General features: G+C 60.7%; 44 protein-coding genes and 4 pseudogenes. 21 read left to right on the forward strand and 27 right to left on the reverse strand.

Annotated features, from left to right (window positions below; all coding sequences use genetic code 11):
- Window positions 1-143 precede the first annotated feature (143 nt).
- A complete protein-coding gene (locus tag QZ522_RS02935) occupies window positions 144-569 on the reverse strand; it encodes a DUF1489 domain-containing protein (protein WP_294607283.1) in 426 nt (141 codons plus the stop codon).
- A 135-nt stretch (window positions 570-704) separates the two neighbouring features.
- Between QZ522_RS02935 and QZ522_RS02940 the strand changes: the two genes are divergently transcribed.
- Together QZ522_RS02940 and QZ522_RS02945 are read left to right on the forward strand one after the other, a co-directional pair.
- Window positions 705-2,999 (forward strand): adenosylcobalamin-dependent ribonucleoside-diphosphate reductase, encoded by a 2,295-nt coding sequence (locus QZ522_RS02940; RefSeq protein WP_294607287.1) that lies wholly within the window; start codon window positions 705-707, stop codon window positions 2,997-2,999.
- 365 nt (window positions 3,000-3,364) lie between these two features.
- A pseudogene (locus QZ522_RS02945) lies at window positions 3,365-3,447 on the forward strand (ATP-binding protein); the annotation flags it as partial.
- 193 nt (window positions 3,448-3,640) lie between these two features.
- Here QZ522_RS02945 and QZ522_RS02950 read toward each other — a convergent pair.
- A complete protein-coding gene (locus tag QZ522_RS02950) occupies window positions 3,641-4,333 on the reverse strand; it encodes a cytochrome c (protein WP_294607291.1) in 693 nt (230 codons plus the stop codon).
- Window positions 4,320-5,705 (reverse strand): sulfite dehydrogenase, encoded by a 1,386-nt coding sequence (gene soxC, locus QZ522_RS02955; RefSeq protein WP_294607293.1) that lies wholly within the window; start codon window positions 5,703-5,705, stop codon window positions 4,320-4,322. The genes QZ522_RS02950 and soxC overlap by 14 nt, the downstream gene beginning before the upstream one ends.
- A gap of 104 nt (window positions 5,706-5,809) precedes the next feature.
- Between soxC and QZ522_RS02960 the strand changes: the two genes are divergently transcribed.
- Window positions 5,810-6,532, forward strand: a complete 723-nt coding sequence (locus QZ522_RS02960) for an IclR family transcriptional regulator C-terminal domain-containing protein (RefSeq protein WP_294607296.1) — start codon at window positions 5,810-5,812, stop codon at window positions 6,530-6,532.
- An 81-nt stretch (window positions 6,533-6,613) separates the two neighbouring features.
- Here QZ522_RS02960 and QZ522_RS02965 read toward each other — a convergent pair whose 3' ends face one another.
- The 4 genes and pseudogenes from QZ522_RS02965 to QZ522_RS02980 all read right to left on the reverse strand — a co-directional run.
- On the reverse strand, window positions 6,614-6,952 hold the full coding sequence (locus QZ522_RS02965; RefSeq protein WP_294607298.1) for a hypothetical protein: 339 nt from the start codon (window positions 6,950-6,952) through the stop codon (window positions 6,614-6,616).
- Complete coding sequence (locus QZ522_RS02970; RefSeq protein ID WP_294607301.1) at window positions 6,952-7,584, reverse strand: cyclic nucleotide-binding domain-containing protein; 633 nt, start codon at window positions 7,582-7,584, stop codon at window positions 6,952-6,954. Before QZ522_RS02970 ends, QZ522_RS02965 begins: the two co-directional genes overlap by 1 nt.
- A gap of 89 nt (window positions 7,585-7,673) precedes the next feature.
- Window positions 7,674-9,092 (reverse strand): MATE family efflux transporter, encoded by a 1,419-nt coding sequence (locus QZ522_RS02975; RefSeq protein ID WP_294607304.1) that lies wholly within the window; start codon window positions 9,090-9,092, stop codon window positions 7,674-7,676.
- A 397-nt stretch (window positions 9,093-9,489) separates the two neighbouring features.
- Window positions 9,490-9,654: pseudogene (locus QZ522_RS02980) on the reverse strand (amino acid permease); the annotation flags it as partial.
- A gap of 404 nt (window positions 9,655-10,058) precedes the next feature.
- On the opposite strand from QZ522_RS02980, the gene QZ522_RS02985 reads away from it, so the two are divergent.
- Window positions 10,059-11,102 (forward strand): alpha-hydroxy acid oxidase, encoded by a 1,044-nt coding sequence (locus QZ522_RS02985; protein ID WP_294607307.1) that lies wholly within the window; start codon window positions 10,059-10,061, stop codon window positions 11,100-11,102.
- Here the strand turns inward: QZ522_RS02985 and QZ522_RS02990 are convergent.
- The 5 genes from QZ522_RS02990 to QZ522_RS03010 form a co-directional block, all read right to left on the reverse strand.
- The gene (locus QZ522_RS02990) at window positions 11,087-11,917 is read right to left on the reverse strand and encodes an energy transducer TonB (protein ID WP_294607309.1); all 831 of its coding nucleotides are present in this window, start codon (window positions 11,915-11,917) and stop codon (window positions 11,087-11,089) included. The two genes, QZ522_RS02985 and QZ522_RS02990, sit on opposite strands and share 16 nt — an antisense overlap.
- Window positions 11,914-12,357 (reverse strand): biopolymer transporter ExbD, encoded by a 444-nt coding sequence (locus QZ522_RS02995; RefSeq protein WP_294607311.1) that lies wholly within the window; start codon window positions 12,355-12,357, stop codon window positions 11,914-11,916. The genes QZ522_RS02990 and QZ522_RS02995 overlap by 4 nt, the downstream gene beginning before the upstream one ends.
- Window positions 12,358-12,361: 4 nt before the next feature.
- Window positions 12,362-13,135: a tonB-system energizer ExbB gene (gene exbB, locus QZ522_RS03000; protein WP_294607314.1), complete on the reverse strand. Its 774-nt coding sequence runs from the start codon at window positions 13,133-13,135 to the stop codon at window positions 12,362-12,364.
- A 1-nt stretch (window position 13,136) separates the two neighbouring features.
- A complete protein-coding gene (locus QZ522_RS03005) occupies window positions 13,137-13,820 on the reverse strand; it encodes a Fe2+-dependent dioxygenase (RefSeq protein ID WP_294607316.1) in 684 nt (227 codons plus the stop codon).
- A 66-nt stretch (window positions 13,821-13,886) separates the two neighbouring features.
- Window positions 13,887-16,232: a TonB-dependent siderophore receptor gene (locus QZ522_RS03010; RefSeq protein ID WP_294607319.1), complete on the reverse strand. Its 2,346-nt coding sequence runs from the start codon at window positions 16,230-16,232 to the stop codon at window positions 13,887-13,889.
- Between the two features lie 310 nt (window positions 16,233-16,542).
- Between QZ522_RS03010 and QZ522_RS03015 the strand changes: the two genes are divergently transcribed.
- From QZ522_RS03015 to QZ522_RS03030, 4 genes and pseudogenes are all read left to right on the forward strand, one after another.
- Window positions 16,543-16,719 carry a hemin uptake protein HemP gene (locus tag QZ522_RS03015; protein WP_294607321.1) on the forward strand — a complete coding sequence of 59 codons (177 nt, stop codon included), beginning with the start codon at window positions 16,543-16,545 and terminating at the stop codon, window positions 16,717-16,719.
- A 453-nt stretch (window positions 16,720-17,172) separates the two neighbouring features.
- On the forward strand, window positions 17,173-18,189 hold the full coding sequence (locus tag QZ522_RS03020) for a Hint domain-containing protein (protein ID WP_294607323.1): 1,017 nt from the start codon (window positions 17,173-17,175) through the stop codon (window positions 18,187-18,189).
- Window positions 18,190-18,349: 160 nt separating this feature from the next.
- Window positions 18,350-18,502: pseudogene (locus QZ522_RS03025) on the forward strand (metal-sensing transcriptional repressor); the annotation flags it as partial.
- Between the two features lie 8 nt (window positions 18,503-18,510).
- Window positions 18,511-19,830, forward strand: a complete 1,320-nt coding sequence (locus QZ522_RS03030; RefSeq protein ID WP_294607325.1) for an MFS transporter — start codon at window positions 18,511-18,513, stop codon at window positions 19,828-19,830.
- A 36-nt stretch (window positions 19,831-19,866) separates the two neighbouring features.
- Here the strand turns inward: QZ522_RS03030 and QZ522_RS03035 are convergent, their stop codons facing one another.
- Together QZ522_RS03035 and QZ522_RS03040 are read right to left on the reverse strand one after the other, a co-directional pair.
- Entirely contained in the window at window positions 19,867-21,846 is a 1,980-nt protein-coding gene (locus tag QZ522_RS03035; protein ID WP_294607326.1) for an FAD-dependent oxidoreductase, read from the reverse strand.
- Between the two features lie 64 nt (window positions 21,847-21,910).
- On the reverse strand, window positions 21,911-23,956 hold the full coding sequence (locus tag QZ522_RS03040) for an NADH:flavin oxidoreductase (protein ID WP_294607328.1): 2,046 nt from the start codon (window positions 23,954-23,956) through the stop codon (window positions 21,911-21,913).
- 115 nt (window positions 23,957-24,071) lie between these two features.
- Here QZ522_RS03040 and QZ522_RS03045 point away from each other — a divergent pair, with 115 nt between their 5' ends.
- Window positions 24,072-24,710 carry a TetR/AcrR family transcriptional regulator gene (locus QZ522_RS03045; protein WP_294607330.1) on the forward strand — a complete coding sequence of 213 codons (639 nt, stop codon included), beginning with the start codon at window positions 24,072-24,074 and terminating at the stop codon, window positions 24,708-24,710.
- Between the two features lie 70 nt (window positions 24,711-24,780).
- Here QZ522_RS03045 and QZ522_RS19060 read toward each other — a convergent pair whose 3' ends face one another.
- Window positions 24,781-25,158, reverse strand: a complete 378-nt coding sequence (locus QZ522_RS19060; protein ID WP_365353390.1) for a hypothetical protein — start codon at window positions 25,156-25,158, stop codon at window positions 24,781-24,783.
- A 41-nt stretch (window positions 25,159-25,199) separates the two neighbouring features.
- Here QZ522_RS19060 and QZ522_RS03055 point away from each other — a divergent pair, with 41 nt between their 5' ends.
- The 5 genes from QZ522_RS03055 to QZ522_RS03075 all read left to right on the forward strand — a co-directional run bounded on the left by QZ522_RS03055 (window position 25,200) and on the right by QZ522_RS03075 (window position 28,543).
- A complete protein-coding gene (locus QZ522_RS03055) occupies window positions 25,200-25,742 on the forward strand; it encodes a sigma-70 family RNA polymerase sigma factor (RefSeq protein ID WP_294607334.1) in 543 nt (180 codons plus the stop codon).
- Complete coding sequence (locus QZ522_RS03060) at window positions 25,727-26,416, forward strand: anti-sigma factor (protein ID WP_294607336.1); 690 nt, start codon at window positions 25,727-25,729, stop codon at window positions 26,414-26,416. Before QZ522_RS03055 ends, QZ522_RS03060 begins: the two co-directional genes overlap by 16 nt.
- A gap of 122 nt (window positions 26,417-26,538) precedes the next feature.
- Window positions 26,539-27,090, forward strand: a complete 552-nt coding sequence (locus QZ522_RS03065; RefSeq protein WP_294607338.1) for a fasciclin domain-containing protein — start codon at window positions 26,539-26,541, stop codon at window positions 27,088-27,090.
- A 76-nt stretch (window positions 27,091-27,166) separates the two neighbouring features.
- Window positions 27,167-27,622, forward strand: coding sequence for a peptide-methionine (R)-S-oxide reductase MsrB (msrB, locus tag QZ522_RS03070; protein ID WP_294607341.1), 456 nt, complete (start codon window positions 27,167-27,169; stop codon window positions 27,620-27,622).
- Window positions 27,623-27,697: 75 nt separating this feature from the next.
- Window positions 27,698-28,543, forward strand: coding sequence for a DUF4394 domain-containing protein (locus tag QZ522_RS03075; RefSeq protein ID WP_294607343.1), 846 nt, complete (start codon window positions 27,698-27,700; stop codon window positions 28,541-28,543).
- Between the two features lie 166 nt (window positions 28,544-28,709).
- On the opposite strand, the gene QZ522_RS03080 is transcribed toward QZ522_RS03075, so the two are convergent.
- From QZ522_RS03080 to hutI, 12 genes are all read right to left on the reverse strand, one after another.
- Entirely contained in the window at window positions 28,710-30,344 is a 1,635-nt protein-coding gene (locus QZ522_RS03080; RefSeq protein WP_294607346.1) for an acyl-CoA synthetase, read from the reverse strand.
- A 4-nt stretch (window positions 30,345-30,348) separates the two neighbouring features.
- Window positions 30,349-31,149, reverse strand: coding sequence for an enoyl-CoA hydratase (locus QZ522_RS03085; protein ID WP_294607349.1), 801 nt, complete (start codon window positions 31,147-31,149; stop codon window positions 30,349-30,351).
- Between the two features lie 23 nt (window positions 31,150-31,172).
- A complete protein-coding gene (locus QZ522_RS03090) occupies window positions 31,173-31,622 on the reverse strand; it encodes an OsmC family protein (protein ID WP_294607352.1) in 450 nt (149 codons plus the stop codon).
- Window positions 31,623-31,653: 31 nt separating this feature from the next.
- Window positions 31,654-32,796, reverse strand: coding sequence for a glycine cleavage T C-terminal barrel domain-containing protein (locus QZ522_RS03095; RefSeq protein ID WP_294607354.1), 1,143 nt, complete (start codon window positions 32,794-32,796; stop codon window positions 31,654-31,656).
- Between the two features lie 163 nt (window positions 32,797-32,959).
- Entirely contained in the window at window positions 32,960-33,451 is a 492-nt protein-coding gene (locus QZ522_RS03100) for an Lrp/AsnC family transcriptional regulator (RefSeq protein WP_294607356.1), read from the reverse strand.
- A gap of 221 nt (window positions 33,452-33,672) precedes the next feature.
- Window positions 33,673-35,223, reverse strand: a complete 1,551-nt coding sequence (locus QZ522_RS03105; RefSeq protein WP_294607359.1) for a TRAP transporter large permease subunit — start codon at window positions 35,221-35,223, stop codon at window positions 33,673-33,675.
- On the reverse strand, window positions 35,220-35,717 hold the full coding sequence (locus QZ522_RS03110; protein ID WP_294607362.1) for a TRAP transporter small permease subunit: 498 nt from the start codon (window positions 35,715-35,717) through the stop codon (window positions 35,220-35,222). Before QZ522_RS03110 ends, QZ522_RS03105 begins: the two co-directional genes overlap by 4 nt.
- A 60-nt stretch (window positions 35,718-35,777) precedes the next feature.
- On the reverse strand, window positions 35,778-36,863 hold the full coding sequence (locus QZ522_RS03115) for a TRAP transporter substrate-binding protein (protein ID WP_294607364.1): 1,086 nt from the start codon (window positions 36,861-36,863) through the stop codon (window positions 35,778-35,780).
- Between the two features lie 73 nt (window positions 36,864-36,936).
- Window positions 36,937-38,607 (reverse strand): urocanate hydratase, encoded by a 1,671-nt coding sequence (gene hutU, locus QZ522_RS03120; protein ID WP_294607365.1) that lies wholly within the window; start codon window positions 38,605-38,607, stop codon window positions 36,937-36,939.
- The gene (gene hutG / locus QZ522_RS03125; protein ID WP_294607368.1) at window positions 38,604-39,392 is read right to left on the reverse strand and encodes an N-formylglutamate deformylase; all 789 of its coding nucleotides are present in this window, start codon (window positions 39,390-39,392) and stop codon (window positions 38,604-38,606) included. Before hutG ends, hutU begins: the two co-directional genes overlap by 4 nt.
- Window positions 39,389-40,915 carry a histidine ammonia-lyase gene (gene hutH / locus QZ522_RS03130; RefSeq protein ID WP_294607370.1) on the reverse strand — a complete coding sequence of 509 codons (1,527 nt, stop codon included), beginning with the start codon at window positions 40,913-40,915 and terminating at the stop codon, window positions 39,389-39,391. The genes hutG and hutH overlap by 4 nt, the downstream gene beginning before the upstream one ends.
- Window positions 40,912-42,072 (reverse strand): imidazolonepropionase, encoded by a 1,161-nt coding sequence (gene hutI / locus QZ522_RS03135; RefSeq protein ID WP_294607386.1) that lies wholly within the window; start codon window positions 42,070-42,072, stop codon window positions 40,912-40,914. The genes hutH and hutI overlap by 4 nt, the downstream gene beginning before the upstream one ends.
- Before the next feature lie 114 nt (window positions 42,073-42,186).
- Here hutI and QZ522_RS03140 point away from each other — a divergent pair, with 114 nt between their 5' ends.
- The 7 genes and pseudogenes from QZ522_RS03140 to tolB form a co-directional block, all read left to right on the forward strand.
- A complete protein-coding gene (locus tag QZ522_RS03140; protein WP_294607373.1) occupies window positions 42,187-43,554 on the forward strand; it encodes a formimidoylglutamate deiminase in 1,368 nt (455 codons plus the stop codon).
- The gene (locus QZ522_RS03145; protein WP_294607375.1) at window positions 43,551-44,252 is read left to right on the forward strand and encodes a GntR family transcriptional regulator; all 702 of its coding nucleotides are present in this window, start codon (window positions 43,551-43,553) and stop codon (window positions 44,250-44,252) included. The genes QZ522_RS03140 and QZ522_RS03145 overlap by 4 nt, the downstream gene beginning before the upstream one ends.
- A gap of 159 nt (window positions 44,253-44,411) precedes the next feature.
- Window positions 44,412-44,801, forward strand: coding sequence for a tol-pal system-associated acyl-CoA thioesterase (gene ybgC, locus QZ522_RS03150; RefSeq protein ID WP_294607377.1), 390 nt, complete (start codon window positions 44,412-44,414; stop codon window positions 44,799-44,801).
- Between the two features lie 113 nt (window positions 44,802-44,914).
- Entirely contained in the window at window positions 44,915-45,610 is a 696-nt protein-coding gene (gene tolQ, locus QZ522_RS03155; protein WP_294607379.1) for a protein TolQ, read from the forward strand.
- A 3-nt stretch (window positions 45,611-45,613) separates the two neighbouring features.
- Window positions 45,614-46,087 carry a protein TolR gene (gene tolR / locus QZ522_RS03160; protein WP_294607381.1) on the forward strand — a complete coding sequence of 158 codons (474 nt, stop codon included), beginning with the start codon at window positions 45,614-45,616 and terminating at the stop codon, window positions 46,085-46,087.
- Window positions 46,088-46,098: 11 nt separating this feature from the next.
- Window positions 46,099-47,217, forward strand: coding sequence for an energy transducer TonB (locus tag QZ522_RS03165; RefSeq protein WP_294607383.1), 1,119 nt, complete (start codon window positions 46,099-46,101; stop codon window positions 47,215-47,217).
- Window positions 47,214-47,837: pseudogene (gene tolB / locus QZ522_RS03170) on the forward strand (Tol-Pal system protein TolB); the annotation flags it as partial. The gene QZ522_RS03165 and the pseudogene tolB, both read left to right, overlap by 4 nt.

Genomic DNA, 47,837 nt, shown 5'->3' on the forward strand with positions numbered 1-47,837 from the left:
CTGTCTTTTTGAGACCTGTTGGCCAGAGGATTATCAACCGCAGGTGGCGGTCGGGCAATGAACGTTGCTGTCGCGCGGTTTCAACAATCGGTGAAAGCCGGCTGAGCGGTTTGCGTCGAAAGGGTGTGATCCCGTCGCGCGCCTCAGAGGACGCCGATATCGGCCAGGGCGGCCGAAAGTTCGGGCGGGAGCGTGTCATCGCTGCTGCGCGCGGCGCCAAGATCGGGGGGCGCGTCGGGGCCAGCAAGGTAGCGCCAGCCCTGAAACGGGCGTTTCTGCGCGGTGGCGGTTCGGGTGATAGCGGGGTCAAGAACGATGGCACAGCGCCGGATTCCGTCGCCGCCAACCACCTCGTCAAGGCGCAGGATGGTTTGGCGGCATTGTACAAGCCCCTGAATGACCCAATAGATCGAGCCACCCTGCAACAGTTCGGTTTCGCGCTTGGGCCACATCCGGGTAATATGGCGTGGCAACCCGTCGGCGCCTTGCGCGCGGGCGTTGTCCTGCCAGGCGACGAGATCCTCGATCGACTTGGTGCCAACGCTGAGTTTGATCAGATGCAAGGCCATATGCATTCCCCCGAATTGCGCCATATATCGTAGCGCCCCGGCGGGCAACTGCAAGAGAGTGCGCAGATGCGTATGGAAATCATATGGGCGGCGGGCTATGGTATGTCTCCTTCCAAGCCAATAGGAATCGCCCGCATGACACGATTTGCCGCTCCGATCGCCGAACAGATCTGGAATATGAAATACCGTTTCAAGGCGGCGGATGGTGCGGCGCATGACCTGACGGTCGAAGACAGCTGGCGGCGCATCGCCCGCGCTCTGGCCGAGGTCGAAAGCGACTCTGCCCACTGGGAAGAGCGGTTTTACGAGGCGCTGGAGGACTTCAAATTCCTGCCCGCCGGGCGGATCACCGCCGGGGCCGGTACGGGGCGCAAGGTCACCATGTTCAACTGTTTCGTCATGGGCACTGTGCCCGATGACATGGGCGGCATTTTCGACAACCTGCGCGAGGCGGCGCTGACCATGCAGCAGGGCGGCGGCATCGGGTATGATTTCAGCACGATCCGCCCCAAGGGCGCCGAGGTGCATGGCGTGTCGGCGGATGCCAGCGGCCCGCTCAGCTTTATGGATGTCTGGGATGCGATGTGCCGCACCATCATGTCCGCCGGAAGCCGCCGCGGCGCGATGATGGCGACGATGCGCTGTGATCACCCCGATATCGAGGCCTTCATCGCCGCCAAATCCGATCCGGCGCGGTTGCGGATGTTCAACCTGTCGGTGCTGGTCACCGATCCGTTCATGGCTGCGGTCGAGGCGGACGGGCCGTGGGATCTGGTGTTTGACGGCAAGGTCTATCACACGCTCAATGCCCGCGATCTGTGGAACCGGATCATGCAGGCAACCTATGATTATGCCGAGCCGGGAGTGATCTTCATCGACCGGATCAATGCCGCCAACAACCTTGCCTATTGCGAAACGATTGCCGCCACCAACCCCTGTGGCGAGCAACCCCTGCCGCCCTATGGCGCCTGCCTTCTGGGCTCGATCAACCTTGCCCGGCTTGTCAGTACGCCGTTCGAAGTGGGCGCCGGGCTTGATCAGGAGGCTTTGACCCGGCTGGTCGGCACGGCGGTGCGGATGATGGATAACGTGGTAGATGCCAGCAAATTCCCGCTTGAAGCCCAGGCCGAAGAGGCGCGCGCCAAGCGGCGGATCGGTCTTGGCGTGACCGGGCTTGCCGATGCCCTGTTGATGGTCGGGCTGCGCTATGGATCGGACGAGGCGGTGCGGCAAACCGAAGACTGGCTTCACGCGATTGCGCGGGCGGCCTATCTCGCGAGCGTGGAACTGGCGCGGGAAAAGGGTGCTTTTCCCCTGTTCGACCGCGATGCCTATCTCGCCAGCGGCACGATGAAGGGGATGGACGCCGATGTGCGCGACGCGGTGGCCAAACACGGCATCCGCAACGCGCTTTTGACAAGCATCGCGCCCACAGGCACGATCAGCCTCTATGCCGGTAACGTGAGTTCCGGGATCGAGCCGGTCTTTGCCTATTCCTACACCCGCAAGGTCTTGCAGAAAGACGGATCGCGCACCGAGGAAGAGGTGGTCGATTACGCGGTCCGGATGTGGCGCGACAAGTTCGGCGATGCGGAGTTGCCCGAGTATTTCGTCAACGCCCAGACCCTGCCGCCCGAAGATCACGTGAAAATGCAGGCCGCGGCCCAGAAATGGGTCGACAGCAGCATTTCCAAGACCATCAATTGCCCCGAAGACATCAGCTTTGAGGCTTTCAAGAACGTCTATCTTCAGGCGTGGAATCTTGGCTGCAAGGGCTGCACCACCTATCGGCCCAACGATGTGACAGGCAGCGTGCTGAGTGTCAGCGAGGCCAGCAATGCCGCCCCCGGCGAGACCGCCGCACAGGTGCCGGGCGGATTGCCCGGTGAGGGGGGCGATGTGATTTACATGTCAGAGCCGCTGGATCGCCCGACCGAGCTTGAGGGCGCGACCTACAAGCTCAAATGGCCCGACAGCAATCACGCGATTTATATCACCGTCAACGATATTGTTCTCAACGGACATCGCCGCCCCTTCGAGGTGTTCATAAATTCCAAGAACATGGAACATTACGCCTGGACGGTGGCCCTGACGCGGATGATCTCGGCGGTGTTCCGGCGCGGCGGGGATGTTTCTTTTGTGGTCGAAGAGCTGAAGGCCGTGTTCGACCCGCGCGGCGGGGCCTGGATGCAAGGGAAATACGTACCTTCGATTCTGGCGGCAATCGGCGGCATTCTGGAACAGCACATGGTTCAGATCGGCTTTCTGGAAGGCGAAGGCATGGGCCTCAAGAGCGACCCGCAGGCGCAGGTGGTTAACCTTGGCGAAACGCCCAAGGGCCCGGCCTGTCCGGCCTGTGGCGAATTCGGCATGCACATGGTTGAAGGCTGCATGACCTGCGGCAGCTGCGGGCATTCCAAATGCTCCTAGCCCCTCGTGCTTGTGACAACTATGACGACAAGCTTATTTTGGCCATTTTCGGGAAAAATGGCCATTTCAAAAGTTAAAGGCGGCTATTCATTTAAATCGCGCCGTTGGGGCGTTTTCTCCGGCTTGACCCACATCTACAGTCTGTTGACGCCTTTGATGGAGCATTGTTCCAGGCAAGGTTCCACAGAAATGAAAATTGAAATATGTTCTCGAGGGCGTCGTGGAACAATGCTGCTCAGATGATTTCCGTGTGGCGTTACCCGGAAAAGCCGGTTTTGCCGTCAATTATGATCTTCCCCACAATAACCAAGGCCGCAGGGATAACGGGGACCGGATATAGTTACCTGAAAGAAGGTGCATATGGCGTGTTCGGCGAGGCAAAATGACCACCGCGCTGGTCGATCGTCTCACCCACCGCTGCCACATCCTAGAGACCGGCAATGACAGCTAACGGTTCAAGGCCAGCTCCGAGATAGCGGAAAAGAAAAGGAAGGAGGCCGGAGCATTGCCGACACCATTACGCAGAGAACATAACTACCGGGTGGGTCAAATCTTGGTGACACTGCCGGGTCAGATCTTTGTGACAATCAACAATCTGGTAAGGGGCTTGCACCATGCAGCCCCTCCCTTTCATCTCACGCTCATTCCTTGTTTCTTACATCCGGCCTTGGATCTGACACGAACCCGTCGGCATTGGGCATCTCGACCTTCGCCATCGACTCCGCATCCAGCGTGGTTCCAGGATCATCGCTGATGATGTCCGCCCGTCCGAGAATATAGGCGCTGACGGCATAGACCTCGTCAGCGGAGAGTGAGCCCGGCGAATCCATCGGCATGGCGCGATGCACATAGTCGAACAGTGTACTCGCATGTGGCCAATAGCTCTCGACGGTCTTGACCGGCTTGGCATCGGTGAGCGTGCCGCGTCCGCCGATCAATTTCGGCGCGCCGATATCCTTGTTGCCCTCGAGGTCTGCGCCGTGACAGGCCGCACAGCGTTCCGCAAAGACCTCCTCGCCCTCGGCGTAGCTGCCCTGGCCCGGCGGAAGCCCGCGACCATCGGGCATCGCGTCGATATTGAACCCGGCGATCTGCATGTCCGTGGCCGGTTGTCCGACCCCGAAGTGCGCCTTGGCCGGGTCGATATCGCCTACTTTCGCGGCGCTGGAGCGTGTCGGGCCGGCAGGCGCGCGTTCTTCGAACTTGCCGATTCTCTCGGGCAGTTGAGCGACAGTGCGCGAGGGCTCGTTCCCGGCCCACGCCTCTTGTGCGAGGCACGGGACCATAACCGTGAGCGCCGCGGCGCAAAGGAGCGAAGTCTTAGGCGTGGACATTGGTCACCTCCCCGTCTTGTGCGATGTGCCAGCTCTGGATGGCGTTCAGATGATAGACCGATTTCAGGCCTCGGACCTTGACCAGTTCCGGCAGGGTCGGCTGGACATATCCGGTCTCGTCCACCGCGCGGCTCTGGAGCACCGCCTCCTTCCCCGTCCATGTCCAGGGCAGGCGGAACCGGGTATGACATTTCGGCAGGACGGGCCCGTCGAGGGCGGCCTCCTGCCAGGTCGCGCCGCCATCGGCCGACACCTCGACCCTGGCGATCTTACCTCGTCCTGACCAGGCAAGCCCGGTGATCTCATAGAATCCCGGTCGCGGCAGTTTCATTGCACCGGACGGGAAGGTGATCACCGATTTCGCCTCCATCGTCAGAGAGAACTGACGCGCCGTTCCATCCGGCATGAGGTCGGTATATTTCGAGGTTTCCTCGCGGGTCATGAAGGGCTTGTCGCTGACTTCAAGCCTGCGCAGCCACTTGATGTGGGTGTTACCCTCAAAGCCCGGAAGCACCAGCCGCAGCGGATACCCCTGTTCGGGGCGCAGGGCTTCGCCGTTCTGGGCATAGGCGACGATGGCGTCGTCCATCGCCTTGTCGACGGGTACAGAGCGGGTCATCACCGCCGCATCCGAACCTTCGGCCAGAATCCAGGCCGCGCCATCCGACAGGCCGACCATTTCAAGCAGTGTCGACAGGCGCACGCCGGTCCATTCTGATGTCGAGGTCAGCCCGTGCGTGCCCTGCACCGTCCTGAGCGTCGGCTCTTTCCATTCGGTTAGGCCATTGCCGGAACATTCGATGAAGCAGAACCGGCTGACGGCGGGCAGGCGCTTGAGGTCATCCACAGTGAACCGCATCGGTTCATCGACCATGCCGTGCAGGATCAGCTCATGTGTTCTGGGATCGATGGCCGGGATGCCACCGTGATGGCGTTCGAAATGCAGCCCCGAGGGGGTGACGATCCCGTGACCGGAGGCCAGTGGCGTCATCGACCAGCTGGAATCCAGACTGGCGGTTGGATAGCGCCAGCGTAGCTCATTCTCGAATTGCGACCGCGATCCGTATCCGCCGTCATCGAGGATCATGCGCCCCTGTTCCTTGGTGGGGTCCGGTTGCACCGGGTATTCGAAGGCACCGGGCGGGGCATCGGCGGCGGCTTGTCCAGCAGTGAAGACCGCCCCTCCGAGGGCAATACCACCCGTCAGAATGTTGCGACGCGTCAGACCGTTGAACATGCCCTCCTTGCAGTCACAGTCCTCCTCTTCGGATTGCCCGGAAAGCATCCGGCGTTCGATCTCGACCAGACTTTCCGCCATATGGCGTTCCGCAGGTCCGTATCGCGACCCGGAGAACCTTTTATCCTTTGGCATTGCATCCCCCTCCTTTAATTTCTTATTTCACCAAGTAAGCTCGTCCATTCAGTGTGCGATTCTCATTGAGTGAAAATGTTGCCCCATGAGGTGGGAATTTGTAAATGGATAATCGCAATCTCGCTGTTCTCGAGGGGATCGCCCGTCTTGGAGAAGAGGCCACGGCCAAGCATCTCGCGGACGAGGTGAACTTGCCGCAGGCCACGGTTTACCGGCGGATCACTGACCTTGAGAACCTCGGCCTTGTGGAGCGTACGGGAAGACATTACCGCATCGGATCAAGGCTTTACCGATTGCTTGCGACGGGGACTTCCACCTCGGAGCTCGTGAAGGCTGTTATGCCCGTTCTGTCAGGCATGGCCGAGGCTTTGGGCGAGACCACATTCGCAGCGCGCCTTGTGACTGATGGGGTGGATCTTTTCCAAATATGTGTCCCCGCAGATCCAAAAGGCGCGATCGTTATACCAAACAAAGGTCTTCGACCGGCCAGCATCTGTTCTGCCGCAAAGGCGATTCTCGCGCATGTTCCGAAATCATTGCAGGCAGAAGTCATCGCGGCAGCCGCACCATTGTTTCCCGATCTCCCTTCCAAAGATGCCGACTTGCTGGAGGCTGAATTCGGACAGATACGTGAAAGCGGCATTGCCTATTGCATCGGCGAAGAGGACCCGGATATCGCCAGTATTGCGACGCCGATTGAGCTGAACGGCGCGCTCGGTCAGATGTGCATTGGCATCGTCGGCCCGCGCGGTCGCATTTCCCGTAAACTGGAACAGGACCTTGAACAAAAGCTCAGGTTGCGCAGGTCTTCAATTGATCTTCATTGATTGCAGACCAGCGAAACCATGACCATTTGACCTACCAAGACGGCCTTCCGAAAGTAAAAACGACAGGACGGACCGTACTTTCTATGGAAGGTTAAACTGAAATAGACTTCTGCGTAATTCCAGGATTCCTGCCGGTTTGGCCTTTCGGTATTCTGTCGCAGAAGCTTTTGGAGTGGTTTTCATGGACTTGTTTTTTGCTGAGGCGGCGATCATTGGTGCGACGCTGATCGAGGCTGCAGTCCGCCCGCGCAGCCATATCGGGCCCCCGCCAACCGCGCCGAAAGTCCGGAATTTGCCACCATGATCCACGGCGCATCCGCGCAGCGCGTGCTGGCCGACAAGGCCTATGCCAACCGTGCAAATCGCGCTGCGCTCAAAGGCAAACACCGCGAAGGGATCATGCGCAAGGCCGCCCGCCATCACTCTGGTTGTGCTTCCCGCGTTTGCGCGGCGTTCGCGACGAGCCGCTTGGTGACCGTGCGCATCACGGCCATGGCGAATTTGGGGTCTTCATATTGCAATCGCGTAAAGCGTTTCTCGTCAAGTTCGTAGACAACCGTATCCTCCAGGCACCGAACCGTCGCCGATCTCTCGGCGCTGTCATTGAAGAACGCCATCTCGCCGAAAATCTTGCCTGCGGCCACAGATACATTCTGGTCTTCGATTTCAACACGACCCTCGGCCAGGTAATAGAGGCTGTCGACCGGATCGCCCTTTGTGAAAATGACATCGCCCGCCTGGATCACACGTTTTTCGCCGTACGCCATAGCGGCGGAGAAATCACGTTCCGATTCGTCCGTCATATGCGTCACCAATCTGCGCACTGCGATGAGTTCATAGAGGCGATAGGCGTTGATGGGTAGCAAGATGAGTTCGATCGCCAGAAGCGGCCAGACCTGAAACACGCCGCTATAAACGATGAAGCAGACGGACGACGCCATCGCCAGGATCCGCAGCAGCATCATCGATTTCGTTGCGAAGGTGGCCACTTTCAACAGGGCAGCGAGCCAGCCCACGGCCTGAATGATATGGTGTGTCGTGATTGTTTCCATTGGCTCTTTCTCCTAATGAGCCCGTCGACCTTGGGTACATTCATGAGACGGGTACGCCCGCATGCCCCGCTTGCCTGCCTCGGTCAGGCTCATCGGTGCGCTGCGTGCTTGTGTAGAGTATGCGTGATCAGGCTGGCATGGCCAAACAGGGGATGAGGGTGGCGGTGCATACCACGATCAGCCGGCGGGTTGTGGATCAGCCGCCAGCCCAGCCATATCGCGATTGAAGCAAATACGACGCTCCCAATCGCCTGCCCGATCAGGACTCCCTGCGCGCCGAGCAGCATACCGCCAACGATGACGAACGGCCAGGTGCCCAGTGTATTTTGCCCCCAACTCAGCCATGTCGAATAAGACGGGCGGCCCAGCGTATTGAACGAAGCGCTGGCGACGAAAATTGCGCCATTGAAGAAGGACGCGAGAGCCAACGGGAAGCAGAAGAGGAAAATCAGTGACTTCGTCAAGTTCTCGGCACCGAACAGCGCGGCGATCGGGCCTCGGAAGACCAGCAAGATCAGGGTGATGAAGACCACATAGATCGCAACAAACTTAAGAGCGTCGATATAAGCCCTCTTGACCCTCTCTATATTGCCGGCGCCAAAATTCTGGCCGATGATCGGCCCGATAGCGCCCGCAAGGGCCCAAATCACCGAGAATGCCACCGGCGTCAGTCTCCCGATCACCGCCATGCCGGCAACCGCCTCGGCGCCGAATTTCGACATTTCGCGGGTCACGATCGCGGTGCCGATTGGCGTGGCCACGCTTGTCAGGACAGCCCGAACGGCGAAGTATGAAACCGGCTGGTAGTCACGCCAGAGTAACCTGAGTTTGGGTCGGACAAAGGCGTTGTGGCGGCGCATCGCCGGATAAACTGCGAAACCGAGCGTCACGAACCGTGCCGCCACCGTCGCCCAGGCTGCGCCCTCCATTCCCATATCCAGGCCAAAGATCAGGATCGGGTCCAGTACGGCGTTGGTCGCTGCCCCGAATAGCGATGGGTACATTGCCAACCGGTTCTCGCCATAACCTCGAAGTACCGTCACGGTGACCATGGAGAGCCCCGATACAAACGTGAACGGGATGATTATCCAAAGATAGGTCGCAGCCAGTTCGGCCACCTTGCCCTCAGCCCCCAGAAGCCCAAGGAAAAACTCTGTATTTGACAATAGAATCAGTGGTATAAAGATGGAGGTCAACACAGAAAACATCGCTGTACTGGTGGCGTATTCCCGGGCTTCCAGCTTGTCACCCGAGCCGATTGACCGCGATGTCAGGACACCGGCAGCGACCGACACCCCGATATTGATAGCGCTGGTAAAGAACATGAGGGCGCTGGCATAGCCTGCTGCAGCGGCCAACACCTCATGACCTAGCATCGAAATGAATATCAGGTCGATCAGATCAACCGCATAGATCGCCATCAGGCCGATGCTGGCCGTAAAGGATGAAACGGACACGTGACGCATGATGCTGCCAGTGGTAAACACCGCATTGTTCTCGGTCGTCATCTCGAATCTCTCTTAGTTGATCGACCGTGCAAGCATTTCAGGGCCGCATAATTTCCCCTTTTGCACCCGACTAGTGTACAAGCCTAAGCCATAGGTGGGTAGCCTCAAGTTACGTAGGGGCAACCCAGCCAGACCGCTTGCTACGAAAACTGTCTGCCGCATAGGGTGTTTGCGTAAAATATGACCTCTGCATGGTGAATCGAGCATGCAATGGCCGAGCCAGCCGTGCACGTCGAGCCCGACGCCGCAGAGATATAGTTAAAAGTTGGCGATTGCCCCTGAGGGGCGGCATATCGTGGCGTTGTTCACGCGCCGCAATTCTCATCTGAGAACAGGATATGCCACATGACGACAAAAACCATTACCCAACTGCCCTATCCACAGGGGTTTTCGCCTGACCCTCTGAGGGCCAGGCATTCGACATCTTCACATAGGTGTAGGCGCTGAAACCCGTCACCATGGCTCCAACCGCGAAGGCCAGTGGAAACCAGGGCCCCGCCATCTCTGCTATCTTCCCCGTGAGTGCGAGGATCCCGGCCCCGATCATCGCACAGATACCCATCGCCACGGCGTCGAAGAGTGACAGGATGTTCTTTTCGTATTGTTGCACCCTCACTCTTTCCGTCCATCCTTTAGTCGTGTCGCCGTGACGCCGGTGACGGTCATATGAATCTGATACGCGCGCAGATCCTCCGGCGTAGCCGTGTCGGGTATCGTTTCCTTCAATCTCGGGTTTGTGGGCTCGAGGAATGAACGCTTTATACTTGCAGAATGGCCGAATCTCTGGCCGCGCCACGTCAAGGATCTCATAGAATCAATGGCTTAGATTGTTCTGATGGCCAAGTAATGCTGGTCGCAACAATTGCTCTGTCGATCAGGTCCGTTTTCTCTTCGTGTGTCATGTTCTCTTGAAATCGACCACAATACTTGATTAAATTACACGGATAATTAAACCGGAAAATTGATATGATAAATACCCCCCTGCACAAATATGCTTCGGTCGCTTGCGACGTGCTATCGCCAGAGGCTTACGCCTACATCGTCGGCGGCGCAGGCCGCGAGGGGTGCATTGCGCGCAACGAGGGGGGGTGGTCCGAAATCCTGCTCAGCCCCGAGCCGATGCAGGATATGACAGGCCTGTCGTCGGCGATATCAATTCAGGGAACCAAGGTGGATTTCCCCTGTTTCGTTGCGCCCATGGCCTTTCAGAAACTGGCCCATCCGGAAGGTGAGAGGGCAATGGCCGTGGGCGCGGCATCGCAAGGCGCGGGGTTTGTCCTGTCCTGTCAGACATCGGTGGCCCCGGTCGAGGTCGCCGCGGGTCCGTTCTGGTTTCAACTTTACCTTCAGAATGATCCCGTCGCGACTGTCAGTCTGGTTCAGACTGCTATTGCTTCGGGGGCTTCAGCCTTGATCGTCACGATTGATGCTCCTGTGAACGGCATTCGCAATCGCGAACAGGAAGCCGGTTTTGTTTTGCCCGAAGGCATCCGCCCGGTTCTGATGGATGGTTTGCCCATACCGGCGAAGCCAACCGATCCTGTGGTTTCACGCGGTCAGACAGCCCCGGTCTGGGATGATCTGGCGCGGCTTTGCAGGCACTCTCCGATTCCGGTTTTCGGCAAGGGCGTCATGTCGGTCGAGACCGGAAAACGCGCGCTGGATGCGGGATGTGCAGGGTTGATCGTGTCGAACCATGGCGGGCGCGTGCTGGATGGATTGCCTGCCACGGCAAGTGTTTTGCCCTCCATTCGGCGGGCTTTCGCAGAGGCGACACTATTGGTTGACGGAGGCATACGTTGCGGCGAGGACATGTTCCGCGCGATTGCTCTGGGTGCCGATGCCGTGCTTGTCGGGCGGCCCGTATATTTCGCGCTGGCGCTTGACGGAGCACGCGGCGTTGCCACGTGCCTGCGCCGCTTGCGGGATGAATTTCTGGCGACAATGATCCTCTGTGGCACGCCCACGGTGGCCGATATCACGGCCGATCACCTTTATCGGAACGCGTAGGAAATCGGCAATCGCAGATCGAACGGACCAGCCCCCATCGCGGCGGGCGGGGGCGGCAATCTTTCGAATCCGTCGAACAGATCAAGCGCCGCATTGTCCAGGACCGGCCAACCGGAACTTTCGAGCACCTCCTGCATGGTCAGACGCCCATAGGTATCCAGCGTGAAGGCAACAACGACGGTCCCTTCCGCCCGTGCCTCGCGGGCACGGCGGGGATAGGTTTTCGCCGCGGCGATGGTCAGCACCAGATCCTTTTGCCATTCGGTCACAAGGGCCAGCGTTTCTTCATCCGTCAGGCCGACCTCCTGTTCCTCGGATCCGGTCATCGCGTCCCGCCCCGCGCTTGCCTGTGGCGCTGCGGCGCGGCTTTCCACTGCGGCATCCGTGGTCTGTTGCTCTTGCGCTTCGGTCGGCACTTCGCTGGCGTCTTCGGCGGTCTCGCTTTCCTCTTCCACTTCGGTTGCGATGCGAAACTCCAGTTCCGGGTCGTCCACCTGATACGGGATTTGCGCCAGAAGCGGGGTGTCGCTGGATTTGACCGCTACCACCTCTTTGGGGCTTTCGATGACGGCTTGGCTGTCTTGCGCCACATCCCCTTCCGTCAGATCGGCTTCGGGCGCCGCCATCAACATTTCAACCGGCAAGAGGTCAATGAAATCGCGTCCCTTAAGGCCGTAGTCTTCAATCAGGGGCGCATCGGGAAGGGGGCGCGAGAGGCCATAGGCGGCGATCCCGACATGGGCGAGCAAACTCAGCCCCAGACCAGAGATCACCGCCACCCCCATTCCGCGCGCAGGACGGTACGCAAGGCTCATTGCGGGGGCGCCGCTTGCGTGTCTTGTTCGTCTTCCAGCCCGACAAGACCGATCTTGAGATAGCCCTCGCCCCGCATCCGGTTCATCACCGCCATCATTTCCCCATAGGGAACCGTCCGGTCGGCAGAGATATAGAGCCGCGTATCGCGGTTCAGCATCGTTGCCATGCCCAATTCCATCGGCAGCGCATCAAGGGTCGTCTCACGCTCACCGACCATCAGCGTCAGGTCCTGCGTGACCGTCACGATCACCGGATCATCCGGTCGCGACGCCGCCTGAGCCGAGGCGACAGGCAATTCGACCGGCACATCGACGGTCGAAAGCGGAGCGGCCACCATGAAGATGATCAACAAAACAAGCATCACATCAATAAAGGGCGTGATATTAATGTCGGCATTGGCCGCAAGATCGTCTTCCCCCATCGAGAGTTTGACAGCCATGACCCTACTCCGCGGCCAGGTGCAGATCAGGCTTTGCGCTCTCTGCATCACGGTCAAGGTCGCGTGAAAGTGTGCGCAGGACCAAGGCGCCCGCATCGCCACAACCTGTGCGATACCCGCCGATCAGCCGGGTCAGGTGGTTGTAAAGGATCACCGCAGGAATGGCGGCGACAAGGCCGATGGCGGTGGCCAGCAAGGCCTCTGCGATGCCCGGCGCGACGACAGAAAGGTTCGTCGTTCCGCTTTGTGCAATCCCGACAAAGGAATTCATGATGCCCCAGACGGTGCCGAAAAGCCCGATAAAGGGCGCAGTGGCACCGATAGAGCCGATCACGGTTGCGCCCGACTGCATGGTCCGGGCCGCCCCCGCCTCGATCCGCGACAGATCAAGCGCACAGCGTTCCTTGATCCCCTCGGCGGGCAAGCCGCGAGAGGCGATCCTTTCTGCCTCTGCGGCCGCCTGCATCACCTGAACCGCGCCTTTGCGCAGGGGGGCGCCCAACCGCCCGCGTCCGTCCAGGGCCTTGTAATCCCGTCTCAACCGGCGGTTCGCCACGCCGATCTGGATCAGCTTTCCCGCCCAGATCGCCCAGGCCAGGGCCGATGCCGCCAAAAGCGAGAGCATCACCGCCTTGACCACCCAGTCGGCGTCCATGAACATGGCCAGGGGCGTCAGCACCTCGGTCTCTGCCGCAGCCTGCAACCGCATGGCGAGCCCGTCAAGGCCGAGTGTATTCGCCCAACCGATTAGCGTTTCATTGCTTGTACTTGCCGACATGTCAGACCTCTGCCCATTGGCGGATAAGATTGTGATAGATGCCTGCCAGGCGAACCGTATCGGGGGCATTGTTGCCCAGGGCCGTGCCAAGCGACTGGATCGACTGGTCCAGATCGAAAAGCAGTTCGCGCTTTTGGGCGTCGCGGATCATGGATTGCACCCAGAAGAACGACGCAACCCGCGCCCCGCGGGTGACCGGCGTCACCTCGTGCAAAGAGGTCGATGGATACACCACCGCATGCCCGGCGGGCTGTTTCACGCTCTGGGCGCCGTAATGCCCTTCGACCACCAGTTCACCGCCGTCATATTCTTCGGGATCACCCAGAAACAGGGTACAGGAGATATCGGTGCGGATCTGCCGCCCCTCGCCGGGGATTACCCGGATCGCATTGTCCACATGGACGCCAAAAGTCTGCCCGCCGGCATAGCGGTTGAACATCGGCGGCAGAATTTGCGCGGGCAGCGCCGCAGAAACCCAAATCGGATGGGCCATCAGGGCGCGGACCATACGTGCCTGAAGGTCCGGCAGGATCGGAGAGCTCAGCGGTATCTGTTCATTGCGCTTGATCTCGGCCGATTGCGGCCCGGCGGTATGGCGTCCGTCCTGCCAGTCCGCCGCATCAAGGATGCTGCGGATTTCGGTGACCTCGTCTCGGGACAGAACATCAGGAATGGTGATCAACATATTGGCTTTCCTTCGATAAGGTCTGGGGCCGATAGCGCCGCCCCCAGAAATTGCGGGAGGGTAACCCTAGAACTTGATGTCAAGTGAGGCCGTCACCGACCGTCCGGGGGCCACGTAAACAAACGGCGTGCCGGAACGGTAGAAGGCGTCATAATAAACCTCGTCCGTAAGGTTATCGACCCGCACGGTCAGGGCCTTGCCCTCGCCGATTTCATACTGGGTGAAGGCATCGAACCGCCAATAGGAGGGCAGGGTATTGCCGTTGCTTGCCGTTAAGCTGCCGCCCATCAGTTCACCCCGCCAGGTGGCCTGTCCGCCAATGTTCCAGCGATCGTTGACCTGGTAATTGGCAAGCAGGTTGATTTGTTCATGGGCGATATTGGCCAATTCCGCGCCGATGTTGCTGCTGTCGGCACTTTGCAGCACTTTGCTTTGCATCCAGTTGGCGCTGCCATAAAGGCTCAACTTGTCGGTTACATTCCCCGACACGCCCAGTTCCAATCCGCGAATGCGGTACTTGCCGGTATCGGATGCGGTGGCCGATGGCCCCCGGCCGGAGGTTTCAATCGCGTTTTCCTTGGTTGTCTGGTAAAGCGCGGCCGTCCATGACAGGCCGTTCACCTCCCATTTGGTGCCGATCTCGAAGGCGGTGTTTTCTTCAGGTGCGAAATTCACATTCCTCGCATCAAGGCCGGAATAGCTTCCGCCGCCGGCATCAAGGCTCTGGCCCATCGGATCGGTCGAGGTTGCGTAGGATGCATAGACCATGCCCTGATCGTTCAGCCGATAGGTCAGGCCCGCGTTCCAGTTGAAGAAGGTATCTTCGCGCGACAGCCTGCTGGTCGCGGTGGAACGGGTGATCTTGTAATTGTCGATCCGCGTCCCGAGGTTCAGGATCAGATCGTCGCGCAATTCCATCACGTCGCCGATGTAGAGCGACCGCGAGGTGACATTGGTCTGGGTCACGGCAGGGTTACGCACCAAGGCCGGGTTCGCGCAGGTCGATACATCGGGGGCGTAGATCGACAAGGAACAGCCTGACAGGTTCTCGACTGCGGTGCCGCCACCGGATTCCGATGTCAGCCCCTGATAGGATTGCTGATCCACCTCTTCGCGGGTGACTTCCAAACCGATCACGAGGTCATGGCCGATGTTACCGGTCGCCGCGTCAAACGACAGTTCGTTCTGGCTCGAGATAATGTTGTTCACCTGATACCGGCTTTTCGGCGAGGCGGTCAGCGTCCAGTTCGCCGGGTCGGCATCGGTGATATCTGGCCGTTCAGGCGCCGTGACCACGTAATCGTTGATCGATTCCGCGATCCGCAGCCTGGAATTCAGCATGACATCCGGTGCGACCTCATAGCCGACGCCAAAGGTCAGCATGGTCTGGGTCGCGTCATGAAAATCGCGTGCGGTATTGCCGTAGAAGGTGCTGCGATCCAGCTTTGGGCGCCCCGCAGCCGCCTCGGTAAAGGGAATGTCATTGGCGCCATCCCACGGCACGCCCCAATCGGGGATCCCGTGGAACTCAGAGCGCGTCAGGTCGACCGAAACCGTCAGGTCGTCGGTCGCATCATATTCCGCCGCGACGGACAGGCCGCGGCGATCATCCTCGACATCGTCGCGCCCCGCCACACCCGCGCTTTGGGCCATGAGGTTCACGCGGGTGCGGAATCGGTCGCTCCAGACCTTGTTCCAATCCAGTGTCTGGCGATACAGATCTGCCGAGCCGACAGTGGTCTGACTTAGAAGGAAATCTTCGTTCTGGGGGGATTTCGTGACGATATTCACCGCCCCCCCCGTCGTGCCGCGCCCGGCGATCGAACCGGTCGGGCCTTTGGTCACTTCGACCTGTTCGGCATTGAAGGTTTCGCTGACGCTAACGCCGGCATTGCGCTGCCCATCGACGAACATATCGTTCGAGGCGCGGAAACCGCGGATAAAGAGCACGTCGCCAAAGGCATTGCCGCCTTCACCGGTGCCAAGCGTCAAGCCCGGCGTGGTGCGTGCCAGTTCGCGCACGCTTGTCGCGTTTTTGTCGGCCAGCACTTCCTGCGTCACGGCCGTCACCGTGCGGGCGGTTTGGGATAGCGGTTGCCTGAGCAGGGAATTGCCTGACGACAACGCGGTATAGGGCGCATCGGGGTCGGCATAGGCGGAGGTGCCATTGGTGCCTGCGGCGTTTGCCGTACTGCTTGCTGTTTCCTCGACCGCTGTTTCGGCGGGCGGGGCTGCCACGGGGTCGGACGGTGCGGCGGCGGCTGTCTTGCGGGGTTGGCGGGGCGCGGGTTGGGTGGTCGCTGCGGGTGCCGCGGTTTCAACCTCGACCGTGGGCAAAAGGATGAAGCCGTTTGCATCCGCCGTTTGCGCCGCCGCTGGTGACGCCGCGGTCAAGGTCGCTGCGGTGATCATTGCCAATCGCTGTGGAGAGGGTGAAGAAACGGATGCGCAAGCGGTTCGGCGCAGGGATGCCGGTGTTTTAACGGTAGACATGAATAGGTGATCCCCCGACGCCCGTTTGAGACGGGCGTCTACAAATGGTGTTTTCATTTTTTGCTGGGGATAACCTGGCTTTCGCGGCGGAGAGTTATATATTCCGACAAATACAGTCAAGAATTGAATTCAATTGAAGGCAAAAAGAAAAATTGGCCTTGAACTCTTCAGCAGATTAATACCTTATAAAATTAATAAGAAATTCAGCTTAACATTGCAAGGCATTGATATGAATTGGAAAGAATCGAATTTGAAAACGCTTAACGATCAGAATCACCATTCGGTGATACCCAGCTATGACGCCGAAACCCTGACCGAAGGCGGGGCGATGGCGCAAATCGTGCTGAACGAGCAGACCTATAACCTGCGCATTACGCGGGCGGGGAAACTGATCCTGACCAAGTAAGAAACCGCCGGTCCTGTGGCCGGTGGCCGTTTGGAATTATCGGGGCCGGGCGCCCCGGTTCCTGATGGGGTGATCAAGAGGCGCGCTTGGCCGTCTTCGATGTTCAGGCACTGAATGAGTTTCTGTCTGGCGGCCAAAGCCTGCTCTGTTTTTTGCGAATTGTGGCGCAACCGGCATCCAAGCCGGGGGCAGTCTGGCACCTTCCGAAATACAAGACATTTTATCATGGGCACCATTCGATGCCTGCGTTGCGGTCTGAAAAAAACCCATATTTCGCAGGGCGAAATGACCGTTCCATGTCAGGGGCTGCATCGGGGCGTTGGTGATGGATTGGAGACTGTTCATCCAACGCAGCCAATCTATTCCCTCAGAAAAATCATCAGATGACCATAATCCTACCATCAACATTCGCTTCAGTAAGGATCGCGAAACAGGATTCAAGACAGGTTAAAAATGTCAGACTTTCCAACGTCATATCAGACTTACGGTGGTGCGTTGCTTGCGGCGCAGCTATTCGGAGATCCGATCAATTTAGCTCTCGCCGATCTGGGGGGCATGAATTCCGGTGCAACTCTGACGGAAGAAGATACATCCCTGACCGTGGGGGAAACCACGACATTGGGCGGAGTTGAGTACACGGTTCTGGGCTCTGGCACGATCCAACCGACCGCAGTCAGTCTTTTGGGAATCACCATCGGGTTATCACCGGCTGTAGATGTGGTGCTTCTTGAAGATGCCGGTGGAAATATCATTTTCATGTACCCGGACGGAGAGCCGGATACAGATAGCCTTCTGGGCCTTGGCGACGTGGTAATGGTCCTTGATGTCGAGCAGGTCGGTTACAACTTGGGAACGGGTGAAGTTCTTTGTTTCCGGGAAGGTACGATGATCTCTGTTCCCGAAGGGGAACGTGCCATAGAGGATCTGCGCGTCGGAGACCTTGTTGCCGACATTCACGGCCAGTCCCACGAGGTTCGTTTCCTGGATTCCTACATTGCCGACCCTGCTGACGACGGTGGCAGAAACCCGAGTGTCACAATCCCTGAAAACGGGTTTGGCGCGGGTGTTCCGCATTCGGATCTGACCGTGACCGGGCAACATCGTCTCTATGTTCCAAACCCGATGGCCGAAGGGGAAATGTGCCTTGTTCCGGCGAAAGCCTTGATTCAAACGGGGCATGCGCATGTTTACCACTCGGACAGGGCAACCCGGTTTTTCCACCTTCTGACAAGAGGGCATAACGTTGTTCGCGCCAATGGCATGGGGGCGGAAACCATGTACACCGGAAAGATGGTCTTGGCCGCATATGGATCCGCAGGGTCCCAACGCCTCGCCAAAGCCTTGAATGTTTCCGTTGTCGATCTCATGAAGACAAAATCGGCCTATACCTTCTGCCGTGTCGGCCCATACGTGCGCGCGACACAGCGGATGGATCAAGCGCAATGGATGCCTTGCGTTAAAACGGCGTAGGCATTTGCCGCGCGCGGCGTGGTGTCAGGTATTGGCGCTGCCTGCATGAGGGGGGGGCGGCTTTGAAGTTGGCTTGCGGCCTTTAACTCGGCGTCTTGCACCATCCCTCGGGGGAGGTTAGCCAATGCATATGACAGAAACCCGCACCCATGCCAGCCCGCCCTGTCTTGATGTCGCACAACAGTTGCAGACCGTCGAATGTGCGCTCCGCAACGCCAAGCAGGCCCTGATCCATGACCACATGGACCATTGCCCCGATGCTGATGACAGGCATGATCGTGCTGAGTTGAAGGCCATTTGCCGCTACCTCTGAGGACGCATATGTTTGATATCCTGTCAGATCGCACCTACCGGCACCTGTTCCTTGCACAGGTTGTGGCGCTTCTGGGAACAGGGTTGGCGACGGTCGCACTGGGGCTTCTGGCCTTTGATCTTGCGGGTGACGGAGCGGCGATGGTGCTTGCCACGGTCTTTACCATCAAGATGGTGGCCTATGTGGGAATCGCGCCCATTGCCGGGGCTTTCGCTGACAGGGTCAACCGCCGGGCCTTGCTGGTCACGCTGGACCTGGTTCGCGCGGCGGCGGCGCTTTGTCTGCCTTTCGTCACCGAGGTCTGGCAGGTCTATGTGCTTATCTTCCTGCTGCAATCGGCCTCGGCCGCCTTTACCCCGACCTTTCAGGCGACGCTTCCCGACGTTCTGCCAGACGAGGCGCGGTATACCCGCGCGCTGTCGCTGTCGCGGCTGGCCTACGATCTGGAGAACGTCATTAGCCCGACCCTCGCGGCGCTTTTTCTGGCGGTGATGAGCTATAACCTGTTGTTTCTGGGCACCGTGGTGGGCTTTGCTGCTTCGGCGCTTTTGGTGGTCTCGGTCCTGCTGCCCAGCCCTGCGGCGTCCGAGCCGCGCGGCATCTATGATCGGACCACGCGTGGCATCCGGATCTATCTGGCGACCCCCCGTCTGCGCGGGCTGTTGGGCCTGAATCTTGCGGTGTCCAGTACGGGGGCGATGGTTCTGGTCAATTCGGTCGTTCTGGTGCGCGGGCAATTGGGGCTGGATCAAAGCGCGCTGGCCTGGACCATGTTTGCCTTTGGCGCCGGGTCGATGATTGCGGCACTTGTCTTGCCAGGCATATTGGACCGTGTGGCGGATCGTCCCGTGATGCTCTTGGGCGGTTGGGTCTCGGTCGCGGCGCTGGTGTCCCTGGCACTTGCCATCATCTCAGGCGGGCTGAGTTGGGGGGCGCTTCTGATCGCCTGGCTTGTTACCGGGCTGGGATATGCGACGGTTCAGACGCCCTCGGGCCGCTTGCTCAAGCGCTCCGCCCACCCCGAGGACCGCCCCGCACTCTTTGCCGCACAATTCGCGTTGAGCCACGCCTGCTGGCTGCTGAGCTATCCGCTTTCGGGCTGGCTGATGACCGCTTTCGGCAGCGTTGCCGCCCTTTTGGTGCTCGCGTCGCTGGCGACAGTGGGGATTGTCGTGGCGCTGAGGCTTTGGCCGGCATCTGACCCGGAGGTCGTGGAACACACGCACGAAAACCTGCCGCTTGACCACCCCCACCTGAAGGGTCATCGCCACCATTCCCATAAGCTGCTCATCGACGATGCGCATCCGCGATGGGGATCGCAATTCTGACGGTCAGTTTTGGCAAGGCAGGCCGGGGGTCTGCGCCTAAAGGGCAAGGCCGGTTGTCCGACCGTCATGGATGGCCGCGGCGGCCAGGCGCGGCGCCAGGGCGTCGCCGATCAGGATCGGGGTCTGTCCCATCTCGCGAAGCCTGTAGGGAAGCTCGTGATCCGCCCGGTTCCCGGTGGCAAGGACAAGCGAGTCTGCCGCGATCGCGGTTTCTTCGCCGGTCAGAAGCGAAACCACGCGCGCCCCGCTACCGGTCCATTCGGTAATGGCGCTTTCGGTAACGAAGCGGGCACCGAGCGAGGCGAGCCGCTGTCGTGCGGGAAAGTCCGAAGCGGTGCGCGCGATGTCTTTGCCGATCATCGCGTCGGGGGTGACGATGGTCACCTCATGCCCCGCTTCCAGCATATGCCAGGCCGTGCCGATGCCGCGCCAGTGACCGCCTTCATCGAGAACGATCGCCGCCTTGCCCAAGCGGGCGGCGCGGCCCATGACATCTTCCGTCGACCAGACATTGCCCGCGTTCACGCCTGGCATTTCCGGCACCTGTGGCAGGGCCTTCTGAAAACCGGTGCCAGCGGGCAGGGCTCCGGTGGCCAGCACCACCTGATCCGCGCCGATGGCAGCGATCTCGTCGGCGTCGAGATAGGTGTTGAACCGCAGGTCGACCCCCAGCTTTTCAAGCTGGCGCCCATACCAGGCGATCAGATCGGTGATCTGCGCGCGCCGCGGCTGGAGCCCGGCCAGGCGGAATTGCCCGCCGAGGTCGGAACTGGCTTCGGCGAGAATGACCCGGTGACCACGTTCGGCGGCGCTGCGGGCGGTCTCAAGACCTGCCGGGCCGGCCCCCACCACCAGGACCGTCTTGCGCTCTGAGGCCGGTGTGAAGCGATCCCCGCCCCAGAGATATTCGTGCCCTGCCGAGGGGTTGATCAGGCAGGAGATGTAATAGTCGCGCCCGCGCCGCCCCCAGCATTGCTGATTGCAACACAGACAGCCGCGGATATCCTCGATGCGGTCCTCCTGAACCTTTGCCGCCAGGTGTGGGTCTGCGATCTGTCCGCGCACGATCGACACAAGATCGGCCCGTCCGGCGCCCAAGATGGTATTGGCATTCTCGGGAGTCCGGATGTTGGCCTCGGCGATCACCCTGGCGGCGAGCCCTGCACCCTTCAGGCGCTCGGCCAGATCGGCCCCGAGATTTTCAGCGCATTGAAAGCCGGGTATGATTTTCTGAAAGTCGATATAGCTGCCGGCGCCAACGGTCACGTAATCCATCAGGCCGTCGGCATCATGGCGCATGATGATCTCGACCATTTCGTCGTGGTTGGGGAAGACGCCGGTGACAGAGTCGTCAGATATTGACAGCCCGATGATGAAATCCTCACCGCAGGCAAGGCGCACCCGTTGCAGGACCTCGCGCGAGAACCGGGTGCGGTTTTCAAGGCTGCCGCCCCATTCATCCTCGCGCTGGTTGGAAAAGGGCGCCCAGAATTGATCGAGCAGGCAGTTATAGGCGGCCCAGACCTCGACACCGTCGAACCCGGCCTTCTGACAGCGGATCGCGGCGTTGACGAAGCATTGGATCGTTTCCTCGATTTCTGCGGCGGTCATCGGGTGGCTGCCGTCATTGTCGTGATAGCTCGGCCCGCCAGAGGGCGACCAGTTGGCATGCCAGGAATTGTCCCAGTCGCCATGGGCGCCGACATGGTAAAGCTGCTGGATCATCACCGCGCCCTCGGCCTTGCAGGCCTCGGTGATCCGCGCGAAATGCGGGATCACCTCGTCCGAGCAGGGCCGGAAATTGCCGCGCGTCAGAACTGCGGCGGGATGGACCGGCATGGGTTCCACCGTGATCATTGCCGCCCCGCCAAGCGCGCGTTCGAGGTAATATCCCAGATGTTGGTCACCGGGCAGGCCGCCGCTGGCCATATTGGTGGTATGGGCGCCGAAAACGATCCTGTTGCGCAGGGTTTTATGGCGGATGTCCAGCGGTGAAAGTACGTGTTTCAGGGCCATGTCTCTTTTTCCTGTCGCTCAGGGCCTTGGGCCGACATCAATCCTGTCGGCCCTCAGGCAAACATCAGATGTCCTTCACCAGCCTCAGCGCGTCATAGATCGCCGCGTGGGTGTTGCGCGCACTGACCGCATCGCCAATGCGATAGAGGGCAAAGGCACCGTCGGGATTGCGTGTGACGTCCTGCGGCTGACCGTCGATCAAGGCGTCGTAATCCACCGCGCCACTGTTCGACGACAGCGGTTTCAGCTCGAAATAGAGCTCGTCCATCGGCAGCGTGCCATAGTTCACCACCACCTGATCATAGGTCTTTTCGGTCTTCAGGTCGCTGTAATCCGTGCCGATCACGGCCTTAAGTTGATTGCCGTCGCGCGTCACGTCCAGCAGGCGGCGGGTGACGGTGAAGGTCACGTCCTTGTCCTGAAGCGCGCGCATGTAAGGCACGAGGTTCATCGCCATGATATCGGGCGCAAAGGTGCGGTCCGGTGTCATGATCTCGACCGTGCTGCCGGCGTTGGCGGCAATCTCGGCCGCCATGACGCCGGGATGATCGCCGCTTTCATCATAGATCAGCACGTTCTGCCCCGGCTTCACGTCACCTGCGATGATGTCCCAGGCGGTGACGACCAGATCCTGCTCCTTGCCGGTCTCAAAAAGTTCCGTGTTGGGCATTCCGCCGGTGGCGATGATAACCACATCGGGGTTCAATGCGGTAACGTCCTCAGCCTCAGCCCATGTGTTGAACCGGAATTCGACGTCCCGTGCCGCACATTGTGCCATGCGCCAGTCGATGATGCTGATCATCTCGCGCCGGCGCGGGTTCTGCGCAGTCAGGCGAATCTGGCCACCCGGGTCGGGCTGTGCTTCCAGAACGGTGACATCATGGCCCCGCTCGGCCGACACGCGTGCGGCCTCGAGCCCCGCAGGACCGGCGCCGACAATGACCACCTTTTTGCGGGTCGCCGCCGGTTCGATGGTATGCGGCATGGTCAACTCGCGGCCCGTCGCCGCGTTGTGAATGCACAGCGCATCGCCCGCCTGATAGATCCGGTCAAGGCAATAGGTCGCACCGACACAGGGGCGGATGTCATCCTCGCGCCCTTCCATGATCTTCTTGACGACATGCGGATCGGCCATGTGGGCGCGGGTCATGCCCACCATGTCCAGCAGCCCCGCCGCAACGGCATGACGCGCGGTGGCCACATCGGGGATCTTGGCCGCGTGGAAGGTCGGCATGCCAGTGGCCTGCTTCACCCGTCCGGCAAAATCCAGATGCGGCGCGTTCTTCATGCCCTGGATCGGGATGAGGTCGGTCATCGCCGGGTCGGTGTGAATCCGACCGCGCACCACGTTGAGGAAATCGACCATGCCCGAGTTTGCGAGGCGTTTCGAAATCTCGATGCCATCCTCTTCGGTAATGCCGCCTGCCTCGGCCTCGTCAGCCGTGTAGCGCAGTCCGACGATGAATTCGTCGCCGACCCGTTTGCGGATGCCGCCCAGCACATCCATCAGCAGTTGCATCCGGGTGTCGAGCGTCCTGCCCCCATAGGGGCCGTCGAGATCGTTGGTCAGCGGCGACCAGAACTGATCGAGCAGATGGCCGTAGACCTGCAATTCGATCCCGTCCATGCCGCCCGCCTTCATGCGCTCGGTCGCGTCGGCGAAATCGGTGATGATGCGTTCGATATCCCAATCCTCGGCCAGCTTGGGAAAGGCGCGATGGGCCGGTTCGCGGTGCTTGGACGACGACACAGAGGGCAGCCAGTTGCCCTTGTTCCAGTTGGTACGGCGGCCAAGGTGGGTCAGCTGGATCATTACTGCGCAGCCGTGTTCGTGGCAGGCATCCGTGAGCTGTCTTATCCATGGCACCACCTCGTCCTTGTAGGCGAGGATGTTGTTGAAGACCGGCGGGCTGTCCTTTGACACCGCGGCCGAGCCGGCAGTCATTGCAAGGGCCACCCCGGCCTTGGCGCGTTCGGCGTGGTAGGCGGCATAGCGTGCCTTGGGCATGCCATCCTCGGGATAGGCGGGTTCATGGCTGGTGGTCATGATCCGGTTGCGAAGGGTCAGGTGCTTGAGCTGATAGGGCTGAAGGAGGGGATCGTTCGACATGGGGAGTCTCCGTTATGCTGACCGGACGATTCCAGAAATGTTCATCTATGTCAAGTTTATGTTCATCGGCGACGATTTCGTTGCCTGCGACTGGGAAGTCGTCTAGGGTCCGCCCATGGCGGATTTGATCGACACGACTGAAAAGGCGACGGGCTGGCGCGGATCGCGTGAGGTCTGGCTTGCGGCGGCGCGCGAGGCGTTTCTCGACTCGGGGCTGGATGCGGTCAAGATTCAGCCGCTGGCCAGCCGTCTCAACCTTTCGCGGACCAGCTTTTACTGGTTCTTTGCGGATCGCGCGGCGCTGCTTGAAGCGCTGCTTGAGGACTGGGAGACGGTGAATACCGGCAGCCTGGTCGCGGCGGCCCATGACTATGCCGAAACCATCACCGAGGGTGTCCTCAACCTGATCGGCATCTTTCTTGACGATGGTCCATTCGAATCGCGCCTTGATCTTGCGGTGCGCGGTTGGGCGCATCAGGCCGAGGCGGTGGCGCTTCGGGTGAACCGCGCCGATGACACCCGCCTTGCCGCGATCCGCGCGATGTACGAGCGGTTCGGCTATGGCGCGGGCGAGGCCGACGTGCGCGCGCGCACCGTCTATCTTGTGCAGATCGGTTATATCTCGATGCAGGTGCATGAGGATACGGCGACGCGCATGACGCGCATCCCCGATTACGTCAAGACCTTCACCGGCAAGGCGCCGTCAGAGCGCGAGTTGGCGCGGTTTCGCGCGCGGCACGGGCAGGGCGCCTGACAGTGCGCCATCTTGTGGCATTTTGAAAATCATGCGCCGGTGTTCTTGGGCGCGCATGACATGCATTGGGTTACCAGGCGTTATATCCAAGATATTTCCCTGACATCTCGATCTTAACCCGATCGCCCTTGGGGTGCTCGATCCGCGTGATCTGCATGTCGAAATCAATCGCTGACATGATGCCGTCGCCGAATTTCTCCTGGATGATCGCCTTGATGGTCGGGCGATACACGCCCACGACCTTGTATTCGCGGATCAAGAAGCTTGGGTTAAGCTCCGCGGACTGGGCCTGATCTGTGCATCCGCGATTTGACTTTGCTGCAAGGAACCGCCTTTTCGCGATGTCCGGCCAAGGATGGCTTTTGTCTCGGTCGCCGCCGTGCCGGAACGGTGGGACGGATCTGGCGGAAGGTATTCTTTTTTCGTCTGGTGTTTCAGGACGCTCCAAAGCATTGTTGCGCTAGAAAACGGGCAGGGGCCGGAAAACGCATGGCGGGTCGCGAAGACATCGAAAAGATGATTCTGCAGGTTGGCCTTGGCGATCGTGCCGCGTTTTCATCGCTATATGATGCGACCTCGGCGAAACTTTTTGGTGTTTGCCTTCGTATGTTAAATAACAGGGCAGAAGCCGAAGACACGTTGCAGGACGTCTTTGTCCGGGTTTGGCAAAAGGCAAACCTCTACAGTTCCAATGGATACAGCCCCATGACCTGGCTGATCACATTGGCGCGAAATGCGTCGATTGACAGACTTCGCGCCCGACGGGCGGCGACGGTTGATATAGACGAGGTTCACGACCTTTCCGACACTGGCCCCACACCCGAGGCTGATGCGATTGCCTCTTCTGAACGGGAACGGCTGAATAGTTGCCTCGACGAATTGGAGCCCGACAGGTCGGATGCGGTCCGGCGGACCTATCTGGATGGGGATAGCTACAAGGAACTTGCCGCACGCTATGACGTGCCGCTCAACACGATGCGAACCTGGCTGCGCCGCAGCCTTCTGAAACTAAGGGAATGCCTGAGCCGATGAGTGCCGAAGAAGAGCATAGCGACGACATCGCCCTGGCTGGCGAGTATGTGCTGCACCTTCTGGATGCCGCTGAGCGCAAGGCGTTCGAGGCGCGACTTGTTCAGGAACCGGCGTTGCGTGATCTCGCGCGTGAATGGGAAGCCCAGCTTGCGCTCTTTGCTCAGGACATTGCCCCTGTCACACCACCGGCCGCCGTGAAATCAAAGCTTGAAAGCAGGCTCTTTGCTGCGCCCGAACGCGCGTCGCGCGGTTTGCGGCGTTGGATCATCGGCGGCATGCTTGCCCTTGGGGTGATCGTTGGCGCCGCCGTCCTGCTGCCGGTGCTAAGCCCGCCGGTTCCCTCTCTGACGGCAAGCGTTGTTGCCGAAGATGGCTCGCTTGTGGTGGCCGCGAACTTTATCGCCGAGACAAACACCCTCGAGATCGAACGTCAGGCCGGGGCGGCCCTGCCCGGTCGCGTGCTTGAGCTTTGGCTGATTGCGGCCGATGCCACGGCGCCGGTGTCACTTGGCGTTTTGCCAGAGGATCGCGCTGCGCGTATCGCGCTTTCCGACAGCCTGGCCCGTCAAATGACAGGCGCTGTTCTGGCGATCAGCGACGAGCCGCCGGGCGGCTCTCCGACCGGGGCGCCCACCGGTGCGGTCCTAGCCGCAGGGCCGGTGACGGGCGTGTAAAATAACGTCCCTTGCGGTTTTTTTGAAAAAAATAAATTCGCGCTGAAACTTTCTGACGAAACCTTCCGTGTCTTCTCCATCGTCGGCTCAACCGGGCCATTAAAACCGAAGGAGAAAGACCAATGACTTTCAAGACAGTTCTTGCCGCCACTGCCGTCACCGCCGCTTTGGGCACCGCCGTTTTGGCCGCCAACCCCACCGTGGGCGGCGCCCCGATGCTCGAAGAGCGCAACATCATTCAGAACGCCGTGAACTCGCCTGTGCACACAACGCTTGTTGCTGCGGTGAAGGCGGCGGACCTTGTGGACACGCTTCAGGGTGAGGGGCCCTTTACGGTCTTTGCCCCGATCAACGACGCCTTTGCGGCCCTGCCCGCAGGCACGGTGGAAACACTGCTGAAGCCCGAGAACAAGGCCATGCTGCAAAAGGTGCTGACTGCCCACGTCGTCGCCGGTGACTGGTCGGCCGCTGATATCACTGCCGCCGCCCGCGCAAGTGCTGACGGGTTTTATCACTTCAATGCCGTCTCGGGTGACGCGCTGTCGGCGCAGGTGAAGGGCAGCAAGGTCTACATCTACGACGAAAACGGCAATGCCAGCCTCGTCACGATTGCCGATGTCGATCAGTCGAACGGGGTTATCCACGTGGTCAACTCTGTTCTGGTGCCGAAGTAAGCCCCCACTTCGCGCCGAACCGGCCTCCTTCGCTGTGGCGAAGGGGGCCAACCCAATCCCGAAAGGAGGATATGCCATGCAGCGCCGAACCCTTGTGACAAGCCTTTTCAGCCTTGCGGCAACCCGCGCTTTCGCGGCGGGCGGAGCGTTTGAAATCGCCCGAACCGAGGCCGAGTGGCAGGCCATGCTGACGGATGCCGAATATGCCGTGTTGCGTGGGGAAGGGACCGAGGCGGCTTATTCGAGCCCGCTCAACGCGGAAACGCGAGAGGGGATCTATCACTGCAAAGGGTGCGATCTGCCGCTCTATGCCTCCGGGCATAAATACGACAGCGGCACCGGCTGGCCAAGCTTCTGGCAAAGTCTGCCGAATGCCATCGGCACCAAGGCGGACAATACGCTTTTTGCCCGCCGCACCGAGGTGCATTGCCGCCGCTGCGGATCGCATTTGGGGCACATCTTTGATGATGGCCCGCCGCCCACGGGGAAACGGCACTGTCTGAATGGCCTTAGCCTTACTTTCAACGCGTGAGACAGCCGAGTTCACCTGAACACCCGAAGACCGGCTGCGCGTCCTTCTGAACCGATCAAACACAAAGGAAACCACATGTTTCGCATGACCACGATGACCTCGGCCCTGGCATTGCTTGCCGCGCCCGCTTTTGCGGAGGGCCACGCAGCCACCATGGGCTATGCCCTGTCCTCTGACGGCTCCAGCCTGATGGTGATGGACAGCATCTCTGCCCCCGGTGATGTTCGAACTCTTACCCTGTCGGCGCCGGTGCGCTCGATCGCCTGGCGTCCGGTGACCGGCGAGTTGGTCGGCTATGCCGATGGCAGCATCGTCAACATCGACACGACATCGGGCGAGACACTGGACCAGGGCGCGATGTTCATGGACGATGCCGTGATCGCAAAGGAGGCCGTCGTCGGGTTCGATTTCAACAACAAGATTGATGCCGTGCGGGCCGTGTCCACAATGGGCGATAACCTTGTCTATTTCCCGACCGACTTTGCCGCCGACAAGGCCAACTCCGTGCGCCGCTTCACCGGTCTGGCCTATGGCGAAGGCGATGTTTCGCAAGGTGCAAAGCCTCTGATCTTTGCGAATGCCTATACCAATGCCATTGACGGCAAAAAGGCCGGGGGCACGTTCCAATACGCGCTTGATGCCCGCGCCAACGCTCTGGTGAGCCTTGCAAACAATGCAGGCACGCTTGCGACGATCGGCCTGATCACAATCGACGGTAAGCCGGTCGATATCCTGCCCGTGGGCGGCTTTGACATCGTTTCGCCGCAGGAAGGCACCGATGCGGCCTATGCCGTGCTTCAGATCGAGGGGCAAGACACAGCGGGTCTCTATTCGATTGATCTTGGCTCGGGGGCGGCCAGTTTGCTGTCGGATCTCGGAAGGGAGGGGATTTCCAGTTTCGCGGTCTCATCGGGGATGTGACGCGATCATGGTGTAGGTAACGAGTGAAAATGCCGACGCTCACCAGCAGGAGCGTCGGCATTGTTTCGTCACCGCACCTGTCAGGTCGCATCACGCGTTGCGCCCTGGCGTTTGTGCGTAAATGCTGTGTCTGCCCCGCCCGGCGGTTTGATCGGGGGCGCGGCGATCAGATCGCATTCTCCCTTGCCTGCTCGCGCAGGACGAATTTCTGAATTTTGCCGGTCGGTGTCCTTGGAATCGGCATGAAGATGAATCGGCCGGGCACCTTGAAGGGGGCAAGCTGATCGCGGCACCACGCCCGAAGGGCGTCTGTATCCACTTGATGACCCGAGGCAAGTTCGATAAAGGCACAGGGCGTTTCGCCCCATTTCTCATGCGGCATGGCAACCACGGCGGCAACGCTGACTGCGGGATGCCGGTAAAGCGCCTCTTCGACTTCGATGGAAGATATGTTTTCGCCCCCCGAAATGATGATGTCCTTGGACCGGTCCTTGAGCTGGATATAGCCATCGGGATGCATGACGCCGAGATCGCCGGAGTGAAACCAACCGCCCGCAAATGCCTCTCGGGTGGCATGCGGATTGCGGAAATAGCCCTTCATCACCACGTTGCCGCGAAACATGACCTCGCCCATGGTCTTGCCGTCACGCGGCACTGGGGCCATGGTTTCGGGGTCGAGAACATCAAGCCCTTCAAGCGCAAGATAGCGCACGCCCTGACGGGATTTGAGAGCGGCCTGCTCGGAAGGGGCCAGATCGGACCAGCCTTGATGCCAGTCGTTCACCACCGCCGGGCCATATGTTTCCGTCAGGCCGTAAAGATGGGTCACGTCAAAGCCTGCGGTTCTCATATCCGCCAACAGCTTTTCCGGCGGCGGTGCGGCGGCGGTGAAGAACTGAACGGTGTGATCGAGGTTGCGTTTTTCGGCCTCGGGCGCCGAAATCATCAGCGACATCACGATCGGCGCGCCGCAAAGATGCGTTACACCCTCGTCGGCCAGGGCATTCCAGATCGGCTCGGCCCGGACCTGGCGCAGACAGACATGCGTGCCGATGATCGCCGACATGGTCCAGGGGAAACACCAGCCGTTGCAGTGAAACATCGGCAGGGTCCAAAGGTAGACCGCGTGTTTGGCCATCGATGTGGTCAGCGCATTGCCCTGCGCCAAAAGATAGGCGCCACGATGATGCGACACCACGCCCTTGGGATCGCCGGTCGTGCCCGAGGTATAGTTGATCGAGATCGCGTCCCATTCATCTTCCGGCATCAGCCAGGCGAAATCCGGATCACCGGCACAAAGGAACGCCTCAAAGTCATGCGCCTCGACAGGGACCTGCGGCCCGCCGAATTCCGCATCGTCATATTGGATCAGCATCGGGTTGACCGAGGCCAGCGCCAGCGCCTCTTGCATCAAAGGCATGAATTCGCGGTCCACAATCACGATGCGCGAGCGGGCGTGATCAAGCTGAAACGCAATGATCGAGGCATCCAGACGGGTGTTGATCGAATGCAGGACCCCGCCGCACATCGGCACGCCGTAATGGCATTCCAGCATCGCCGGGGTGTTCGCCAACAGCGCCGAAACGGTATCCCCGCGCCCGATACCGGCCTTGGCAAGCGCCGAGGCCAACTGCCGCGAGCGGGCATAGAAGTCGGCGTAATTGCGTCGCAGTGCCCCGTGAACAATCGCCGTGTGATCGGGAAAGACACTGGCGGCGCGCTCCAGAAAGGTTAGCGGCGTCAGGGGCTGATAGTTCGCGGGATTGCGATCAAGGTCGATGTTAAAGGGGTTGGTTTCCATGAGATCAGCCATCCTGCCACTGGGGGTCGCGTTTTTCGATGAAAGCACCGATACCCTCCTGGGCATCGCGGGCAAGCATGTTGTCGACCATCACGCCAGAGGCGTAATCATAGGCCTGCGCCAATGGCATTTCGCGTTGAGCATAAAACGCGCGCTTGCCGGTGGCTAGGGTCATGCTTGACTTCGACGCGATCTTGCGGGCCATTTCCATAGTGGTGGCGCGCAACGCTTCGGGGGCAACTGCATGGTTGACCAGCCCGATGTCCGCCGCGCGATTGGCTGGTGTCATGTCCCCGGTCAAAAGCATTTCCATCGCGTGCTTGCCCGCCACGTTGCGCGACAGGGCCACCATCGGCGTTGAGCAGAACAATCCGATGTGAACCCCCGGTGTGCTGAACTTTGCCGTGTCCGCCGCAATCGCCAGATCGCAACTTGCCACCAGCTGACAGCCTGCGGCGGTCGCGATGCCGGTAACTTCGGCGATGACGGGTTTGGGGCAATTCACGATTGCCTGCATCACGCCGGAACACTGCGCCATCACTTTCGTGAAATAGGCCTTTCCGCCATCGGGCCCGGTGCGACCGGCGGTCATTTCCTTAAGGTCGTGGCCCGCGCAAAAGGCCGGTCCGTTCGCGGCCAGAATGATGACGCGCACCGCCGGATTGGTGCCCGCCGCAGCAAAGGCCGCACCCAGTTCTGCCAGCATTGCCTCGGACAGCGCATTACGCCGCCCAACGTCATTCAGGGTCAGGCGCAGAACGCCGTCATCCTCCAGGTCACGCAGCAGGATATCGCTCTTTTGCATCGGGTCAGATCCTTGTTCGGGCTTTAGAAAACGTTGATTTCCACGCTGTCGGCGAGGGTATTGGCGATAAAGCAATAGCGATGCGCGCGGTGTTGCATCTCTTCAAGTTCGCTCGCCTTGACGTCAAACCCGGTGTCAAAGCGCACCACCGGATGCAGATCAATGCGGGTCACGGACATCTGGCCCTTGGGGTTTTTGCCCAAATGCGCCTCGGCATAGTCGTGATAACTGGCGACTGGCCAGCCTGCCTTGGCGCAGAGCGCAAGGAAGGTCATCATATGACAGCTCGACAGCGCCGATGCGAGGGCCTGTTCGGGGTTGGTATTGGCCGGATCTCCGCCCCAATCCGGGGCGGAATCCACTTCAAACTCGTAACTGTTGTTGAATTGAACCCTATGTGCGTTCGAGTATTTGCCTGTCTGCAACACGGGTTCTGCACGGTGCCAGTGCAGTTGGATGGAAAGATCGGACATATCTTGGGTCTCTTGCTTTTGGCCAGGGTGCTCAGGCGGCGGCGATTTGCTTTTTCGGGTCATAGAACGGACGCTCGACCACGGTGGCGCGGGCCGGACCGGATTTGGTCACAACCTCGACCTCGGCGCCGATATTGGCGTGCTCGGCCGAGACCATGGCCAGCGCGATGTTCTTTTCAAGGCGTGGCGAATAAACGGCCGAGGTGACCTTGCCGATGGATTGCCCCTCCTTGTTGATCGCCCAGAACGTGGTGTTCGGCCCCCTGAGCGGCTCGCAGTCGATGATCAGCCCGACCTGTTTGCGGCTCACGCCCTCTTTCTGAATACGGCGCAGCGCTGCCTTGCCGATGAAATCGGCCTCCATGTCGAGGTTCACCAAGCGGTCAAAGCCAAGCTCAAAGGGGTTGGTGCTGCTGTCGGCATCGGCGTGATAGGACAGCATGCCGCCTTCGATGCGACGAATGGACGAGGTGTGACCGGGCTTGAGACCAAAGGGCATGCCCGCCGCCATGATCCGCTCCCAGAGAGCGTCACCTTTCGTTCCGTCGCGCAGGTAAAGCTCGTAGCCAAGCTCGCTTGACCAACCGGTGCGCGACACGATCAGCGGAATGCCGTCAAGATCAAGCTCGCGCAGCCAGTAATACTTGAGGTCCATGATCTCGTCGCCGAACAGGGCGCGCATGATCTCGCCCGAATTCGGGCCCTGCAATTGCAGCGGCGATACATCGGGCTCGGTGATGGTGACATCAAGGCCAGAGTGCACGGCCAGACCCTGTGCCCACAAAAGGATGTCACTGTCGGCCAGCGAGATCCAGAAGTGGTTTTCGGCAAGGCGCAGCAGGATCGGGTCGTTCAGCAGGCCGCCGTCGGCATTGGTGATCAGGATGTATTTGCACTGGCCGACCGCCATCTTCGAAAGATCGCGCGGGGTCAGCATCTGGGTGAATTTCGCGGCATCCGGCCCGGTGATTTCGACCTGCCGTTCAACACCCACATCGCACAGGATCGCCTCGTTCACGAGGTTCCAGAAGTTCTGTTCCGGATTGCCGAAATCGCGCGGGATGTACATGTGGTTGTACACCGAAAATCCCTGTGCGCCCCAACGGACGGTTGCGTCGAAATAGGGGGATTTACGGATCTGTGTGCCGAAGCCGAAGTCGTCTGCTTGTGTCATGTTTTTCGCCCTTGAAAGCACCTGGCCTGACTGGCCATGGAGTGTTTGAACCTGGCGATTGTTTAGCCCCGGATGACGCATGAAAGCGGACCAAAAAACGGGCCATTGGCAGGCTGAACAGACCGTTTTCACGGGGCCGGACGGACCGTTCGGGCGGACGGGGCTATTTGTCTGCCTTGGCGGCCAGTTTCGCAAGGTTCGGCTGGCCATGTTTGACCCTGCGAGTCGCGATGTAGGTCATGTAGCGATCAATCCCGATCTCGGCGGCAAGAAGGCTTTCCATGAGGGTCTGAAACGAAGCGAGGCTCGGGCTTACGGTTTCCATCACGTAATCCATGCCGCCCCCTGTTGCGATGCAATAGGTGATCTCGTCCAGAGACCTGATAAAGGACTCGAAACGGTCGAAATCAGCCTTGCGGTGATGCGTCAGGGCGATGGTGACAATGACCTGCGTAAAATCGCCAATCTGGTCAAGCGCGATGTCGGCGCGATACCCTCGAATGAAACCCGCAGCCTTCAGCCGGTCAAGACGCGCCCAGCAGGGTGTCGGCGACAGATTGACGATCTCGGCCAGTTTCGTCTTGCTCAGTTGCCCATGCTGCTGCACCGCACTGAGGATGCGAATATCGGTCGCATCAAGGCCAAACCTCTTCATTCGTTCGAAACTTTCATTGGGTCTTGCAAAACAACGGGCAACAGAAAGCAGTTCTCTGGCTCTTTGGCCAGTTTTAATGCGAAAATCCGTGCGCGGGGTTGGGTTTTGCGACACCTTGCGTGGTAACCGCGTCGGTAAATCCGCCTTGTTCGTCGCGTGGGGGTTTCGTGCCGAAAGGCGGTGCGGGTGTCCGGGTGTTCGCGAAACCCGTTTTCCGGCCCCTAGAATAGGGCCGCCGGTAACCAGGTTGCCAGGAATGGCATGGCCCAGACCAGCAGGATTCCGACCGCCTGCAACGCGATGAAGGGCACGACCCCCTGATAGATTTGCCCGGTCGCGATTTCCTTGGGCGCTGCGGCACGCAGGTAAAATAACGAAAAGCCGAACGGCGGCGTGAGGAAGCTGGTCTGAAGGTTGATCGCCAACAGGATGCCAAGCCAGATCGGATCGTGCCCCATCAGGATCAGCGTGGGCGCCACGAGCGGCAACACGATCACCGAGATTTCAACGAAGTCGAGGAAAAAGCCGAGGATGAACACAAAGAGCATCACGAAGAGCAATGCACCGTTCGGTCCTCCGGGCAGGTTTTCCAGCAGGTGCGCCACGCGGTCTTCCCCGCCAAGGCCGATGAAGACCAGCGAAAAGAACCCGGCGGCAAGGATGGTGGCAAAAATCATTGCCGTCATCGTCAGCGTGGAATTCAGGGCGTCATGGATGATCCGCTCGCGGATGGACGCACGCAGGGCCAGCCCCACGGCGCCAAGGCCGACAACGGCCAGCAGGGTGTAAAAGCCGCCAAGCATCCATTCCAGCGCGCCGTTGTCGCTGCGTTGCAGGCGTACAGGAAAGGCGCCTGCCAACAGGCCCAGCACGATCAGGGCGGCGGCCCCGAGAAGGATCAGCCGCGGATTGATCCCGATCTTGCGTCCCGCCATGAGAAGCGCGCCGATTGCGCCCACCGAAGCTGCCTCGGTGGGTGTCGCGACCCCGCCGAGAATGGCGCCCAGCACGGCAAAGATCAAAAGCACAGGGGGCACGATCGCCGCCATCACCTCGCGCCGGTCGGGTTTCGCCAGGCCGATATCGGCAGGCGGCATTTCGGCGGGGCGCAATGCACCCCGGATAAGGATATAAAGCAGGTAGAGCAGCACCAGAAGCAGGCCGGGGAGGATCGCGGCGGCAAAGAACTGCCCCACCGAGAGCGCCTCGACCGAGAATTTGCCCTGTTCATATTGCGCCTGCTGATAGGCGTTGGACATCACGTCGGCCAGGATGATCAGCAGGGTCGAGGGCGGAATGATCTGCCCCAGCGTGCCAGCGGTGCAGACAATACCCGAGGCCACGGCGGGGTTGTAGCCCGCGCGCAGCATGGTCGGCAGGGCGATCATCCCCATGGCCACGACCGTGGCGCCGACGATACCGGTCGAGGCCGCCAGAAGCGCCCCTACCAGAACCACCGAGATGCCAAGCCCGCCGCGCAACTGCCCAAAGCTGCGCCCCATGGTGTCAAGCAGCTCTTCGGCGATCTTGCTTTTCTCCAGGATGGCCCCCATCAGCACGAAAACGGGAATGGCGATCAGGACCGTATTGCCGATCAGCCCGAAGGCGCGCTGCCCCAGAGCCCCCAAAAGGGACACATCCATCACCCCGAGCATCCAGCCCAGATAGGCAAATCCGACCGCGACCCCGGCAATGCTGAATGACACCGGAAAGCCCGAGAGGATCGCCACCATCAGCGCGGCGAACATGATCAGGTCTAGGTATTGGGTCATCTGTCGGTCTCTTCAAGGAATAGCCGCACCAGCAGCGACAGCGACTGAAGCAGGATCAGGATGCAGAAGGCGGGGATCAGGGATTTGAGCAGAAAGACCGCCTCGATTCCGCCGACAGAGATCGGCCCTTCGAGGATTTTCCAGGAGTTGCGGACCGAGGGCCAGGACCAGTAGAGCAGCGCACCCACCGAAGGGATCAAAAGGAACAGGTGACCGAAAATGTCGATGCGCCGCCGGGCGCTGTCACTGACCTTGGCATAGAACACATCGACGCGGACGTGTTTGTCGACCAGAAGCGTGAACCCGGCGCCCAGCATGAACAGCGTCGCATGCATGTAAAGCACGCTTTCCTGTGCGGCGATGGAATTGAACCCAAAGACGTATCGCCCGATGACGATGCAGAACTGAACCAGCACCATGATCAGCGCGAGCCACCGTATCACGCTGGCGAGACCGCGATTCATCTGGTCAATTGCCGTGGCCAGTCCAAGCATTTTCCGCCCCCGTTCCGCTGTGGTTGCGGTGCGCGACCCGTGCCGCGCACCGCCTGGACATCAATACCCAAGGACGCCGGCACGGGCGTTCATCTGCCCGTTGTCGGCATAGGTCATGTAACCGCCCACCAGATCGCGATAGGCGATAAAGCTCTCGGCGATACGAACCACAAGCTCGTCCTCGTCGGCAAGGTATTCCTGCATGATTTCCTGCGCCGCGACACCCATTGCCGCGATCACATCGTCGGGCAGTTTGTGAACCTGAACGCCATGCTCCTGCACCAGCGTCTTGAGCGATTGCGCGTGCTTGGTCATGTATTCGGTCCAGACCGGATTATAGAGACCGTGACAGGCCTGGGTCACAACCTCTTTCAGGTCGTCGGGAAGCTCGGCAAAGACCTCGGCGTTCACGCCGCATTCCTCGGCCGAGGACGGCTCGCCGACGCCGGGCCAGTAATAGTGCGGAGCGACCTGATAATAGCCAAGTGCGGAATCCGTCCAGGGCCCGATGAATTCGCCCGCATCCAGAGCGCCGGTCTGAAGCGCCTGGAACATTGCCGGGCCGCTCATCGCTTCCGCGGCCATGCCAAGCTTGGCCGCCATCTGCGAGGCAATGCCGGTGGTGCGGAACTTGAGGCCCTTGAGGTCTTCGACCGAGTTGATCTCGGTCTTGAACCATCCGGCCCATTGCGGCCCGGAGTTGCCGCAGAGGAACGGCTTGATGCCAAAGCGGCCATACATCTCGTCGTAAAGCGCCTGACCGCCACCGTGATACATCCAGCCAAATTGCTCGTCCGCGCGCAGGCCGAAGGGCTGTGAGCCAAACAGCAGGATGCCCTTGGATTTGGAGCCCCAATAGGCCGGAACCGCGTGATAAAGTTCCGCGGTGCCTTCGGAGACGGCATCGAACACGCCATTGCCGGGCACGATTTCACCGGCGGCATACAGCGTGACATTGATGCGCCCGCCCGAAAGAGTGGTGATCCGGTCGGCAAGGGTTTGCGCGGCTACCCCCGGTCCGGGCAGATTCTTGGGCCAGGCCGAAACCAGTTTCCAGTTGCGCACGTCCTGTGCGATGGCCGGGGCGGCAAGTGCGGTCGCTGCGGCGCCAATCCCGCCGGTGGCCAGAAATTTACGTCTATCCATTGGTTTTCTCCATGTTGAGTGGGGTTTGCTTGGGGTTTCGTTGGCCGTCTGTCGCGGCCCTCAATGGTTTCGGTCAGCCCAGAATGCGGGGCAGGCGCAGCCCGTGTTCGCGGGCACAGTCGATGGCCTCTTCATAGCCGGCATCGGCGTGGCGCCAGACGCCAGAAGCAGGGTCGTTCCACAACACGCGCTCGATCCGTCTGGCGGCCTCGGGCGTGCCATCCGCGCAGATCACAACACCGGCATGCTGGCTAAAGCCCATGCCGACGCCGCCGCCGTGGTGGATGCTGACCCAAGTGGCCCCCGACGCCGTGTTGACCAGCGCATTCAGAAGCGGCCAGTCGCTGACCGCGTCAGAGCCATCCTTCATCGCCTCGGTCTCGCGGTTGGGCGAGGCAACCGAGCCGCTGTCCAGATGGTCGCGCCCGATCACCACCGGGGCTTTCAATTCGCCGCTTGCGACCATCTCGTTGAAAGCAAGGCCCGCGCGGTGCCGGTCGCCAAGTCCGATCCAGCAAATCCGCGCCGGCAGGCCCTGGAACTCAATCCGGTCGCGAGCCATGTCGAGCCAGTTGTGAAGATGTGTGTTGTCGGGGAACAGCTCTTTCATCTTCTGGTCGGTCTTGTAGATATCCTCGGGATCACCCGAAAGCGCCGCCCAACGGAAGGGGCCGATGCCGCGACAGAACAGCGGGCGGATATAGGCGGGCACGAAGCCGGGGAAGGCAAAGGCATTCTCCAGCCCTTCTTCAAGCGCGACCTGCCGGATGTTGTTGCCGTAATCCAGCGTCGGCACGCCTGCGTTCCAGAAATCGACCATCGCCGCCACATGGGTCTTCATGCTGGCGCGTGCGGCTTTTTCCACCGCCTTGGGATCGGTTTCGCGCTTGGCGCGCCACTCTGCTATGTTCCAGCCCTGCGGCAGGTAGCCGTTGATCGGATCATGCGCACTGGTCTGGTCGGTGACGATGTCCGGGCGCACACCGCGCCGATAAAGTTCGGGAAAGACATCGGCGGCATTGCCAAGCAAACCGACGGATTTGGCCTCGCCCGCCTTGGTCCAGCGCTCGATCATCTCAAGCGCCTCGTCAAGCGTATCGGCGCGTTCATCGACGTAGCGGGTCCGCAGACGGAAATCTATGCTGTCGGGGTTGCATTCGACCGCGAGACAGCAAGCGCCCGCCATGACCGCTGCCAGGGGCTGTGCGCCGCCCATGCCACCCAGTCCACCGGTGAGAATCCATTTGCCCCTGAGGTCGCCGCCATAATGCTGGCGGCCGGCCTCGACGAATGTTTCATAGGTGCCCTGAACGATGCCCTGGCTGCCGATATAGATCCATGACCCGGCGGTCATCTGGCCATACATGGCCAGCCCCTTTTTATCGAGGTCGTTGAAGTGGTCCCATGTCGCCCAATGCGGCACGAGGTTGGAGTTGGCGATAAGCACGCGCGGCGCATCCGTGTGGGTCTTGATGATGGCTATGGGCTTGCCCGATTGCACCACCAATGTCTCGTCGGCCTCCAGATCCTTTAGGCTGGATACGATTGTGTCGAAGTCGTCCCAGGTCCGCGCGGCACGACCGATCCCGCCATATACCACTAACTCGTGCGGGTTCTCGGCCACATCCGGGTGCAGGTTGTTCATGAGCATCCGAAGCGGCGCTTCGGTCTGCCAGCTTTTGGCGTTCAGCTCGGTGCCGGTCGGGGGATAGATATCGCGGGTGTTCTTGCGAGGGTCGCTCATTGGGGCCTCCAGTCGGACAGGGTCTTGAGAATGGTCGTGAGATGCGGGCGCAGCCGCGCCGCGCGGTCTTCGGCAAAGTCCCACGGCGGGGATTCTGCCATATATGTGGATTGGGCCAGTTCCATCTGAATGGCATGTACACCCTGCGCGGGCTGACCGTAGTGGCGCGTCGTCCAGCCACCTTTGAAGCGCCCGTTCAGCACCGTGCAATAGCCTTCGGCACGTTTGCAAATCCGAAGAACAGCGCTTTCGATCTCCGCCGCGCAGGTCACGCCCGAATTGGTGCCAATGTTGAAATCAGGCAGGGTTCCATCGAAGAGAAACGGAATCAGCGACCGGATCGAATGGCAATCGTAGAGAATTGCATAACCATGGATCGCCTTGACGCGCTCAAGCTCTGCGCCGAGCGCGGCATGATAGGGGGCGTGATAGGCGGCGCGGCGGCGTTCTGTCTCGGTCGCATCGGGTTCCTGACCCTCGCGATAAATCGACAGGCCGTCGAAATCGGTCAGCGGGCAAAGCCCGGTGGTGTTCTGACCGGGGTAGAGGCTTGCCCCCGAAGGATCGCGATTGACGTCGATCACATAGCGATGGACCGGTGTGCGCACCGTGGTCACATCGGCCACCAACCCCGCGTAAAGGTCGTGGATATGCCAATCGGTATCGGCGATCGCGCGACCGGTATCGTTCAGGCGCGCAAGGCAGTCGTCGGGAATCTCGGTGCCGGTATGGGGCAGGCCCAGAACCAGCGGGCCCTTGCCCTGCGTGATCTCGATCGGGCTCATAGGGTCAGCTCCAATTCGGCGGCCGCGGCGAGGCTGTCATCTCTTACGCAGGCCGCCGCAGAATTTATGTCGGGCGCAAGGTAGCGATCCTGTTGCAGGGTCGGCACGACGCTGCGCAGGTGCGCCATGGCGGATTGCAGCGGCGCAGAGGTCGCCAGCGGTGCGCGCTGTTCGATGCCCTGTGTGGCGCACATCGCCTCGATCCCCAGAATGACCGAGAGGTTGGCCGTCATCCGGCCAAGACGGCGCGCACCATGGGCGGCCATGCTGACGTGATCCTCTTGATTGGCTGAGGTCGGGGTGCTGTCGGTCGAGCAGGGGTTTGCCAGATGCTTGTTCTCGCTCATCAGGGCGGCGGTGGTCACCTCGGCAATCATCAGGCCCGAATTCAGCCCCGGTTCCGGTGTCAGGAAGGGCGACAGGTCAAAGGATAGCGTCGGATCCACCATCAAGGCCACGCGGCGTTGTGCGATAGCCCCGATTTCGGCGAGGGCCAGGGCGATCTGATCGGCGGCAAACCCCACCGGTTCGGCGTGAAAGTTGCCGCCCGACAGAATCTCGTCCGTTCCGGCAATGACCAGGGGGTTGTCGGTGACGGCATTTGCTTCGATTTCAAGCGTTCTGCCCGCAAAACGGAGCAGGTCAATCGCGGCGCCTGTCACCTGCGGCTGGCAGCGGATGCAATAGGGGTCTTGCACGCGGGTGTCGCCATCGCGGTGGCTCTCGCGGATCACGCTGCCGTCGAGCAGGCGGGACATCGCCGCGGCGACCTCGATCTGGCCGCGGTGGCCGCGCAGGGTGTGAATGGCCGGCGTCAGGGGGGCGGTCGATCCCATGATCGCATCGGTGGACAGGGCCGATGTCACGACCGCCGCGCGCGCCGCGCGCCAGGCGTCGAACAATCCTGTCAGCGCACAGGCAGTCGAGAATTGCGTGCCATTGATCAGCGCAAGGCCTTCCTTTGGGCCAAGCACTACAGGTGTCAGGCCGGCCTTTTCAAGTGCCGCGCCGCCGGGCATCGTTTGACCCGCGTATCTGGCTTCGCCTGCGCCGATCATCACGGCGGCCATATGCGCCAGCGGCGCCAGATCGCCAGAGGCGCCGACCGAACCCTGCACCGGGATCACCGGCAGAACGCCACGCGTCAGCATCGCCTCGATCAGCGCGCAAATCTCCCATCGCACCCCAGAGGCCCCACGCCCCAGCGACAAGAGCTTGAGCGCCATCATCAGGCGTGTGGTTGCGGGCTCCAGCGGGTCGCCGACGCCACAGCAATGCGACAGGATCAGGTTGCGCTGAAGGGTTTCGGTATCCTCAGGTGCAATCCGGACAGAGGCGAGTTTGCCAAAGCCGGTGTTGACGCCATAGACCGGGATATCGCCCTTGGCGGCCTTGCTGATGATGGCGGCAGAGGCATCGACCGGACGGCGCGCTCCGGGATCGAGGCGAACAGCACCCTCTGTGCGCCAGATGGCTTCCAATTCGGCCAGACTCGTGGTTCCGGGGTGCAGGGTTTGTGTCATGCGACACCTCCAAAGATGCGAGAGTGCAAGGGATTGATGCCGATGCCATAGGACAATTCCGCCGGATCACTGACATTCCAGATCGCAAGGTCGGCGCGCATGCCCGGCGCAATAACGCCGCAATCGTCCAGCCCGAGGGCGCGCGCAGCGTTGCGGGTGGTGCCCGCCAGGGCCTCGGCCGGGGTCATGCGGAATAGCGTGCAGGCCATGTTCATCGCCACCAGGACCGACCCGAGGGGCGAGGAACCGGGGTTCCAGTCGGTGGCGACGGCCATCGGCACGCCATGATCGCGAAACGCCTGAACGGGCGGCGCTTGCGTTTCATGGATCGTATAGAAGGCACCGGGCAGAAGGACGGCGACCGTGCCCGCCTCGGCCAAAGCGGCGGCATCGGAATTTGTGGCATATTCCACGTGATCGGCGGACAAGGCGCCGTATTTGGCCGCCAGTGCCGTGCCGCCGATATGGCTTAGTTGTTCGGCATGGAGTTTGACCGGCAATCCAAGCGCGCGCGCCTTGTCGAAAACGCGGGCGATCTGCGCGGTGTCAAAGGCTATGCCCTCGCAAAATCCGTCCACCGCATCGACCAGCCCTTCGGCGTGGGCGGCTTCGAGCGCGGGCAGGCAGGTGCTGTCGATATAGTTGTCGGCATCAGCGCCGCCCGGCACCGCATGTGCGCCAAGAAAGCTTGTCACCACGCGGATCGGGCGCTTTTGGCCCAAGGCACGTGCGACTCGCAGCATCTTCAATTCGGTTTCCGTATCGAGCCCGTAGCCGGACTTTATCTCGATCAGCCCGACGCCCTGCGCGATCAGGGCATCGACACGCGGCAGGGCGCTTTCCAGCAGCTCGGCCTCGGTCGCGCCGCGTGTCGCCGTGACGGTCGAGACGATGCCGCCCCCGGCGCGGGCGATTTCCTCGTAGCTGGCCCCGTTCAGGCGCATTTCGAATTCGCGCGCGCGATTGCCGCCGTGGACAATATGGGTGTGACAGTCAATCAGGGCCGGTGTGACAAGGCGTCCGTCATGGCGCTGGCGGGCAAGCCCTGCATAGCCGGACGGCAAATCTGCTTCCGGGCCGACCCATTCGATCATCTGATCCGTGACGACGATCGCAGCATCGCGCAGCAAGCCATCGTCGCTGGCATCTTGCACCATGGTGGCTGCTGAAATTCCGGAAATGACGTAGGAAGGTGCCATCATGAGTCCTTGTCTAAATGCGTACATAAGATTAATATGTAGATACATAATAATGTCAACGGAGTTATTCCTGTGCAGATCATTCATGCGAAACAGTGCCTTACACCCGATGGCTGGCGGCGCGATCTTGAGATTACCATCGGGGCACAGGGCCGAATCGTCTCGATCGGATCACAGGATAACACGCCGACGCATCGCGCCGGTGTGCTGTTGCCCGCACCGTTGAACCTGCACAGTCACGCGTTTCAGCGCGCCATGGCCGGGCTGACCGAAGCACGCGGACCAGACCCGCGCGACAGCTTCTGGAGCTGGCGGCGGCTGATGTATAAATTCCTCGATCAGCTTACCCCCGAGCATGTCGAAGCCATCGCCGGGCTGGTGTTCATGGAGATGCTGGAAGCCGGTTATGGCGCGGTCGCCGAATTCCACTATCTGCATCACGATGTGGGCGGCATGCCTTACGATAACCTCGCGGAAATGTCGGAAAGGATCGTCGCGGCCGCCATTCAGTCGGGGATCGGCCTGACCCTTTTGCCGGTACACTATCAGTATGGCGGTTGCGACCTGCGCCCGCTGAACGGCGGACAGCAGCGCTTTGGCAATGACCCCGACCGGTTTCTGCGGCTGCACGCCGATGCGGTGGCGGCCCTCGCTGCCGGGCCTGACGATTATCTGGCCGGCGTTGCGCCCCATTCCCTCCGGGCCGTCGACCCCTCGGGGCTTGGCGCCATTCTGGAACAGTCGACATCCGGTCCGATCCACATGCACCTTGCCGAGCAGGTTGCAGAGGTGGACGAAGTCATGGCCCATCTGCGGGCGCGCCCCACGGAATGGCTTTTGGCCAATCATGAGGTCAACGCCCGCTGGTGCCTGATCCACTGCACGCAGATGACCGGGGGCGAGACCGATGCCCTTGCGGCCACGGGGGCCGTTGCGGGGCTTTGCCCGCTGACCGAGTCCAACCTCGGGGACGGTATCTTCAACGGTACGCGGTTTCTGGGGCAGGGCGGCACGATCGGTTTTGGATCTGACTCCAACGTCCATATTTCGCTGTTCGAGGAACTCAAGACACTGGAATATTCGCAACGCCTGCGCGACCTGTCACGCGCAGCGCTTGCGACGCAGGGGCGCTCTAGCGGGCGGGTGTTGTTCGATGCTGCCGCCAAGGGCGGCGCGCAGGCAGGCGGGCGCCGGAGCGGGCGGATCGAAACCGGGGCCCTGGCCGATCTTGTCGGGATCGAGGATGATACCCGATGGCTCTGCAATCGGCAGGGCGACGCTATCCTCGACAGTCTCGTCTTCAGCGGCGGTGGGCAGGCCTGTATTCAGGATGTCTGGAGCGCGGGGCGACACGTTGTCAGCGAGGGTCGCCATTTCAGGCGAGACGCGATAATTGCGGACTTCAAGCGTACCATGAAACAACTGGAGACCAGTATTTGAACGAGCCAACGCGCCTTTCCTGGACCGATGTGCGCGACAAGATCCGCGCCCGCATACTCAGCAGGACCTACGGGCCCGGCGACAAGCTTCCGCGGGATGAAGATATTGCCCAGGAGTTTGGCTGTGCACGCACCACGGTGCATCGCGCGATGCAGGACCTGTCGCAGATCGGACTTGTCGAGCGCAAACGCAAAGGCGGCACGCATGTGCGCCTTGATCCGGTCACCCGCGCGACCTTTGACATTCCGATCACCCGTCGCGAGGTTGAACAGCGGGGTAGCAAATACGATTATCAGCTGATCAGCCGGGAAATGGAGCAAACCCCTCTGCCGGTCATGGCGCGGTTCGGAATTCAACGGCCCGTCGAAATGTTGCGCATCAAGGCGCTGCACCTGGCGGACAATTGCCCTTATATTTTCGAAGACCGATGGGTCGATACCAGATCAAACGCCGATATCCTTGACGCGGACCTGATCCGCGAAAGCGCCAATGAATGGCTTGTGCGCAACAAACCCTACAGCCGGGTCGATGTCAGGTTTTATGCCATGAACGCCGAGGGCGAGAGTGCCGAGTATCTCTCCACCCGTGAAGGGACCGCCTTGTTTGTGATCGAACGCACCACATGGATCGGGGACGATCCGATCACGACCGTTCAGGCCGTGGCGGCGCCGGGCTATCAGCTTTTGGCGCAGGGCTGAGGCGTCACGGTGATTTTGCCCAGAGTTTGCTTTTCGGGGCCAAGTTCGGATTTTGAGTATTTTTGCCAAGAAGAAGCAGGGCGTCAGTGCCGAGGCGTGCTTGCCTGTGGGAGAGTGGCGGCCTAGGGTTCGGGCAGTTGTCATCAAGGCGGTTTTCTCATGACCCACCGATTTGCGATCCGTGTCTTTTACGAAGATACCGATATGGGCGGGATCGTGTATCACGCCAATTACCTCAAGTTCATCGAACGCGCGCGCAGCAGCTGGGTGCGCGACATGGGGATTGATCAGAATGTCATGCGCGAGCGCGATGGGCTGATCTTTGCGGTGCGGCGGGTCGAGGCGGATTATCTTGGGCCTGCGAAATTCGATGACCAGCTTGAGGTCGAGACCCGCACCAGCGCGGTGTCCGGCGCGCGACTCGTGATGGAACAAAGGGTGATGCGCGGCGAAAGCCTGCTTTTTCAGGCAGTTGTGACGGTTGTCTGTCTGAATGAAGCAGGCCAGCCGGCACGTTTGCCGGCAAATATCCGCCTGATCCTGCATTAAGCTGGCCGAAACCTGCTTCGATGACGCAGATGTGTTGGCTTTCCCCTTGGAAATCGGCTAGTTTGCCCCGCAATAAGGTCGGAAAAATCGGCCAACCCATAAAGAGCAGGCAGATGGAAGCAGAAACCCTGGCATTGGCACAGGAGATGGATTTCTCCATGTGGGCGCTATTCGCACGCGCGACCCTAATCGTGAAACTCGTGATGCTGATGCTGACCGTGGCCTCGTTCTGGTCGTGGTCGATCATCGTGCAGAAAATCATCACCTACCGGCAAGCCCGCCGCGAGGCCGAGATCTTTGATCGCCGGTTCTGGTCGGGCGAACCGCTGGATACGCTGTTTGACGAGATTGGCGCAGAGCCCGACGGTCAGTCGGAACGCATTTTTGCCGCCGGAATGATGGAATGGCGGCGCAGTCACCGCAATGACGGCGGATTGATCGCCGGCGCCACGGCGCGGATCGACCGTAGCATGGATGTGGCGATCGCCAAGGAGGCCGAGACCCTTCAGGGCGGCTTGCAGGTGCTGGCGACAGTCGGGTCCACGGCGCCGTTCATCGGGCTGTTCGGCACCGTCTGGGGCATCATGCATGCGTTTATCAACATCGCGGAACAGCAGAACACCAACCTTGCCGTGGTCGCGCCGGGCATTGCCGAGGCACTTCTGGCCACCGGGCTTGGGCTGTTGGCGGCCATTCCGGCGGTGATTTTCTATAACAAGCTGAGCGCGGACAGCGATCGGATTGTTGCGGGCTATGAGGCCTTTGCCGACGAATTCGCCACCATCCTCAGCCGTCAGTTGGACAGCTAGGCCATGGGGGCGGGAGTCGTTCAGAAATCCGGCGATTCCGGGCGCCGCAGGCGGGGCCGGGGCCGGTCGCGCCCGATGGCGGAAATCAACGTCACGCCGTTTGTCGACGTGATGCTGGTGCTGCTGATCATCTTCATGGTGGCGGCGCCGCTGATGACGGTGGGCGTGCCGGTGGAATTGCCGAAAACGGCGGCTAATGCGCTTCCGGGTGAGGAGGAAGAGCCGCTGAGCGTGACGATCACCAACGAGGGTATTGTCATGATCCAGACCACCGAAGTGGCGCGAGAGAATCTTGTGGCACGGCTGCGTGCGATTGCCTCAGAGCGCGACAGCACGCGGGTTTACCTGCGCGCTGACGGGGCGGTGCCCTATGCGCAGGTGATGGAAGTGATGGGCGCGCTGAACCGTGGCGGATTTGGCAATATCGGTCTGGTGACGGATACCGGCGGGCCTGCGCTGGACAGGCAGGGCGGCTAGGGGCGCATCTGGTGAATACCGGTCAGATCATATCGGGGGCGGGCCATCTGGCATTGATCGGCTGGGCCCTGATCGGGGGTGTTTTCCGCTCCGACCCGTTGCCCTTCGAGGTGACGGAAGTCACGGCCATTTCCAGCGAGGAATATGCCGCCCTTTTGGCGCGCGAGAGCGCCCCCGAGGCGGTGGCCAATGTCGATACGCCAGAGCCGCCCGCACCGGGCGATGTTGCGCCGGCCCTGTCGTCAGAGGCCGATGCCGCCCCTGAGGTGACCCAACCCGAGGCAAGCGACAGCCCGCCGCCGGATGCGGCGCCGGATGTGTCGCAGATGACGCCGCCGGACGCCGCCGAGGTGGTCGACGAGCCGCCCGTGTTGCAGGAGCCGCAAGAGGATGTGGCGGCGCTTGTGCCGGAAATCTCGCCGCGCCCGAAACCGCGCCCGGCGCCGCGCGTGGCCCCCGAACCGGTCGCGCGGCCCGAGCCGGACGTAAAGATCGACGATGTGGCCAGCCCCGAGGTGGCCCCCGATCAGGGCGCCGAGGTGGCCGAGGAACCGAGCGAGGCCGCCGCGCCGGAAGAGGCCGCGACCGAGATCGTGACCGAGGCCGAAGAGGCGCAACAGGCCGCGCCAAGCGCCTCGGTGCGCCCCAAGGCCCGGCCCGCGCGTCCTGTCGAGGTGGCCAAGGACGCGCCCAAGCCCGCGCTGAAACCCGCAGCAGAGAAACCTGCGACCGACAAGGCGGCGGTGAACGATGCCCTTGCCGCGGTCCTTGGCAGTGCCGAGACAAGCCGCGACCGTCCAAGCGGGCCGCCGCTGACCTCTGGGGAAAAGGACGCGTTGCGCGTGGCGGTTCAGCAATGCTGGAACGTCGGCAGCCTGAGTTCGGATGCCCTGCGCACAACGGTTGTGGTCGCGGTAAGCATGGGCGAGGATGGCAAGCCCAACAACGGTTCGATCCGCATGCTGAGTGCGTCGGGCGGCGGCGACAGTGCGGCAAAACAGGCGTTCGAGGCCGCGCGCCGGGCAATCATCCGCTGTGGATCGCGTGGGTTTAACCTTCCGGTTGAGAAATATGACAGCTGGCGTGATATTGAAATGACATTTAATCCGGAGAAAATGAGGATCAAATGATGCATAAGTTACTGACCCTCCTGATGGCCCTGTCGCTTTGGACTGTTCCCGCCGTCGCGCAAAGCAATGGCCCGCTTCGGATCGAGATCACCGAAGGGGTGATCGAACCGCTGCCCTATGCGGTGCCTGATTTCGTGTCCGACAATACCGCCGGGGCCGAGTTCGGCCGCAACATCGCGCGGGTCATTGCCTCGGATCTGAGCGGTACGGGATTGTTCCGCGAAATCCCCGGCGAAGCGCATATCAGCCGGATCACCAGCTTTGAGAGCCCGGTGCAATATGCCGATTGGAAGGCGATCAACGCGCAGGCACTGATCACCGGCGCGGTGAGTGTCGATAGCGTCGGCAAGCTTGTGGTGCGGTTCCGGATCTATGACGTCTTTTCGGGGCAGGAACTTGGCAATGGTTTGCAGCTTGTCGGCACGCAGGACGGCTGGCGGCGAATGGCCCATAAGGTGGCCGATCAGGTTTATACCCGGATCACCGGCGAGGGCGGGTATTTCGATAGCCGCGTGGTTTTTGTCGGTGAAAGCGGTCCCAAGGACCAGCGCGCCAAGCGGCTTGCGATCATGGATTATGACGGCGCCAATGTCAGCTATCTGACCGACGGTTCAAGCATC

The sequence above is a fragment of the uncultured Roseovarius sp. genome (genome assembly GCF_913054395.1).
Lineage (GTDB): Bacteria > Pseudomonadota > Alphaproteobacteria > Rhodobacterales > Rhodobacteraceae > Roseovarius.

Bases quoted from the DNA above. Each gene is read 5' to 3' on its own strand.
- QZ522_RS03075 (WP_294607343.1), top strand. From the start codon at position 27,698: ATGTTTCGCATGACCACGATGACCTCGGCCCTGGCATTGCTTGCCGCG.
- QZ522_RS03030 (WP_294607325.1), top strand. From the start codon at position 18,511: ATGTTTGATATCCTGTCAGATCGCACCTACCGGCACCTGTTCCTTGCA.
- hutH (WP_294607370.1), bottom strand. From the start codon at position 40,915: ATGACACAAACCCTGCACCCCGGAACCACGAGTCTGGCCGAATTGGAA.
- QZ522_RS03090 (WP_294607352.1), bottom strand. From the start codon at position 31,622: ATGTCCGATCTTTCCATCCAACTGCACTGGCACCGTGCAGAACCCGTG.
- tolR (WP_294607381.1), top strand. From the start codon at position 45,614: ATGGGGGCGGGAGTCGTTCAGAAATCCGGCGATTCCGGGCGCCGCAGG.
- QZ522_RS03005 (WP_294607316.1), bottom strand. From the start codon at position 13,820: ATGTTGATCACCATTCCTGATGTTCTGTCCCGAGACGAGGTCACCGAA.
- hutU (WP_294607365.1), bottom strand. From the start codon at position 38,607: ATGAGCGACCCTCGCAAGAACACCCGCGATATCTATCCCCCGACCGGC.
- QZ522_RS02940 (WP_294607287.1), top strand. From the start codon at position 705: ATGACACGATTTGCCGCTCCGATCGCCGAACAGATCTGGAATATGAAA.
- QZ522_RS03015 (WP_294607321.1), top strand. From the start codon at position 16,543: ATGAATTGGAAAGAATCGAATTTGAAAACGCTTAACGATCAGAATCAC.
- QZ522_RS03085 (WP_294607349.1), bottom strand. From the start codon at position 31,149: ATGCAAAAGAGCGATATCCTGCTGCGTGACCTGGAGGATGACGGCGTT.
- tolQ (WP_294607379.1), top strand. From the start codon at position 44,915: ATGGAAGCAGAAACCCTGGCATTGGCACAGGAGATGGATTTCTCCATG.
- QZ522_RS02950 (WP_294607291.1), bottom strand. From the start codon at position 4,333: ATGTCCACGCCTAAGACTTCGCTCCTTTGCGCCGCGGCGCTCACGGTT.
- msrB (WP_294607341.1), top strand. From the start codon at position 27,167: ATGCAGCGCCGAACCCTTGTGACAAGCCTTTTCAGCCTTGCGGCAACC.
- QZ522_RS03035 (WP_294607326.1), bottom strand. From the start codon at position 21,846: ATGGCCCTGAAACACGTACTTTCACCGCTGGACATCCGCCATAAAACC.
- QZ522_RS02970 (WP_294607301.1), bottom strand. From the start codon at position 7,584: ATGGAAACAATCACGACACACCATATCATTCAGGCCGTGGGCTGGCTC.
- QZ522_RS03020 (WP_294607323.1), top strand. From the start codon at position 17,173: ATGTCAGACTTTCCAACGTCATATCAGACTTACGGTGGTGCGTTGCTT.
- ybgC (WP_294607377.1), top strand. From the start codon at position 44,412: ATGACCCACCGATTTGCGATCCGTGTCTTTTACGAAGATACCGATATG.
- QZ522_RS03065 (WP_294607338.1), top strand. From the start codon at position 26,539: ATGACTTTCAAGACAGTTCTTGCCGCCACTGCCGTCACCGCCGCTTTG.
- hutI (WP_294607386.1), bottom strand. From the start codon at position 42,072: ATGGTGCAAGATGCCAGCGACGATGGCTTGCTGCGCGATGCTGCGATC.
- QZ522_RS03110 (WP_294607362.1), bottom strand. From the start codon at position 35,717: ATGCTTGGACTGGCCACGGCAATTGACCAGATGAATCGCGGTCTCGCC.
- QZ522_RS03010 (WP_294607319.1), bottom strand. From the start codon at position 16,232: ATGATCACCGCAGCGACCTTGACCGCGGCGTCACCAGCGGCGGCGCAA.
- QZ522_RS02990 (WP_294607309.1), bottom strand. From the start codon at position 11,917: ATGAGCCTTGCGTACCGTCCTGCGCGCGGAATGGGGGTGGCGGTGATC.
- QZ522_RS02985 (WP_294607307.1), top strand. From the start codon at position 10,059: ATGATAAATACCCCCCTGCACAAATATGCTTCGGTCGCTTGCGACGTG.
- QZ522_RS03115 (WP_294607364.1), bottom strand. From the start codon at position 36,863: ATGGATAGACGTAAATTTCTGGCCACCGGCGGGATTGGCGCCGCAGCG.
- QZ522_RS03060 (WP_294607336.1), top strand. From the start codon at position 25,727: ATGCCTGAGCCGATGAGTGCCGAAGAAGAGCATAGCGACGACATCGCC.
- QZ522_RS03100 (WP_294607356.1), bottom strand. From the start codon at position 33,451: ATGAAGAGGTTTGGCCTTGATGCGACCGATATTCGCATCCTCAGTGCG.
- QZ522_RS03080 (WP_294607346.1), bottom strand. From the start codon at position 30,344: ATGGAAACCAACCCCTTTAACATCGACCTTGATCGCAATCCCGCGAAC.
- hutG (WP_294607368.1), bottom strand. From the start codon at position 39,392: ATGAGCCCGATCGAGATCACGCAGGGCAAGGGCCCGCTGGTTCTGGGC.
- QZ522_RS03095 (WP_294607354.1), bottom strand. From the start codon at position 32,796: ATGACACAAGCAGACGACTTCGGCTTCGGCACACAGATCCGTAAATCC.
- soxC (WP_294607293.1), bottom strand. From the start codon at position 5,705: ATGCCAAAGGATAAAAGGTTCTCCGGGTCGCGATACGGACCTGCGGAA.
- QZ522_RS03055 (WP_294607334.1), top strand. From the start codon at position 25,200: ATGGCGGGTCGCGAAGACATCGAAAAGATGATTCTGCAGGTTGGCCTT.
- QZ522_RS02975 (WP_294607304.1), bottom strand. From the start codon at position 9,092: ATGACGACCGAGAACAATGCGGTGTTTACCACTGGCAGCATCATGCGT.
- QZ522_RS02995 (WP_294607311.1), bottom strand. From the start codon at position 12,357: ATGGCTGTCAAACTCTCGATGGGGGAAGACGATCTTGCGGCCAATGCC.
- QZ522_RS03105 (WP_294607359.1), bottom strand. From the start codon at position 35,223: ATGACCCAATACCTAGACCTGATCATGTTCGCCGCGCTGATGGTGGCG.
- QZ522_RS03045 (WP_294607330.1), top strand. From the start codon at position 24,072: ATGGCGGATTTGATCGACACGACTGAAAAGGCGACGGGCTGGCGCGGA.
- QZ522_RS03040 (WP_294607328.1), bottom strand. From the start codon at position 23,956: ATGTCGAACGATCCCCTCCTTCAGCCCTATCAGCTCAAGCACCTGACC.
- QZ522_RS02960 (WP_294607296.1), top strand. From the start codon at position 5,810: ATGGATAATCGCAATCTCGCTGTTCTCGAGGGGATCGCCCGTCTTGGA.
- QZ522_RS02935 (WP_294607283.1), bottom strand. From the start codon at position 569: ATGGCCTTGCATCTGATCAAACTCAGCGTTGGCACCAAGTCGATCGAG.
- exbB (WP_294607314.1), bottom strand. From the start codon at position 13,135: ATGTCGGCAAGTACAAGCAATGAAACGCTAATCGGTTGGGCGAATACA.
- QZ522_RS02965 (WP_294607298.1), bottom strand. From the start codon at position 6,952: ATGGCGGGCGGCCTTGCGCATGATCCCTTCGCGGTGTTTGCCTTTGAG.